General features: G+C 70.7%; 47 protein-coding genes and 1 riboswitch. Of the genes, 20 read left to right on the top strand and 27 right to left on the bottom strand.

Annotated elements, in window-relative coordinates; all coding sequences use genetic code 11:
• Positions 1 to 95: 95 nt before the first annotated feature.
• The 5 genes from AB0M73_RS39390 to AB0M73_RS39370 all read right to left on the bottom strand — a co-directional run bounded on the left by AB0M73_RS39390 (position 96) and on the right by AB0M73_RS39370 (position 5,258).
• The gene (locus AB0M73_RS39390) at positions 96 to 2,303 is read right to left on the bottom strand and encodes an ATP-dependent RecD-like DNA helicase (RefSeq protein WP_363902510.1); all 2,208 of its coding nucleotides are present in this window, start codon (positions 2,301 to 2,303) and stop codon (positions 96 to 98) included.
• Between the two features lie 3 nt (positions 2,304 to 2,306).
• Complete coding sequence (gene glyA / locus AB0M73_RS39385; RefSeq protein ID WP_043716470.1) at positions 2,307 to 3,569, bottom strand: serine hydroxymethyltransferase; 1,263 nt, start codon at positions 3,567 to 3,569, stop codon at positions 2,307 to 2,309.
• Positions 3,570 to 3,600: 31 nt separating this feature from the next.
• Positions 3,601 to 3,689: riboswitch (ZMP/ZTP riboswitch) on the bottom strand.
• Between the two features lie 4 nt (positions 3,690 to 3,693).
• Positions 3,694 to 4,443: a hypothetical protein gene (locus tag AB0M73_RS39380; protein ID WP_363902507.1), complete on the bottom strand. Its 750-nt coding sequence runs from the start codon at positions 4,441 to 4,443 to the stop codon at positions 3,694 to 3,696.
• Entirely contained in the window at positions 4,443 to 4,652 is a 210-nt protein-coding gene (locus AB0M73_RS39375) for a hypothetical protein (protein ID WP_363902504.1), read from the bottom strand. The genes AB0M73_RS39380 and AB0M73_RS39375 overlap by 1 nt, the downstream gene beginning before the upstream one ends.
• Positions 4,653 to 4,721: 69 nt before the next feature.
• Entirely contained in the window at positions 4,722 to 5,258 is a 537-nt protein-coding gene (locus AB0M73_RS39370) for an FKBP-type peptidyl-prolyl cis-trans isomerase (RefSeq protein WP_363902501.1), read from the bottom strand.
• A gap of 155 nt (positions 5,259 to 5,413) precedes the next feature.
• Between AB0M73_RS39370 and AB0M73_RS39365 the strand changes: the two genes are divergently transcribed.
• Positions 5,414 to 6,043, top strand: coding sequence for a sigma-70 family RNA polymerase sigma factor (locus AB0M73_RS39365; protein WP_084579122.1), 630 nt, complete (start codon positions 5,414 to 5,416; stop codon positions 6,041 to 6,043).
• Complete coding sequence (locus AB0M73_RS39360; protein WP_363902497.1) at positions 6,040 to 6,498, top strand: hypothetical protein; 459 nt, start codon at positions 6,040 to 6,042, stop codon at positions 6,496 to 6,498. Before AB0M73_RS39365 ends, AB0M73_RS39360 begins: the two co-directional genes overlap by 4 nt.
• A 176-nt stretch (positions 6,499 to 6,674) precedes the next feature.
• Here AB0M73_RS39360 and AB0M73_RS39355 read toward each other — a convergent pair whose 3' ends face one another.
• Positions 6,675 to 7,613, bottom strand: a complete 939-nt coding sequence (locus AB0M73_RS39355; protein ID WP_052394285.1) for a heme o synthase — start codon at positions 7,611 to 7,613, stop codon at positions 6,675 to 6,677.
• 320 nt (positions 7,614 to 7,933) lie between these two features.
• Here AB0M73_RS39355 and tkt point away from each other — a divergent pair, with 320 nt between their 5' ends.
• The 9 genes from tkt to AB0M73_RS39310 all read left to right on the top strand — a co-directional run bounded on the left by tkt (position 7,934) and on the right by AB0M73_RS39310 (position 17,984).
• Positions 7,934 to 10,030 carry a transketolase gene (tkt, locus tag AB0M73_RS39350; protein ID WP_363902494.1) on the top strand — a complete coding sequence of 699 codons (2,097 nt, stop codon included), beginning with the start codon at positions 7,934 to 7,936 and terminating at the stop codon, positions 10,028 to 10,030.
• Between the two features lie 2 nt (positions 10,031 to 10,032).
• A complete protein-coding gene (tal, locus tag AB0M73_RS39345) occupies positions 10,033 to 11,145 on the top strand; it encodes a transaldolase (protein WP_363902491.1) in 1,113 nt (370 codons plus the stop codon).
• Between the two features lie 7 nt (positions 11,146 to 11,152).
• The gene (locus tag AB0M73_RS39340; protein ID WP_363902488.1) at positions 11,153 to 12,769 is read left to right on the top strand and encodes a glucose-6-phosphate isomerase; all 1,617 of its coding nucleotides are present in this window, start codon (positions 11,153 to 11,155) and stop codon (positions 12,767 to 12,769) included.
• Positions 12,766 to 14,304: a glucose-6-phosphate dehydrogenase gene (zwf, locus tag AB0M73_RS39335; protein ID WP_363902485.1), complete on the top strand. Its 1,539-nt coding sequence runs from the start codon at positions 12,766 to 12,768 to the stop codon at positions 14,302 to 14,304. The genes AB0M73_RS39340 and zwf overlap by 4 nt, the downstream gene beginning before the upstream one ends.
• Positions 14,301 to 15,371 (top strand): glucose-6-phosphate dehydrogenase assembly protein OpcA, encoded by a 1,071-nt coding sequence (opcA, locus tag AB0M73_RS39330; protein ID WP_363902482.1) that lies wholly within the window; start codon positions 14,301 to 14,303, stop codon positions 15,369 to 15,371. The genes zwf and opcA overlap by 4 nt, the downstream gene beginning before the upstream one ends.
• Complete coding sequence (gene pgl / locus AB0M73_RS39325) at positions 15,368 to 16,093, top strand: 6-phosphogluconolactonase (RefSeq protein WP_363902479.1); 726 nt, start codon at positions 15,368 to 15,370, stop codon at positions 16,091 to 16,093. Before opcA ends, pgl begins: the two co-directional genes overlap by 4 nt.
• 88 nt (positions 16,094 to 16,181) lie before the next feature.
• A complete protein-coding gene (locus AB0M73_RS39320) occupies positions 16,182 to 16,988 on the top strand; it encodes an alpha/beta hydrolase (RefSeq protein ID WP_363902476.1) in 807 nt (268 codons plus the stop codon).
• Positions 16,981 to 17,532: an isochorismatase family cysteine hydrolase gene (locus tag AB0M73_RS39315; RefSeq protein WP_363902473.1), complete on the top strand. Its 552-nt coding sequence runs from the start codon at positions 16,981 to 16,983 to the stop codon at positions 17,530 to 17,532. The genes AB0M73_RS39320 and AB0M73_RS39315 overlap by 8 nt, the downstream gene beginning before the upstream one ends.
• Positions 17,517 to 17,984, top strand: a complete 468-nt coding sequence (locus tag AB0M73_RS39310; RefSeq protein WP_363902470.1) for an AAA family ATPase — start codon at positions 17,517 to 17,519, stop codon at positions 17,982 to 17,984. The genes AB0M73_RS39315 and AB0M73_RS39310 overlap by 16 nt, the downstream gene beginning before the upstream one ends.
• A gap of 638 nt (positions 17,985 to 18,622) precedes the next feature.
• Here AB0M73_RS39310 and AB0M73_RS39305 read toward each other — a convergent pair.
• The 4 genes from AB0M73_RS39305 to AB0M73_RS39290 all read right to left on the bottom strand — a co-directional run bounded on the left by AB0M73_RS39305 (position 18,623) and on the right by AB0M73_RS39290 (position 22,011).
• A complete protein-coding gene (locus AB0M73_RS39305) occupies positions 18,623 to 18,757 on the bottom strand; it encodes a hypothetical protein (RefSeq protein ID WP_363902468.1) in 135 nt (44 codons plus the stop codon).
• A 193-nt stretch (positions 18,758 to 18,950) separates the two neighbouring features.
• Positions 18,951 to 19,739 carry an SGNH/GDSL hydrolase family protein gene (locus AB0M73_RS39300; RefSeq protein ID WP_363902465.1) on the bottom strand — a complete coding sequence of 263 codons (789 nt, stop codon included), beginning with the start codon at positions 19,737 to 19,739 and terminating at the stop codon, positions 18,951 to 18,953.
• A gap of 151 nt (positions 19,740 to 19,890) precedes the next feature.
• On the bottom strand, positions 19,891 to 20,802 hold the full coding sequence (locus AB0M73_RS39295) for an acetamidase/formamidase family protein (RefSeq protein WP_363902462.1): 912 nt from the start codon (positions 20,800 to 20,802) through the stop codon (positions 19,891 to 19,893).
• Positions 20,803 to 20,853: 51 nt separating this feature from the next.
• The gene (locus AB0M73_RS39290) at positions 20,854 to 22,011 is read right to left on the bottom strand and encodes a nucleotide disphospho-sugar-binding domain-containing protein (RefSeq protein WP_363902459.1); all 1,158 of its coding nucleotides are present in this window, start codon (positions 22,009 to 22,011) and stop codon (positions 20,854 to 20,856) included.
• Positions 22,012 to 22,079: 68 nt separating this feature from the next.
• On the opposite strand from AB0M73_RS39290, the gene AB0M73_RS39285 reads away from it, so the two are divergent.
• The gene (locus AB0M73_RS39285; RefSeq protein WP_363902456.1) at positions 22,080 to 22,925 is read left to right on the top strand and encodes a GNAT family N-acetyltransferase; all 846 of its coding nucleotides are present in this window, start codon (positions 22,080 to 22,082) and stop codon (positions 22,923 to 22,925) included.
• A gap of 110 nt (positions 22,926 to 23,035) precedes the next feature.
• The gene (locus AB0M73_RS39280) at positions 23,036 to 23,785 is read left to right on the top strand and encodes an alpha/beta fold hydrolase (RefSeq protein WP_363902453.1); all 750 of its coding nucleotides are present in this window, start codon (positions 23,036 to 23,038) and stop codon (positions 23,783 to 23,785) included.
• On the opposite strand, the gene AB0M73_RS39275 is transcribed toward AB0M73_RS39280, so the two are convergent.
• From AB0M73_RS39275 to AB0M73_RS39265, 3 genes are all read right to left on the bottom strand, one after another.
• Positions 23,782 to 24,147, bottom strand: coding sequence for a S4 domain-containing protein (locus tag AB0M73_RS39275; protein ID WP_084579130.1), 366 nt, complete (start codon positions 24,145 to 24,147; stop codon positions 23,782 to 23,784). The genes AB0M73_RS39280 and AB0M73_RS39275 overlap by 4 nt on opposite strands.
• 32 nt (positions 24,148 to 24,179) lie before the next feature.
• Positions 24,180 to 24,809 (bottom strand): DUF899 family protein, encoded by a 630-nt coding sequence (locus tag AB0M73_RS39270; RefSeq protein WP_363902448.1) that lies wholly within the window; start codon positions 24,807 to 24,809, stop codon positions 24,180 to 24,182.
• Positions 24,810 to 24,887: 78 nt separating this feature from the next.
• Positions 24,888 to 25,211 carry a hypothetical protein gene (locus AB0M73_RS39265; protein WP_363902445.1) on the bottom strand — a complete coding sequence of 108 codons (324 nt, stop codon included), beginning with the start codon at positions 25,209 to 25,211 and terminating at the stop codon, positions 24,888 to 24,890.
• Between the two features lie 380 nt (positions 25,212 to 25,591).
• Here AB0M73_RS39265 and AB0M73_RS39260 point away from each other — a divergent pair, with 380 nt between their 5' ends.
• The 4 genes from AB0M73_RS39260 to AB0M73_RS39245 are packed head-to-tail and all read left to right on the top strand — an operon-like array spanning position 25,592 to position 27,662.
• Complete coding sequence (locus tag AB0M73_RS39260; RefSeq protein ID WP_363902442.1) at positions 25,592 to 26,011, top strand: hypothetical protein; 420 nt, start codon at positions 25,592 to 25,594, stop codon at positions 26,009 to 26,011.
• Entirely contained in the window at positions 26,005 to 26,232 is a 228-nt protein-coding gene (locus AB0M73_RS39255) for a helix-turn-helix transcriptional regulator (RefSeq protein WP_043716490.1), read from the top strand. Before AB0M73_RS39260 ends, AB0M73_RS39255 begins: the two co-directional genes overlap by 7 nt.
• Positions 26,229 to 27,050 (top strand): NAD(P)-dependent alcohol dehydrogenase, encoded by an 822-nt coding sequence (locus AB0M73_RS39250; protein WP_363902439.1) that lies wholly within the window; start codon positions 26,229 to 26,231, stop codon positions 27,048 to 27,050. Before AB0M73_RS39255 ends, AB0M73_RS39250 begins: the two co-directional genes overlap by 4 nt.
• A 9-nt stretch (positions 27,051 to 27,059) precedes the next feature.
• Positions 27,060 to 27,662: a hypothetical protein gene (locus AB0M73_RS39245; protein ID WP_363902436.1), complete on the top strand. Its 603-nt coding sequence runs from the start codon at positions 27,060 to 27,062 to the stop codon at positions 27,660 to 27,662.
• Here the strand turns inward: AB0M73_RS39245 and AB0M73_RS39240 are convergent.
• Positions 27,593 to 28,162 (bottom strand): dihydrofolate reductase family protein, encoded by a 570-nt coding sequence (locus AB0M73_RS39240; protein ID WP_363902433.1) that lies wholly within the window; start codon positions 28,160 to 28,162, stop codon positions 27,593 to 27,595. The two genes, AB0M73_RS39245 and AB0M73_RS39240, sit on opposite strands and share 70 nt — an antisense overlap.
• A 348-nt stretch (positions 28,163 to 28,510) precedes the next feature.
• Between AB0M73_RS39240 and AB0M73_RS39235 the strand changes: the two genes are divergently transcribed.
• The gene (locus tag AB0M73_RS39235; RefSeq protein WP_363902430.1) at positions 28,511 to 29,356 is read left to right on the top strand and encodes a carbon-nitrogen hydrolase family protein; all 846 of its coding nucleotides are present in this window, start codon (positions 28,511 to 28,513) and stop codon (positions 29,354 to 29,356) included.
• A 326-nt stretch (positions 29,357 to 29,682) separates the two neighbouring features.
• Positions 29,683 to 30,963, top strand: a complete 1,281-nt coding sequence (locus AB0M73_RS39230; protein ID WP_363902427.1) for a histidine kinase — start codon at positions 29,683 to 29,685, stop codon at positions 30,961 to 30,963.
• Positions 30,964 to 31,176: 213 nt separating this feature from the next.
• On the opposite strand, the gene AB0M73_RS39225 is transcribed toward AB0M73_RS39230, so the two are convergent.
• The 13 genes from AB0M73_RS39225 to AB0M73_RS39165 form a co-directional block, all read right to left on the bottom strand.
• Positions 31,177 to 31,524, bottom strand: coding sequence for an RNA polymerase-binding protein RbpA (locus AB0M73_RS39225; RefSeq protein ID WP_043716497.1), 348 nt, complete (start codon positions 31,522 to 31,524; stop codon positions 31,177 to 31,179).
• A gap of 58 nt (positions 31,525 to 31,582) precedes the next feature.
• On the bottom strand, positions 31,583 to 31,819 hold the full coding sequence (secG, locus tag AB0M73_RS39220; RefSeq protein ID WP_043716498.1) for a preprotein translocase subunit SecG: 237 nt from the start codon (positions 31,817 to 31,819) through the stop codon (positions 31,583 to 31,585).
• 144 nt (positions 31,820 to 31,963) lie between these two features.
• A complete protein-coding gene (gene tpiA / locus AB0M73_RS39215) occupies positions 31,964 to 32,749 on the bottom strand; it encodes a triose-phosphate isomerase (protein WP_363902422.1) in 786 nt (261 codons plus the stop codon).
• Positions 32,749 to 33,954, bottom strand: coding sequence for a phosphoglycerate kinase (locus AB0M73_RS39210; RefSeq protein ID WP_363902419.1), 1,206 nt, complete (start codon positions 33,952 to 33,954; stop codon positions 32,749 to 32,751). The genes tpiA and AB0M73_RS39210 overlap by 1 nt, the downstream gene beginning before the upstream one ends.
• A 14-nt stretch (positions 33,955 to 33,968) precedes the next feature.
• Positions 33,969 to 34,973 carry a type I glyceraldehyde-3-phosphate dehydrogenase gene (gene gap / locus AB0M73_RS39205; RefSeq protein ID WP_363902416.1) on the bottom strand — a complete coding sequence of 335 codons (1,005 nt, stop codon included), beginning with the start codon at positions 34,971 to 34,973 and terminating at the stop codon, positions 33,969 to 33,971.
• A gap of 262 nt (positions 34,974 to 35,235) precedes the next feature.
• Positions 35,236 to 36,027, bottom strand: coding sequence for a hypothetical protein (locus AB0M73_RS39200; RefSeq protein WP_363902413.1), 792 nt, complete (start codon positions 36,025 to 36,027; stop codon positions 35,236 to 35,238).
• Between the two features lie 22 nt (positions 36,028 to 36,049).
• Positions 36,050 to 36,790 (bottom strand): Crp/Fnr family transcriptional regulator, encoded by a 741-nt coding sequence (locus AB0M73_RS39195; protein ID WP_363902410.1) that lies wholly within the window; start codon positions 36,788 to 36,790, stop codon positions 36,050 to 36,052.
• Between the two features lie 44 nt (positions 36,791 to 36,834).
• A complete protein-coding gene (gene whiA / locus AB0M73_RS39190) occupies positions 36,835 to 37,830 on the bottom strand; it encodes a DNA-binding protein WhiA (protein ID WP_363902407.1) in 996 nt (331 codons plus the stop codon).
• Between the two features lie 23 nt (positions 37,831 to 37,853).
• The gene (gene yvcK / locus AB0M73_RS39185) at positions 37,854 to 38,852 is read right to left on the bottom strand and encodes a uridine diphosphate-N-acetylglucosamine-binding protein YvcK (protein WP_363902404.1); all 999 of its coding nucleotides are present in this window, start codon (positions 38,850 to 38,852) and stop codon (positions 37,854 to 37,856) included.
• Entirely contained in the window at positions 38,849 to 39,706 is an 858-nt protein-coding gene (gene rapZ, locus AB0M73_RS39180) for an RNase adapter RapZ (RefSeq protein ID WP_052396559.1), read from the bottom strand. Before rapZ ends, yvcK begins: the two co-directional genes overlap by 4 nt.
• 32 nt (positions 39,707 to 39,738) lie before the next feature.
• Positions 39,739 to 41,697 (bottom strand): excinuclease ABC subunit UvrC, encoded by a 1,959-nt coding sequence (gene uvrC, locus AB0M73_RS39175; RefSeq protein WP_363902401.1) that lies wholly within the window; start codon positions 41,695 to 41,697, stop codon positions 39,739 to 39,741.
• A 67-nt stretch (positions 41,698 to 41,764) separates the two neighbouring features.
• Positions 41,765 to 42,229: a Rieske (2Fe-2S) protein gene (locus AB0M73_RS39170; RefSeq protein WP_363902398.1), complete on the bottom strand. Its 465-nt coding sequence runs from the start codon at positions 42,227 to 42,229 to the stop codon at positions 41,765 to 41,767.
• Between the two features lie 201 nt (positions 42,230 to 42,430).
• Positions 42,431 to 42,931: a hypothetical protein gene (locus AB0M73_RS39165; protein ID WP_363902395.1), complete on the bottom strand. Its 501-nt coding sequence runs from the start codon at positions 42,929 to 42,931 to the stop codon at positions 42,431 to 42,433.
• A 247-nt stretch (positions 42,932 to 43,178) separates the two neighbouring features.
• On the opposite strand from AB0M73_RS39165, the gene AB0M73_RS39160 reads away from it, so the two are divergent.
• Complete coding sequence (locus tag AB0M73_RS39160) at positions 43,179 to 44,726, top strand: helix-turn-helix transcriptional regulator (RefSeq protein WP_043716518.1); 1,548 nt, start codon at positions 43,179 to 43,181, stop codon at positions 44,724 to 44,726.
• The last annotated feature ends 58 nt before the right edge of the window (positions 44,727 to 44,784 follow it).

The raw sequence follows: 44,784 nt of genomic DNA, 5'->3' as shown, positions 1-44,784 counted from the left end.
TCGAGGCATCACAGTCACGTCGGCGTCCCGGACGGACGCCGGCCTATTTTCCCGCATCAACAGCGGCCGTCACAGGCCCCCGTTACTCGCGGGGGCTACGCGGTGCGGATTCGGTGGGAGAGGGCGGTGTAGCGGCGGCCGGTGGAGGGGGTGCGGACGGCCTGCTGGATGGCGCGGCGGGAGCCGACCAGGACCACCAGCTTCTTGGCGCGGGTGACGGCGGTGTAGAGCAGGTTGCGCTGGAGCATCATCCAGGCGCTGGTGGTGATGGGGATGACCACGCAGGGGTATTCGCTGCCCTGGGAGCGGTGGATGGTGATGGCGTAGGCATGGGCGAGTTCGTCCAGCTCCCCGAACTCGTAGTCGACGTCCTCGTCCTCATCGGTGCGGATGGTGAGGGTCTGCTCCTCGACGGACAAGGCGGTCACGACGCCGACGGTGCCGTTGAACACGCCGGCGACGCCCTTGTCGTAGTTGTTGCGGATCTGGGTGACCTTGTCGCCGACACGGAAGACACGGCCGCCGAAGCGGCGTTCGGGCAGCCCGGGCTTGGACGGGGTCAAAGCCTCCTGGAGCAAGGTGTTCAGGGCGGCGGCGCCGGCGAGGCCGCGGTGCATGGGGGCCAGCACCTGGACGTCGCGGCGGGGGTCGAGCCCGAACTTGCGGGGGATGCGGTTGGCCACGACGTCGACGGTCAACTCGGCCACGGCCTCGGTGTCGTCCTGGGCGAACAGGAAGAAGTCGGGCAGCCCTTCGGTCACGGGCTGACGGCCGGAGTTGATCAGGTGGGCGTTGGTGACGACCCCGGACTGCTGGGCCTGGCGGAAGATCTGGGTGAGCCGCACCCGCGGCACGGGCTCGGCCGCCAGCAGGTCCCGCAGCACCTCGCCGGCCCCGACGCTGGGCAGCTGGTCGACGTCGCCGACGAGCAGCACATGCGCCCCGGGCGGCACGGCCTTGACCAACTTGTTGGCCAGCAACAGATCCAGCATGGACACCTCGTCGACGACGAGCAGGTCCACGTCCAGCGGCCGGTCCCGGTCGTACGCCGCGTCGCCGCCGGGCCTGAGCTCCAGCATCCGGTGCACGGTGGCGGCGTCGACGCCGGTGAGCTCGGCCAGCCGCTTGGCCGCCCGGCCGGTGGGGGCGGCCAGCATCACCTTGGCCCCCTTGGCTTTCGCCAGCATGACGATGGACCGCACGGTGAAACTCTTGCCGCAGCCCGGTCCCCCGGTCAGCACGGCGACCTTTTCGGTCAGCGCCAACCGAACCGCCTGCTCCTGCTCGACCGCCAACGTCGTCCCGGTCGACCGCCGCAGCCACTCCAGGGCCTTGTCCCAGTCCACGGAGGCGAACGCCGACATACGGTCCACATCGGACTCCAGCAGCCGGGTCAGCTGCGTGGCCAGCGAGATTTCCGCCCGGTAGAAGGGAACCAGGTAGATCGCCGCCGGGTCTCCCTCGAACAGCTCCTCCCGGACGACGCCTTCCTCGTCGACCAGCTCCCGCAGGCACTCCCCCACCAGCACGCTGGAGACCTCCAGGATCTCCACCGCCTTGGCCACGAGCTCGTCCTGCGGCAGAAAGCAGTTCCCGTCGCCGGACGCCTCCGACAGCGTGAACTGGATGCCGGCCTTCACCCGCTGTGGGCTGTCGTGCGGGATGCCGACGGCCTGCGCCAGCACGTCGGCGGTCTTGAAGCCGATGCCCCACACGTCGGCGGCCAGCTTGTACGGCTCCTCCTTGACCACCCGGATCGAGTCGTCCCGGTAGGTCTTGTAGATCCGCACCCCCAGCGACGTCGACACGCCGACGCTCTGCAGGAACAGCATGACCTCCTTGATGGCCTTCTGTTCCTCCCACGCGCCGGCGATCAGCTTGGTGCGCTTGGGACCCAGCCCCGGCACCTCGATGAGCCGGCCGACGTCGGTCTCGATGACGTCCAGCGCGGTCAGCCCGAAGTGCTCCACGATCCGGTCGGCGATCCGCGGCCCGATCCCCTTGACCAGCCCGGAACCGAGGTAGCGCCGGATGCCCTGCACGGTCGCCGGCAGCACCGTGCTGTAGGAGTCGACGAGGAACTGCTTGCCGTACTGGGCATGGCTGCCCCACCGGCCGCGCAGCCGGAGGCTCTCCCCCGGCTGCGCGCCCAGCAGCGATCCCACGACGGTGAGCAGGTCACCGGCGCCGCGGCCGGTGTCGACCTTGGCGACGGTATAACCGGTTTCCTCGTTGGCGTAGGTGATCCGCTCCAGCGACCCCTCGACGACGGCATAGCCGAGCGAGTCACCGGAGCCCGGCATGGATCAGGCCCAACCCGGCATCGGGTAGCCGGCCAGCAGCTCGGAGATCTCGGCCGCGGTCGACTCGACCACGGACTCGTCGCCGTCGGCGGCCGCGGTCACGACCCGGTCGATCCACGTGGCCAGCTGCGGCATCTGCTCGACGCCGAGGCCGCGGGTGGTGATCGCGGCCGTGCCGAGGCGGATGCCGGACGGGTCGAACGGCTTGCGCGGGTCGAACGGAACCGTGTTGTAGTTCAGCTCGATGCCGGCCCGGTCCAGCGCCTTGGCCGCGGGCTTGCCGGCCACGTTCTTGGACGTCAGGTCGATCAGCAGCAGGTGGTTGTCGGTGCCGCCGGAGACCAGGTCGAAGCCCCGCTCGGTCAGCGCCGCGGCCAGCGCCTTGGCGTTGGCCACGATGTTGTGCGCGTACGTGCGGAACTCGTCGGTGGCGGCTTCCTTCAGCGCCACCGCGATGCCGGCCGTGGTGTGGTTGTGCGGGCCGCCCTGCAGGCCGGGGAACACGGCCTTGTCCAGCGCGGAGGCGTGCTCGGCGTCGGACATCAGCATGGCGCCGCGCGGGCCGCGCAGCGTCTTGTGCGTGGTCGTGGAGATCACGTTGGCGTGGCCGACCGGGGACGGGTGCGCGCCGCCGGCGATCAGGCCGGCGATGTGCGCCACGTCGGCGGCCAGCACCGCGCCGACCTCGCGGGCGATCTCGGCGAAGGCCGGGAAGTCGATGGTGCGCGGGATGGCCGTGCCGCCGCAGAAGATCACCTTCGGCCGCTCGGCCAGGGCCAGGTCGCGGACCTCGTCCATGTCGACGCGGCCGGTCTCCTTGGTCACGCCGTAGCGCACGGCGTTGAACCACTTGCCGGTGGCCGACACCGTCCAGCCGTGGGTCAGGTGCCCGCCCGAGGGCAGCCCCATGCCCATGACCGTCTCGCCCGGCTTGAGGAACGCCAGGTAGATGGCCAGGTTGGCCGGCGAGCCGGAGTACGGCTGCACGTTGGCGTGCTCGACGCCGAACACGTCCTTGGCCCGCTGGACGGCCAGCTGCTCGATCGGGTCGATGAACTGCTGGCCCTCGTAGTAGCGCTTGCCGGCGTAGCCCTCGGAGTACTTGTTGGTCAGCACGGTGCCGGTGGCCTCGAGCACGGCGGTGGAGACGTAGTTCTCGGAGGCGATCAGGCGGATCTTGTCGTGCTGCCGCTTGGCCTCCGACTCGACGAGTCCGGCCAGTTCGGGATCGGCGGCGGTCAGTGCGGAGAGTGCGGGCTGGTGCATCGTCAAACTCCCGAGTTGATGCGGTTGTGGCAGCTGACACCCAGGCGCGCGACGCCACCGTGTACCCAGTCGCTCCCCGGTGGTCGATTCCACCCCAACACGCCAGTCGCGACGCTGAGTGATCCTAAACCGCGACGCCCGGGTTGTCCTCAAGCAGGGCCCGCAGCCGGCAGGCCTCGTCCGCGGGTTCGATACGCCACTTGGCCCGCATCCGTTCGTTGGCCGCAGCCACCCGGGCCAGGTCCCACCGGCGGTCGTAGAAGTCGCGGTCGACGGCCTCCTGGCGGCGGCGGAACACCGCGGTCGCGTTGGGGGTGACGCCGACGGTCAGCCCGTGCAGCTGGAGCGTCAGCCCCAGGTCCAGGTCCGTCCGGCACCACATCTGCTCGTCCAGCGCGCCCAGCCGCAGCGCGGTGGCCCGGCTCATGGCGAAGCAGTGCCGCTCCAGCTGGGTGACGATGCGGCGGACGCCGGTCGGGGCCGGGTCGAAGTGCGGGTTGCCGACCTCGTCCTCGTGCACCACCGGCACGGCCACGTCGCAGTAGCCCGAGGCCAGCATGGCCATCAGCTCCGCCGTCGCGCCCGGCCGCAGCTCGACGTCGTTCTCCACGCACATCACGTGCCGCGCGCTGCTCGCCGCGACGAACTCGTTCCACACCAGGTTGGTGTTGGCGTGCAGCTCCGTGGCCTGCCAGCGAATCCGGTTGCCGCCCAGCTCACGTAACCGGTCGGCCAGCGCGGCCGGATAGCCGGCATCCAGCACCACGACCTCGCTGTTGGGCGGCAGGTCGGCCACCGCCGCGGCCAGGGCCGTGGCGGCCCCGCTGAACTTGTCCCGTGCGATCAGCCCGATCGAGAGGAATGGCTCACTCATCAGATCGGCGGCACCATGCCCGTCAGGCGGCCGTTCGTGTCGCACACGGGACACGTGCGGTTGGCCGTGGCGGTGCGGCCGACGCCGCCGACCACCGCCAGCACCGGGATGGGCACCTCGCCGATGCCCCCGCAGTGGTGGCACACGGTGTACATCTGGTCGGCCACCGAGTCCGCGACGAACTCGGCCTCCTCATCGTCTCCGGTCACGAGCACCCACCCTACGGTCCGGCCCCGACAGGCCGGACCGCAGGTGCCGTTTTGCCAGCTCAGGCCTGGTCAGCCGGCCGCGGTGACGGTGACGGCGTCCACCACGAACACCAGCGTCTCGTTGCCCTTGATGCCCTGGTTGCCGCCGGGGCCGTACCCCTTGTCCGGCGGGATGATCAGCAGGCGGCGGCCGCCCTGCTTCATGCCGACGAGACCGTCGTTCCAGCCCTGGATGACCGGGGCCTGGCCGACGGGCTCGACCGGGAAGGGCTGGAAGGGCTGGTGCGCCCAGGAGGAGTCGACCTCCTGCTTGTCCGACCAGGTCACCAGGTCGTAGTAGGTGGCGACGGAGTCGCCCACCTTGACCTGGGCGCCGGTGCCGGGCGTGAGGTCCTTGCTCAGCTGCTGGGTGGGCGGCAGGCAGGTGCTCGGCACGGTGATCGTCGGCTTGGCGCCGAAGGCCCCGCCGACCTGGATGTCGTCCGCCGTGCACGGCTTGGTGGGCGCGGTGGAGGTCGGCTGGCTGCCGGCGTTCGACGAGCTGCCGCAGGCGGCCGCCGAGAGCAGGGTGGCGAGAGTCAGGGCCGCGAGGCCGGCTGTGCGCATGGTCAGCGAGCCTAACGGGCCGGCCGCGTTACCTGTTCGTGACCTACCGGTAGGTATCCCCACCCGGCCGATCCGTCCCTGATTACCAGGACGAGGGAGCGGAGGGGGCAATGGTGGGACGCCCGCGGCACGGACCGGGAAGGCCACCGACCGACATGGGTGACGGGGACACCGACAACGGAGACTCGGACAACGGGGACGCCGGCAACGGGGACTCGGGCAATCGCTACGACCAGATCGCCGTCCTGCTCGAAGCCGCCCGCGCCGACCCGCGCGGCGGCATGGACCAGCTGATCGTCGAGCTGACGCCGCTGCTCTGGCACGTGGCCAGGGCCCAGGGGCTCGACGCCGGCAGCTGCGCCGACGTGGTGCAGACCACGTGGCTGAACCTGCTGCGCTCGCTGGCCGACATCCACACCCCGGCCGCGCTGACGGCCTGGCTGGTGACCGCCACCAAGCGCGAGGCATGGCGAGCCAAGGACGCGCACCGACAGGAGATCGTGGCCAGCGACGAGGCGTTCGCCGACCTGCTGGACGCCACCGACGGGCCGGCCGAGCGGGCCCTGGTCTCCGACCAGCGCCGGCGGCTGTGGAAGGCCGTCGACCAGCTGTCCACCCGCTGCCAGCAGCTGTTGCGGGTGGTCGCCTTCACACCCCGCCCGGACTACGGCCTGGTCGCGACCCGACTGGGCATGCCGCGCGGCAGCATCGGCCCGACCCGCGGCCGGTGCCTGGCCAAGTTACGGGAACTGCTGACTTCCGACCCGGAAGGAGAGTGGGGATGACCTCGCTGCGACCGGACGAGCCGATCGACGAGCTGGACGTGCGCATCCTGGCCGCCGTGCGAGACCTGTGGACGGCCGCCGACCCGCCGCCCGCCGACCTGGTCGAGCGGGTCCGCTGCGCCGTCGCGCTGCACGGCCTGCGCCTGGGGCCGCCGTCGGTCGCGGTGTGCCGGCAGCGCACCGGCTCCGAGGATGTCGGCCGCATCACCTTCGACAGCGACGCGCTGACCATCAGCCTGTCGGTCGGCGTCAACCGGGACGGCACGGTGCGCATGGACGGCCGGCTGTCCCCGCCCGGCAGCCACGATGTGGAGCTGCGCACCGAGGACCAGCGCCTGTGCACCCGCAGCGACGTGCACGGCCGGTTCACCATCAACGGACTTCGCCACGGCCCGGCCCACCTGGTCGTGAGCGCCACGGACGTGTCATTGACCACGCCGTCCATCACGCTCTGAAGCAAACGAGGCGGGGTAACACTCGATTGATCGCCCTTGACCCACCGATCGCGGGTTCGCGCCGGTGCCTGGACCGCAGGCTCAGCTCGATCGAGTCTTTCCATCGATCGAGCTGAGACAAGGGAAGGCACCGGCTTAAAGGCGAACCCGCCCCGCGCGGAACGCGCGGCAAAAATTCAGAAGGGCAGGCCGATGACCGGCAGGCCGACCACCGCGTCCGCGGCAAGGGCCACGAACACGAGCATCAGATACGTGTTGGAGAGATGGAACAGCTTCATCGGGTTGCCCTCCTGGCCCCGCCGCACCTCATTGTGCAAACGGTGGGCGAACACCAGGAACCACGCGCCGAACACGACGGCGAACACGCCGTAGATCCAACTGGTCGCGGGCAGCAACAGCAGCGACAGCACGACCATCGCCCAGGAGTAGACGACAATCTGTCGCGAAACCTGTTCCCGAGTCGCCACCACCGGCAGCATGGGCACGTTCACCGCGGCGTAGTCGTCCTTGAACTTCATCGCCAGCGCCCAGAAATGCGGCGGCGTCCAGCAGAAGATGACGCCGAACATGACCAGCGGCTGCCAGCCGACCGTGCCGGTCACCGCGGACCAGCCGATCACCACCGGCATGCAGCCGGCCGCGCCGCCCCACACGATGTTCTGCGCGGTGCGCCGCTTGAGCACCATCGTGTAGATCAGGACGTAGAACATGATGGTGACCACGGCCAGCACGGCGGACAGCAGGTTCGTGGTCAGCCACAGGAAGGCGAAGGACGCCACGCCCAGCGCCAGCCCGAAGACCAGCGCGTTGCGCACCGGCACGGTGTGCTTGGCCAGCGGCCGGGACCTGGTCCGCTTCATCACCGCGTCGATGTCGGCGTCCCAGACGCAGTTGAGCGCGTTGGCGCTGCCGGCGGCCATGGTGCCGCCGAGCAGGGTGGCGAGCACCAGCCAGACCGACGGAATTCCACGCTGTGCGAGCAACATCGCTGGGATCGTCGTCACCAGCAGCAGTTCGATCACGCGCGGTTTCATCAGGGCGATGTAGGCCCCGAGCACCGCGCGCACGGAGCGACCGGGTGTGGTGGTGGCGTCGACGGCGGCGCTGCCAGGCATTCCCTGTGTGGGGCTCACCGGCGGCATCTCGCTCCTCGAATCGGACAGTTGACAAGAATGGGGACCGGGGGCTCCCCCTCCGATCGTATGAATCGTAACCGCGTGCCGACGCCGCGCTCTTGTGGGGTCGTTGCGAGGTCCGTCACCACTCACTCCGCCATGTTGAGATCACATATTCGGCAGCTCGGGACTAGGCTTGGCCGTGACGAGGCAAGCGTGCGGGATGGGCTGGGCACGGTCGGCTCACGGTATCGATCAAGAGCCGGTCGACCAGCCGTCACGGCCCACCCGCCTGACGTGAAGAGTGGGAGCTCAGGTCCGTGTCCGACACCGACGAAGTCACCCGGCTGACCACCGCCCATCTGCCCCAGGACTGGACCGAGCTGGACAAGCGCGCGGTTGACACGATCCGGGTGCTGGCCGCCGACGCTGTGCAGAAGGCCGGCAACGGCCACCCCGGCACCGCGATGAGCCTGGCCCCGACCGCGTACACCCTGTTCCAGCGGGTCATGAGGCACGACCCGACCGACCCGCACTGGTTGGGCCGGGACCGGTTCGTGCTGTCCGCCGGGCACTCCAGCCTGACCCTGTACCTGCAGCTGTTCCTGGCCGGCTACGGCCTGGAGCTGGACGACATCAAGGCGCTGCGCACCTGGGGCTCCAAGACCCCGGGCCACCCCGAGGTGCACCACACCGCGGGCGTGGAGATCACCACCGGCCCGCTGGGCAGCGGACTGGCCGCCGCGGTCGGCATGGCCATGGCGGCCCGCCGCGAGCGCGGCCTGTTCGACCCGGACGCGGCGCCGGGCCGGAGCCCGTTCGACCACCACGTCTACGTGATCGCCTCCGACGGCGACATCGAGGAGGGCGTCACCTCCGAGGCGTCCTCGCTGGCCGGCACGCAGCAGCTGGGCAACCTGACGCTGATCTACGACGACAACAAGATCTCGATCGAGGACGACACCACGATCGCGCTGTCCGAGGACACCGCGATGCGGTACGAGGCCTACGGCTGGCACGTGCAGGTCGTCGAGAGCGGCGAGAACGTGCAGGGCCTGCTGGACGCGCTGGCGGCGGCCAGGGCCGAAACCGAGCGTCCGTCGATCATCGTGCTGCGCACCATCATCGGCTTCCCCGCGCCGACCAAGATGAACACCGGCAAGGCGCACGGCGCCGCGCTGGGCGAGGACGAGATCGTCGAGATCAAGAAGATCCTCGGCTTCGACCCCGAGGTGAAGTTCCCGATCTCCGACGAGGTGCTGGCCCACACCCGCAAGGCCGTCGAGCGCGGTAACGCGGCCCACGTGGAGTGGCAGAAGTCCTTCGACGTGTGGGCGGCGGCCAACCCGGAGCGCAAGGCGCTGCTGGACCGGCTGACCGCGCGCGAGCTGCCGGTCGGCTGGGCCGAGAAGCTGCCGACCTGGACCCCGGACCCCAAGGGTGTGGCCACCCGCAAGGCGTCCAACGAGATCCTCTCCGCGCTGGGCGACGTGCTGCCGGAGCTGTGGGGCGGCTCGGCCGACCTGGCCGAGAGCAACCTCACCACGATCAAGGGCGCGGACTCGTTCGGCCCGACCTCCATCTCCACCAAGGAGTGGAGCGCCAATCCGTACGGCCGGACGCTGCACTTCGGCATCCGCGAGCACGCGATGGGCATGATCCTCAACGGCATCGCGCTGCACGGCCCGACCCGCCCGTACGGCGGCACCTTCCTCGTCTTCAGCGACTACATGCGCCCGGCCGTGCGACTGGCCGCGATCATGGGCATCCCGGTCACCTACGTGTGGACGCACGACTCGATCGGCCTCGGCGAGGACGGCCCGACGCACCAGCCGGTGGAGCACTACGCCGCGCTGCGGGCCATCCCGGGCCTGGCCTTCGTCCGCCCGGGCGACGCCAACGAGACCGCCTTCGCGTGGCGGGCCCTGGTGTCCCGGCACGACCACCCGACCGGTCTGGCGCTGAGCCGGCAGAACCTGCCGGTGCTGGAGGGCACGGACGCCGACGGCGTGGCCAAGGGCGGCTACGTGCTGGCCGACGCGTCCGACGGCGAGCCCCGGCTGGTGATCATCGCCACTGGCTCCGAGCTGCAGATCGCGGTCGAGGCCAGGAAGGTCCTCGAGGCCGAGGGCGTTGCCACTCGTGTGGTGTCCATGCCGTGCGTCGAGTGGTTCGACGAGCAGGACCAGTCCTACCGGGACCAGGTGCTGCCGCCGTCCGTGAAGGCGCGGGTGACGGTGGAGGCGGGTATCGCCCAGCCGTGGCACCGGTTCGCCGGCGACAACGGCGAGATCGTCTCGATCGAGCACTTCGGGGCGTCCGCCGACTATCAGACGTTGTTCCGCGAGTTCGGCTTCACGACCGAGCACGTCGTCGAGGCCGCACGCCGCAGCATCGCCAAGGTGGAGGGAAAGTAATCATGAGCGCCAACAACCTGGCCGCGCTCAGCGAGGCCGGCGTGTCGATCTGGCTCGACGACCTGTCGCGGAGCCGGCTGCAGACCGGCAACCTGGTCGGCCTGATCAAGGACAAGCACGTCGTCGGGGTCACCACCAACCCGACGATCTTCGCCAGCGCGCTGTCCCACGGCGAGGCCTACGACGAGCAGGTGCGTGAGCTGGCCGCCCGCGGCGCCGACATCGACGCGGTGGTGCGCGAGCTGACCACCACCGACGTGCGCAACGCGTGCGACGTGTTCCGGGAGACCTGGCAGGCCTCCGGCGGCAAGGACGGCCGGGTCTCGATCGAGGTCGAGCCGGGTCTGGCCAAGGACACCGACGGCACCGTGGCGCAGGCGCTCGACCTCTGGAAGACGGTCGACCGCCCCAACCTGATGGTGAAGATCCCGGCCACCGTAGAGGGCCTGCCGGCGATCACCCGCACCCTGGCCGAGGGCGTCAGCGTGAACGTGACGCTGATCTTCTCGGTGCAGCGCTACCTCGATGTCATGGACGCCTACATCGCCGGCATCGAGCAGGCCAAGGCCAACGGCCACGACATCTCCGGCATCCAGTCGGTCGCGTCCTTCTTCGTGTCCCGAGTGGACACCGAGGTGGACAAGCGGCTCAAGGCCATCGGCACCCCGGAGGCGGAGGCGCTGCTCGGCCAGGCCGCGATCGCCAACGCCCGCCTGGCTTACGCCGCCTACGTCGGCGCGTTCAGCACGCCGCGCTGGCAGGAGCTGGCCGCGGCCGGCGCGCACGCGCAGCGTCCGCTGTGGGCCTCGACCGGTGTCAAGGACCCGGCCTACTCCGACACCCGCTACGTCGACGAGCTCGTGGTCGACAACGTGGTGAACACCATGCCGGAGAAGACCCTGGACGCGGTGGCCGACCACGCGCAGCTGCGCGGCGACACGGTGTCCGGCACCGAGGAGCAGGCGCAGGAGCTTTTCGACTCGCTGGAGCAGGCCGGCATCGACATCGACGACGTCTACGACGTGCTCGAGACCGAGGGCGTGGACAAGTTCGTCAAGTCCTGGGCCGAGTTGCTCGAGACCGTGCAGGGCCAGCTCGACAAGGCGAAGGGCTGATACCACAGTGGGGATCTCCGTCGACATCGTCCACGATGGACTCGCCGAGAAGGCGCGTCCCCTGGTGGACCAGCTGATCGCCGACAAGGTCGCGTCCAAGCTGGCGGGCCAGGACGCGACGCTGTGGGGCCCGGAGGCCGAGTCGGAGTCGTCGATCCGGCTGTCCTGGACCACGTTGCACGAGTCGTCCCGGCCGCTGGTCGGTGAGATCGAGGCGCTGTCGGCCGAGCTGGCCGGCGAGGGCATCGACCGCGTCGTGCTGGCCGGCATGGGCGGCTCGTCGCTGGCCCCCGAGGTGATCACCGCGACCGCGGGCGTGCCGCTGGTCGTGCTGGACACCACCGACGCCGGCCAGGTGGCCGACGCGCTGGCCGGCGACCTGTCCCGCACGGTCATCGTGGTGTCGTCCAAGTCGGGCGGCACCGTCGAGACCGACAGCCACCGGCGCATCTTCGAGAAGGCCTTCACCGAGGCCGGCATCGACGCCAAGCGCCGCATCGTGGTCGTCACCGACCCGGGCTCGCCGCTGCAGAAGATGTCCGAAGAGGCGGGCTACCGCAAGGTGTTCACCGCCGACCCGCACGTCGGCGGCCGCTACTCGGCGCTGACCGCGTTCGGCCTGGTGCCGGCCGGCCTGGCCGGCGCGGACATCAACACGCTGCTCAACGACGCGGCGGCGGCCTTCGAGCTGCTGGCGCGGGACGACGAGAACAACCCGGCCCTGTGGCTGGGTGCGGCGTGGGGCGCGGCGCACGCGCAGGGCGCCGAGAAGGTCATCCTGGCCGACACGGGCTCCGGCGTGAAGGGCTTCCCCGACTGGGCGGAGCAGCTGATCGCCGAGTCCACCGGCAAGGAGGGCGTCGGCCTGCTGCCGGTGGCGGTGGAGAACGCCGACGCGCCCGGCTTCGTCACCGCCGGCACCGACTCCACGCCGATCGCCATCGGCCCGGACGTGGACGCGGCGTTCATGAGCACCGCCGGCGAGCTCGGCGGCCTGTTCCTGCTGTGGGAGTTCGCCACCGCGATCGCCGGCCGCCTGATCGGCATCAACCCGTTCGACCAGCCGGACGTCGAGGCGGCCAAGAAGGCCGCCCGCGCCCTGCTGGACCAGCCGGTCGGCGGCGAGGCCGAGGCCGCGCCGGCGCTGACCATCGGCTCCGTCGACGTGCACCAGAGCGGCGACTGGCTGCCGGCCACGGCGACCACGCTGGCCGATGTTCTGAACGCATTCCTAGCCGCCGCCCCCGATCATGGGTACGTGGCCGTGCAGGCGTACCTGGACCGACTCGACGACGCCTCGGCCGCCGTGCTGCGGCCCGCCGTCGCCCGGGCCAGCCGGCTGCAGACCACGTTCGGCTGGGGCCCGCGGTTCCTGCACTCCACCGGCCAGTACCACAAGGGCGGCCACCAGAACGGCGTGTTCCTGCAGATCACCGGAGCGCCTGCGCAGGACCTCGAGGTTCCGGACCGCCCGTACACGCTGGGCGTGCTCCAGCACGCGCAGGCGCTGGGCGACGGGCAGGTGCTCGCCGAGCACGACCGTCCCGTGCTGCGCCTGCACCTGACCGACCGGGCCGCCGGCCTGGTCGAGCTGACCAAGGCCGTCCAGGAGGTCAAGAGGTGAGCAGCCCTTTGCGCACGTGGCGCAACCCGCTGCGGGACGAGCGCGACAAGCGGCTGCCGCGGATCGCCGGGCCCTGTGGCCTGGTGATCTTCGGGGTGACCGGCGACCTGTCCCGCAAGAAGCTGATGCCGGCCATCTACGACCTGGCCAACCGGGGCCTGCTGCCGCCGGGCTTCGCGCTGACCGGCTTCGCCCGCCGCGACTGGGCCAACGAGGACTTCGGCGAGGTCGTGCACGAGGCGGTCAAGCAGCACGCCCGCACGCCCTACCGGGCCGAGGTCTGGAACCAGCTGGCCGAGGGCATCCGGTTCGTGCAGGGCACGTTCGACGACGACAACGCGTTCGACAACCTGGCCAAGACGGTCCGCGAGCTCGACGAGCAGCGCGGCACCGGCGGCAACCACGCGTTCTACCTGTCGATCCCGCCCAGCGCGTTCCCGGTCGTGACCAAGCAGCTGTCCCGCGCCGGCCTGGCCGAGCAGGACGCCGAGCAGTGGCGCCGGGTCGTCATCGAGAAGCCCTTCGGCCACGACCTCAAGTCGGCCAAGGAGCTCAACAACGTCGTCAACGACGTCTTCCCCGAGGACTCGGTGTTCCGCATCGACCACTACCTCGGCAAGGAGACGGTGCAGAACATCCTGGCGCTGCGCTTCGCCAACCAGATGTTCGAGCCGATCTGGAACGCCAACTACGTGGACCACGTGCAGATCACCATGGCCGAGGACATCGGCCTCGGCGGTCGCGCGGGCTACTACGACGGCATCGGCGCGGCCCGCGACGTGATCCAGAACCACCTGCTCCAGCTGATGGCGCTGACCGCGATGGAGGAGCCCGTCTCCTTCCACCCGCGGGCGCTGCGGGCCGAGAAGATCAAGGTCCTCTCGGCGGCGCGCGTTCCCACGCCCTACGACGAGACCACCGCCCGCGGGCAGTACGTCGGCGGGTGGCAGGGCGGCCAGAAGGTGCTGGGTCTGTTGGAGGAAGGCGGTTTCGCCGCCGACTCCAAGACCGAGACCTACGCCGGCATCACGCTGGAGGTCAACACCCGCCGTTGGGCCGGCGTGCCGTTCTACCTGCGGCACGGCAAGCGGCTGGGCCGCAAGGTCACCGAGATCGCGGTGGTCTTCAAGCGCGCCCCGCACCTGCCCTTCGACTCCACGGCCACCGAGGAGCTGGGGCAGAACGCCCTGGTCATCCGGGTCCAGCCGGACGAGGGCATCACCATGCGGTTCGGCTCCAAGGTGCCGGGCAACACCATGGAGGTCCGGGACGTCACCATGGACTTCGGCTACGGCCACGCCTTCACCGAGTCCTCGCCCGAGGCCTACGAGCGACTCATCCTCGACGTGCTGCTCGGCGAGCCGTCGCTGTTCCCGATGAACGAAGAGGTCGAGCTGTCCTGGGAGATCCTGGACCCGGTGCTCGACCACTGGGCCAAGCAGGGCTCGCCGGAGGGCTACGCGCCCGGCAGCTGGGGCCCGCCCGCGGCCGACCAGATGCTCACCCGCACCGGTCGTCATTGGAGGCGCCCGTGATCATCGACCTGCCGTCCACCACGACCGCACAGGTCAACAGCAAGCTGGTGGAGGTCCGCGAGACCGGCGGGGCGGTGGCCCTCGGCCGCGTGCTCACGCTGGTGATCGTCACCGACGACAGCGCCAAGACCGAGGAGGCCATCCAGGCGGCCAACGAGGCCAGCCGCGAGCACCCGTGCCGGGTGATCGTGCTGGCCCGCGGCGCCCGCAAGGCCGCCGCCCGGCTGGACGCCCAGATCCGTGTCGGCGGCGACGCCGGCGCCAGCGACGTCATCGTGCTGCGGCTCTACGGCCAGCTGGCCGACCAGGCCGCCAGCTGCGTGGTTCCGTTGCTGCTGCCGGACGCGCCGGTGGTGGCGTGGTGGCCGTCGGAGGCCCCGGACGTGCCGTCCGAGGACTCCATCGGCCAGCTGGCCACCCGCCGCATCACCGACTCCGCCGCCGAGAAGAACCCGATCAAGGCGTTGGAGCAGCGGCGCAAGTCCTATTCGGACGGTGACAGCGACCTGGCCTGGACCCGGCTGACCAACTGGCGGGCCCAGCTCGCGGCGGCGCTCGACCTGCCGCCGCACGAGAAGGTCACCGCCGCCAACGTCGTCGGCGAGGCCGACTCGCCGTCGTCGGAGCTGCTGGCCGGCTGGTTCGCCTCGCGGCTGAACGTGCCGGTGGGCCGGGCCAAGGCCACCAGCGGCGAGGGCATCGTCCAGGTGACGCTGCAGCGCCGTTCCGGGGCCGTCGACCTGGTCCGTCCCGACGCCAAGACCGGCACCCTCACCCAGCCGGGCCAGCCCGACCGCCGGATCGCGCTGCAGCGCCGTTCGGTGCGGGACTGCCTGGCCGAGGAGCTGCGCCGGCTGGACCCGGACGAGATCTACAAGGACGCCCTGATGGCCGTCCCCAAGGTCACCAAGGGTCGGGTGGCCGCCCCGGCGGCCGCGAAGCCCGCCGCCAAGGCCAAGGCTCCGGCCAAGCCCAAGGCGGCCGAGCCGGCCGCGGAGGCGCCGGCCGCCGAGGCCAAGCCCAAGCGCGCGGCGTCGAAGAAGGCGACCGCCAAGGCCGACTCGTGACCCGTACGGATGTTGTGGTCCACAGCGGCGGTGGCCTTCTGGCCGCCGCCGCTGCGGCCCGCCTGATCACCGCCCTGGTGGACGCCCAGGCCGCTCGCGGCGTGGCGTCCCTGGTGCTGACCGGCGGCCGCACCGGCAACGCCGTCCTGGAGCACGTGCGGGACAGCCCCGCCCGTGACGCCGTCGACTGGTCCCGGGTCGATTTCTACTGGGGCGACGAGCGTTTCCTGCCGGCCGGCCACGCCGACCGCAACGAGACACAGAACCGCTTGGCGCTGCTGGACCACATCGCCCTGGACCCGGCTCGGGTGCACGTGATGGAGCCGTCCGACGGCCGTTTCGGGGACGACCCCGACGCGGCCGCCGACGACTACGCCACGGTCATCGGATCCACCGCCTTCGACGTGCTGCTGCTGGGTGTCGGCGAGGAGGGGCACACCGCCTCCCTCTTCCCCGACTCCCCCGCCGTGCACGAGGAGTCGTCGACGGTGGTCGCCGTGCGCGACTGCCCCAAGCCCCCGCCGACCCGGGTTTCCCTTACCCTGCCGGTCATCCGTCGCGCCGCCGAGGTGTGGCTGATGACCACCGGCGAGGCCAAGGCCGACCCCGTCGCCCGGGCCCTGAACGGCGCCACCGAGGTGGAGATCCCCGCTGCCGGTGCCCGTGGTGTCTCCCGCACCTTGTGGCTGCTGGATTCCACCGCTGCGGCGAAGCTCTCCTGATCGTTCGAGAGCGGCCCCTGGCTTCGGCCGGGGGCCGTTTTCCCTTTCCTCCAGCGGTTTTCGCCGCCGACGGCTAGGCTTGCGTCCCATGGAGACCGATCTCGTCCTGGCCGACGGCCGCACCCTGCACGTCTACGACACCGGCTCCGGGACGCCGGTCTTCTGGCATCACGGCACCCCGCAGATCGGCGCCGTGCCCGCTCCTTTGCTTGCGCTGTCGGGAATCCGCTGGCTGTCCTACGACCGTCCCGGCTACGGCGGCTCCACCGCCCAGCCCGGTCGGGCCATCGGCTCTGCCGCCGACGACGTGGCCGCGATCGCCGATTCCCTTGGCGTCTCCAGCTTTTCCGTGCTCGGCCACTCCGGCGGCGCCAACCACGCGCTGGCCTGCGCGGCCTTGCTGCCGGACCGGGTCCCGCGCTGTGTGACGGTCGGCGCCATGGCCCCCTTCGAGCCTTCGGACCTCGACTGGTGGGCCGGCATGGTCGCCCCCGAGGAGCTGCGGGCCTCCGTCGTCGGCCGTGAGGCGCTGACCGCGCAGCTGACCTCCGGCCTGTTCGACGCCAACTCCTTCACCCCGGCCGACCACGCCGCTACCGCCGTCGCCGGCACGTGGGTCGACCTCGGCCGCAACGCCGACCTCGCCACCGCCAAGGGCCTCGACGGCATGATCGACGACGACCTCGCCTACGTGGCCGACTGGGGCTTCAAGGTCGGCGACATCGGCGCCCCCGTGCTGCTTCTGCACGGTGTTCAGGACCGCGTGATCCCCTTTTCCCACGCCGAATGGCTCGCCCGGCACCTGCCTTCGGCCACCCTCCGTCCGTCCTCTTCGGACGGTCACATCTCCGCCCTCGACCGGATCCTCGACGTGGTTGAATTCCTGCATGGCTAAGACCGCCCTGCTGGTCATGGACGTCCAGCGCGCCATCGTGTCGCGCTTCGACTCCGACCCCGCCTACCTGTCCCGGTTGGGCCGGGCCATCGACCACGCCCGGGCCGGCGACGTCACCGTCGGCTACGTCGCCGTCGGCTTCCGTGCCGGCCACCCCGAGGTCAGCCCGGCCAACCCCACCTTCGGCCCCATGATCGGCACCGACGCCTTCACCGCCGCCGACCCCGGCGCCGAGATCCACCCCTCCGTCGCCCCCGCGCCCGGCGACCCCGTCTTCACCAAGAAGCGCGTCGGCGCCTTCTCCGGCACCGACCTCGACCTCGCCCTGCGCTCCTCCGGCATCACCGACCTCGTACTCACCGGCATCTCCACCAGCGGCTGCGTCCTGACCACCGTGCGCCAGGCCTTCGACCTCGACTACCGCCTCACCGTCCTGTCCGACGGCTGCCTCGACGCCGACGACGAGGTGCACCGCGTCCTCACCACCGCCGTCTTCCCCCGCCAGGCCACCGTCCTCACCGTCGCCGAGTGGACCTCCGCTTGACCAAGGTCCTCGTCACCGGCATGTCCGGCGCCGGCAAGTCCTCCGCGCTGCGCGCCCTCGCCGCGCGGGGACATCGGGTCGTCGACACCGACTCCTCCCGCTGGAGCCGTTGGGAGGACGGCGACTGGATCTGGCGCGAGGACGCCCTCTCCGCCCTCCTCCGCACCACCGGCGCCCTCTTCGTCGCCGGCTGCAAGTCCAACCAGGGCCGCTTCTACCCCCTGTTCGACCACATCGTCCTGCTCAGCGCCCCGGCCGACGTCCTCCTGCCCCGCCTCTCCGCCCGCACCGACAACCCCTACGGCAAGTCCCCCGCCGACCGCGCCGAGATCCTCGCCAACCTCGCCGCCGTCGAGCCCCTGCTCCGCGCCACCTGCACCCTGGAGATCGACGTCACCGCCCCGCTGCACGACGTCGTCCAACAGCTGGAAGACCTGATCAACCAGCCGTGATGTTCCGGAGCACGGCACTGCCTGCGCCTGTCGAAAATGTCCCGGGAAGACGAGGCGATCACATTCCCAGGCCATGCCGGCGTACCAGGCCGCCCACGTCGGACAGTGCCGCACGACGCACCGCTGGGCTGTCGTGTCTCCGAGAGCTCAGCCCCGTAGGCGCGCAGCAGGTCGTGGCACCGATAACGTTCTCTCGCAACAGGTTCTGCAAGATGAGCCGCCAACGCCTCGACCAGTCGTCGGACCCGCGGCACTTCGACACCTGCCACAGCGGCAACTGAACTCGGGTCCGGAGTGCAGTCCCAGACGCCGGAACAGCACCGCCTGATCGTCCGGGAGCCGCTGGTACGACCACCCCAACACCGCTCGAACGGCGGCCCGGTCGTCGCCGGCCGGGCTGAGCGCGTCCAGTTGCTCAGGCTCGTCACGGAGCTCGGCCACGACGGTGGAAACGGGTGTCGTACGGCGCGACGGACACCCGCCGTCTTGCCGATACCGCCGGCGCGTCGACCGCTGTGATCACAACGTCGACGCCGGGCACCAGTGCGTCCAACGCGTCGAGATAGTCGGTGCGGCCGGAAACTGGCCGACGGCCAACGGAAGTTGCCGTGGCCGCTCAACCTCAGCCGGCGCACCGGTCACCACGATGCCGTGCACGGAGCCGACCTGCCACGCCGACCCGTGCACTCCTGGCGGTCGGCGATGTGCCGGTAGAGCGACGCCTGCCCGGTGTCGAGCGCGGCGGCGACCTCGAGCAGGGTGAGACCGTCCACACCGGACTCGTCGGCGATGCGTCAGGCCGCGGCGACGATCATGTCCCGACTCGGCCGTGCGGTCCGTGCCACGCCGATCACAGTAGCCACCGGCCGGCGCCGAGGGTGATGCTGGTCCGGCCGGGAACATCGGCGCACTGATCGTCACTTCGGGATGGTGGAGGGCGGCGAACTGCCCTCCACCGCGGGCAGATCAGCCGGTGATCGCCTTCAGCGCGCCGAAGTAGGCCTGGTGACCCAGGGCGTTCGGGTGGTAGGACTCGTTCAGCTTGTCCCACTGCAGGCTGGTCATCCACTCCGGGTTGCCGGAGCACAGCTCGTGGCCGGCGAAGGCGGTGCGGGCGTCGACGAACCGGAAGCCGGCGTCGGCGGCGGCGGTCTGCAGGAGGCCGTCGAGGATGTCGGTCCCGTTGTTCAGGGCCGAGCGCTTGGTGTCGCTGAGCCCGACCCAGCAGTTGCCGCCGATCTTGTAGAAATGCGGGTAGCCCATCACGACCACCTGCGCCGACGGCGCCTTGGCCCGGATGCCTCGGTACAGGTCGGCCAGCCCGCCGGGCAGCACCGACCGGCCCGTGGCCACCGCGGCGTTGACGGCGTTGATGCACGTGGAATCGGCGAAGTTGAGGATGCAGGTCTCCAGCACGCTCACGAAGCCGACGTCGTTGCCGCCCACCTGCACGGTGACCAGCGTGGTGTCGGGGGTCAGGCCAGCCGCCGCCTGGTTGGCGACATCGGCCACCAACGCCCCGGAACAGGACTCCTCCACGTACGTGGTCGACGGATGCGCCGCCGCCCACAGCCGGCTGTACTCCAGCGGCCCTCGCCGGCAGTCGGCGTTCGGGTCGTCGTAGGTGTAGGTGCCGACGCCGACCGCGTACGAGTCACCCAGGGCCACATACTTCCCCGCCGCCGGCGCCGCAGCGGCCGTGGCGGGTGACAGGATCGCGATGACAGGGACGAGCAGCAGGGCCAGACGGCGCATGGATGTCTCCGTTTTCGAAGGCACAGCGGACCAAAGGCTGACGCGATCACTACGAGTAGCAGCTCCGGCGTGACTCCGGTAGGCCCGCCCGTATCGTTCACACCCCGGTCGGCCCGTCGTCAGAAAAAGACGCGTGCACACCCCACACTTGTCACACCCGGGTCAGCGCGTCATCCGGCAGCACGGCGTGCACGCCCCAGGTCTGGTTGGCGATCTGGGTGACCCGGAGATCCACGACCGGGCTGGCCAGCGCAAGGGCCGTGGTCCGGTCGACACCGTGCAGCGCCTGCATCCAGTCCAGCATGGCCGACAGGGCCTGCGCCGACGCCTCGTTCAGGTCGGCGTCGAACCCGAAGGTCACCCGGCCGGCCGGGGTGGTCGCGTGCGCGGTCGGGATCGGCGGGTCGGCCACCAGTTCCAGCACGAGCCGCGTGGTCATGCCGCACTCCACCGCGGTCCCACACACCTCGCCGTCGCCCTGCGCCCCGTGGCCGTCGCCCAGGCACAGCAACGCCTCCGGGACCGTGATCGGCAGGTACAGCATCGAGCCGGCGACCAGCTCCCGGCAGTCGATGTTGCCGCCGCCGTCCGCACGCGGCGGGATTGTCGAGTGCTGCCCCGCCTCCGCGGGCGGCATCCCGATCACCCCGAGGAACGGCGCCAAGCGCACCGCGAACCCCAGGTTGTTGACCGCCCGTCCGTCCGCGATGTCCCAGTGCAGCAACACCCGCTGGCCCGGCACGACCCCGAGCCGGCGGTTGAGCGCGTTGTCCCTCGACGCCGCCGCCGTGAAGCCCCAGTCGTCCGGCTGGAGCGACTCCAGCCGCACCGCCAGCATCATGCCCGGCTCCGCCCCGCGCACGGCGATCGGCCCGGTCAGGCAGTGCCCCCGCGCGTTCTCGATCAGCCGCGCGCTGTCGGTGTCCGCGCCCAGGCTGCCGGATGCGTTGAGGCTACGCACAATCAGCGTGTCGCCCGGATCGACCGTGAGCACCGGCGCCCGGTCGCGGTCGAAGACGTCGGTGACGGTGTCGGCGCTCGGGTCGAGTCGGTGTTCGGTCACGGAACCATCCTGCCCGATCGGCTTCCCCACGGCCGAGAGAATTCCTGTCGCTCAGGGCTGGCCATGCCGGCGAGCCTGGAGGACGTCCCGGCACACCGTGACCGGATCGGACACCTCGGCGACCGTTTTCGCAGCCTCGGCCGCGGCGGCCGCGAAAGTGGGATCCTCCAACACATTCAGGACCGCGATGCGCACGGCGTCGACGGCCGGCGGGCGGACGACCACGGCGCTTCCCTGTCGGGCGGCGCGGTTGGCGAGCTCCCACTGGTCGCCGCCACCGGGCACGGCGACAACGGGCACGCCGGCGAGCAAAGCCTTGGCCAGCAAGCCATGCCCGGCGCCGCACACGACAACGGCGGCCTGCCGCAACAGTTCGTCCTGGCCGCCGGCGCCGGCACTGGCCCAGGACGGGAGCCCCTCCGGTGGCCGGAAGGTGGAGATCGCGGCCCTGACGTCGAGACCGTCAAGCGCGGCAAGGGTTGTGGACAGCATGTCGGTGGCCCCGCCGGTCGCAGTGGACGGCGCGATCATCACCAACGGCCCGACGCCGGGTGGCGGGGTGAGCCCGACCGGCACCGGATCCCACAACAGCGGCCCGACGACGTGCGCCTCGCGCGGCCAGTCCGGGCGGGGAACCTCCAGTGCGGGCAAGGTGGCGATCAACCGCGCCGCGGGACCGGGATCCCTGGCCGGCAAACCGATTCCCGTACGAGCGACGGCCTGTTGTCGCTGCCCCTCCCGCAGCGAGCGGGCGGTAAAGCGGCGCAGCACGGCGTCGCGGAGGCGGCCGCGAACACCGGTGCCACGGGCGAGACCGCTGCCGATCGGCGGCAGGCCCCGTGAGGGCAGATAGAGCGGATGCGGCGACAACTCGACCCAGGGCAGCCCCAGCAGCTCGGCCGCCATGCCGCCGCATTTCGCCAACACGTCCGACACGACAAGGTCGGGATTCAGCGCCTCCAGCGTCGGCACGAGCTGCTGCGCCAACTCCGCCGCCCGCTCGTACAGCCAGTGCCCGATGTCGGTCTCGGCCCGCAGCGACAGCCAATCCTGCGGCGGCGCCTCGATCCCGGCCGCCACCGCGGCGTCGCGCCAGCCGTCGGCCGTGAGCAGGACCGGCTCGTCGCCGGCCGCCGCGAACCGCAGGCACAGCGCGACCGCGGGAAACACGTGGCCGGCATCCGGTCCGGCAACGACGGCCACTCGCACGTGCAGCAGACTCCCACACGAAAACCGGTTGCCGCGCGGGCACGCCGGTCATGAGACTGAGAGCCACCATGACGATCCGGACACCGCTGTTCTGCGGCACTGACCTGGCCGAGCGCATCGAACGCGTCGACGCCCGCTTCATGGCCCTGGCCACCGAAGCCGCCCGTGCCCGCCGCGGCGACGAGGTGTCCTTCGTCCGTGAGGTTGCCGGCGGCGCCGCCACCTTCGCCGAGCCTGACTCCCCGTTCAACAAGGTCGCCGGCCTCGGCTTCGGCGGCGTGCCAACCGCGGACGAGATGGCCGAGGTCGAGAAGGCCTTCCACGACCGCGGCGCCCCGGTCCAGGTCGAGCTGCCGACCCTGGCCGACCCGGCCGTCGGCGAGTTCCTCACCGGCCGCGGCTACCGCCTGGCCGGCTTCGAGAACGTGCTCGGCCTCGCCCTGGACGACCTGGACCTCCCCGAGCCGCCGGCCGGCGTCGAGGTCCAGCCCTGCCCCGAGGGGGAGACCGACACGGCCCTGGACATCCTGATCGACGCCGTCCTCGTGCCCGACACCGAGGGCGCCGCCGCGGCCGAGGAGTTCCCCCGCGAAGCACTCGGCAACGCCCTGCGTGACATGGAGGCCGCCGGCACCCGGCGCTACCTCGCCCTGATCGACGGCGTCCCCGTCGGCAGCGGCGGCGTGCGCGCCGCCGACGGCATCGCCTACTTCGCCGGCGCCGCCACCAGCCCCCAGCACCGCCGCCGAGGCGTGCAGTCCGCCTTGATCGCCGCCCGTCTGGCCGCCGCCAAGGCCGCCGGCTGCGACCTCGCCACCGTCACCACCGCTCCCGGCACCCGGTCCCAGCAGAACGTCCAGCGCCGCGGCTTCGCGCTGCTCTACTCCCGCGCGCTGCTGCTACTCGCCCCCTGACTCCAGCTCGCGAAAAACTCGTCACAAAAAACTCCAGGGTCGTGTCGATTCCGATGGACCTCCGTTCGACGCACTGATGACGGCACCGGTTGCGCTGAGAGGACACCGCCATGGGCTACGCGGACGTGAACGGCCTGCACCTGTACTACGAGCGGCACGGCGAGGCCGGCACGCCCCTGGTCCTGCTGCACGGCGGCATGCTGACCATCGACCTGAACTTCGCCGGCCTGATCCCCACGCTGGCCGAGCGTCATCAGGTGATCGGCGTGGAGATGCAGGGCCACGGCCGCACTGCCGACATCGACCGGGCGATCACCCCGGCCGCGCTGGCGAGCGACGTGGTGGCGCTGCTGGACCACCTCGGCATCGACCGGGCCCACGTGCTCGGCCACAGCATGGGCGGCGCCGTGGCCTTGGAGCTGGCGGTCAGCCACCCGGACCGCGTGCTGTCGGTGGTGCCGATCTCGGCCAGCGTCCGACCCGACGGCATGCACGAGGACCTGCTCGACCCGAGCCGGCACGCGACGTCCGACCGGCTGCCCACTCAGCAGGACTTCACCGACTTCCGGGACGCCTACCAGCGGCTGTCGCCGCACCCGGAGCACTTCGACGAGTTCCTGGCCGCGATGTCGGCCTCGGCCGCCGACCTGAAGGGCTGGAGCGACGACCAGCTGGCCGGCATCACCGCCCCGACGCTGCTGGTGATGGGCGACCACGACTTCACCACCATCGAGCACGGCGCGCTGATGAAGCGCCTGATCCCCGGCTCACACCTGGCGGTGCTGCCGAACACCACGCACATGACCGTGACGCTGCGGTCCGAGCTGCTGCTGCCGATCCTCGCCGACTTCCTCGGCTAGAGCTGGCCGGTGCGGAACTTGTCCAGCACGCGCCGCTCCCGCTTGGTGGGCCGGCCGGCGCCCCGATCGCGGCGGGCGACCGGGATGGCGGCCTCCGGCGGGGGCGCGGGCGTGCGGTCGATGAAGCAGGTCGCGGCGTCCGCGGCGCCCACCCGCTTCTGGATCACCCGCACCACCTCGACGACCTTGGTCTTGTCCCCGACACGGGCGCGCACCTCGTCACCGGGCGACACCGAAGTCGCCGCCTTCGCCGGCCTGTCGTTCACGCGCACATGGCCGCCTTTGCAGGCCGCCGCGGCGTCCGAACGGGTCTTGGTCAGCCGGACCGCCCAGAGCCAGCGGTCCACTCGAGTGGACTCCACCTCCCCACTATGTCATCGGTCCCCAACGGATTTCAGCCGTAGGTCGGGTGCTGCGGCCAGCCGGGCGGCGAGTCCTCCCAGTCCTGCTGGCGGCCGTACGGCACCAGATCGAGCAGGCTGTTGGTGAACACCAGCCGGTCGACGCCCCGCTGGGTGGTGTTGTACGTGCGGTAGACGCGGTCCCCGTCGCGCAGGAACACCGTCAGCATGAAGCCGAACTCCGCGTCGGTGTCGGCCGCGAAGGTGGTGTCACGCGAGGACGCGTACGGGACGGTCCAGCCCTTCTGCTCCCAGTAGCCGGCGATCTGGGCCAGCGGCATGTTCGACACCGTCACCCAGCTGACGTCGCTGTCCGCGAGCAGGCCGACGGCCGGCGACGGCACGTTGTCGGTGAGCCATGTGCAGCCCCCGCAGTAGGCGTCCGGGCCGAGGTCCATGAACTGGTACACGGCCAGCTGCCGCTTGCCGTCGAACAGGTCCAGCAACGAGCGCTTGCCGGCCGGGGTGTCGAACTCGTAGGTGTCCGGGAACTCGACCATCGGCAGCCGACGTCTGCGGGCCGCGATCGCGTCCAGCATCCGGGTCGCTTCCTTCTCCTCGGCGAGCAGGTCCGCCCGGGCCTGCCGCCACTCCTCGACGGGGACGATCGGTGGTTTCTCCATGCCGCCGATTCAACACCAGGTCCACGACCTCTGCCGGCGACGCGCAACCCCTTGGTCAACAGCACCGACCCGCAGGCCTCACCACGCCCTGAAGTCCTTGTAGCACAATCGCTTCACAAGAATCGGTGGTCCGCAACCGAGGCTGGAGGGCGGCCACTGATCCGTCAAATACCGGGCCGCGAGGGCGGCGTGCGACAACGGGGTGGCCAGGTTCGCCACATCGCCGTTCGTGGTGTAGTCCAACAGCAACAACGGCCCTTGAGCCCCGAGTTCGCGCAACGCCGCCAACTCGTCCCGCACGCAGTGGTCCAGCATCCAGCGGTAGGCCGGCAGAGAGATCCGCCGCCGCGCGGTCTCGTAGTCCAGCAGCCCACCCCGCAGGCCGTCGCGATGCCCCAGCACCGGCCCAACCGGCGGACCGTCCTCTTGAGGCCGGTCATCTTGGTGACGGCCAGCTTCGACAGGTCGACATCCGCTTGGACAAAGACTTTCAGCGCCTGCCAGATGCCCTCGACCGACGTGCCGACCTCACCCGGCGACAGCGGCACCGGGATGTCGCCGTGCGGATAGAACGGGCTCAGCCGGACCCAGGGTTGCGGCCCGCACGAAGTCACGTCCACCACCGTGACATCCGCCGGGAACGCCGATCTCCGTCGCTTGCTCGCCACCTCAACGATCACCCGGCCATCCTGCCGGCCCAGCCCGACATCGTGTTAAGAATGTTTGACATCGTGTCTAGGCTTCTTTACATTCGAGGACGTCGAGCGAGAAGGAGCGCAGCCGTGGCGTACGAAGAGAAGCGCGCGTGGATCATGCTTGTGGTGTCGGCGATCGCCTATGCGGTGTACGCCGTGACGGTGCTGAGCAGACCGGGGCCGCTGGCCCAGGCGCCCTACGTCGGCGCGCTGCTGTGGATCACCGGCGCGTCGATCGTGGCGACGATCGTGCTGAACATCGCGGTGTCGATCCGCAACCCCAAGGAAAGCAGGCGCGATCAGCGGGACCGCGAGATCGGACAGTTCGGCGACCGGATCGGCCAGTCGTTCGTGGTGGTCGGCGGGGTGCTGGCGATGTTCCTCGCGATGGCGCGGCTGGACCACTTCTGGATCGCCAACGCGATCTACCTGGCGTTCACGCTGTCGGCCGTGCTGGGCTCGGTCGCGCGGATCGTGGGCTACCGACGGGGGTTCCAGGCGTGGTGAAGCCGACGAAGGTGACGAACTCGATCCGGGCGCTGCGCTTCGCCAAGGGCGAGATGACGCAGGCCGAGCTGGCCGACCGGATCGGCGTCACCCGGCAGACGGTGATCGCGATCGAGCAGGGCCGGTACTCGCCGTCGCTGGAGATGGCGTTCCAGATCGCCCACGTGTTCGGGGTGCCACTCGACGACGTTTTCCAGTATCCGGAGGGAGATTCCCCATGAAGGCCGTTGCCCGCGACCGCTACGGATCGTTGGATGTGTTGCAGCTCAAGGATGTCGAACGACCGAAGCCCGGGCCCGGCGAGGTCCTGGTCCGGGTGCGGGCGGCCGGCGTCGACCCGAGCGTCTGGCACCTCACCGCCGGTCGGCCGTATCTGATCCGGCTGATGGGTTTCGGCTTACGCCGCCCGAAAAGACCGGTGCCGGGCCTCGATCTCGCCGGCACCATCGAGGAAACCGGCCCCGGCGTCACCGAATTCCGTGCCGGTGAGCAGGTTTTCGGCACCGCCGACGGCTCGTTCGCCGAGTACGTCACCGTCAAGACGAGTCGGGTCGTGCCCATGCCCGACCGGCTGACCTTCGACCAGGCCGCCGCCGTTCCCGTCTCCGCCCGCACCGCCGCGCAGGCCGTGGCCACCGTCCACTCCGGACAGCAGGTCCTGATCATCGGTGCCGGCGGCGGCGTCGGCACCTACGCCGTCCAGCTGGTCAAGGCCCGCGGCGCCCACGTCACCGGCGTGTGCAGCACCGCCAAGGTCGATCTGGTGAAGTCCCTCGGCGGCGAGGGCGGCGGCAAGCTCGTCGGCAGCGTCGCCCGCACCCTCCGAGCAGCATTGCTCTCCCCCTTCGTCAGCCAGCAGCTCAAGGGCCTCATGGCCACCGCCGAACGCCGCGAGGACCTGCTCGAACTCCGCCGCCTCATCGAGCAGGACGTGATCGCGCCGGTCCTCGACCGCACCTTCCCCCTCGCCGACGCCGTGGCCGCCATCCGTTACGTGCAAGCCGGGAAGGCCCTCGGCAAGGTCGTGATCACGACATAGGTTGGCGGCGTGCCCATGACAGAGGAATCGCGCCGGGAGTACGTCGAGTTCGTGCGCCGGACGCTCGGCATCGAACCCACGGAACAAGCTCTGTTCGACCGATTGAGACGCCAACTGCCGGCCGAGGATGTCGAGCGCCTGCGAGTGCTCGCCGGCCGCCGGCCGAGTGGAATCGCCACGCTGGCCGCCGTGTCGCTGGCGATCGAGCGGCTCGGGCTCGACTGGTGGCGCCGACCGCGTACTGGCTCCGAGGTCACCAGGACCAAGGAGGACGGTGTCTCACCGGTCGAGTTGATCCGAGGCGAGGAGCCCCTGAGCACCCTCCGGACGTGGGCCGTGGAGGATGTCGCTGACGACGAATGGCCACCCGCAGCGGGCTTTGTCGACATCAATACCCAACGTGCGGTGAATGCGACGCCGGCACCGTCCGGCAGCACCCCCGGCGATCACGTGACGTTCTCATGGGATGCCGGCTGCCGCGTGCTTGCCGTTGTCGAGGAGCGCGACGGCTTTCTCGGCATCACGATCCCCGGCCAGTTGCTCTACTCGGTGGCCGAGGAAGTCTGGGACAGCTGGTACCGCGTAACGGAATCCGGCATCGCCACGTCGTAGCACAGCTTGATCGTGCCGTCCGGGTAGACGACCTGCTCGGAGAAGGACAGCGGGCGGGTGTCGTCGCCCAGCGGGAACAGCGGCATCCCCTTGCCCATCAACAAAGGCAGCAGCACGATCTCGAAACGGTCGACGGCGCCGGCCTGATGGAAGGCGGCGATGGCGCTGGGGCCGCCGAGGAGCTGGGCGTCGCCGGCGGGCAGGGCGGCGAGCACGTCGGCGACGGTGGCGCAGACGGTGACGTCCTGGTCGGCGGGCACGTCCACCTGACCGGTGCTGAGCACGAAGACCTTCTTGCCCGGCCAGGGCCAGTCGGAGGCGCCGAGGGCGGGCTCGAAGGTGTGGCGGCCCATGATCACGGCGGTGCACTGGGCGAAGAACTCCTCGTGCCCGTAGGAGACACCGGACCGGAACTCGGGCATGTGCAGCAGGACGGGCCAGCCGTTGGTGTCGGCGGAGAAGCCGTCGAGGGTCATCGAGGTGTGCACGCGGATCGCCATGATGCCAACTCCTTCTGTTCGGTTCCTTGCCCCCTGGTCGGAGCCGCCCGGACGGTTCTCGACACGTGCTACGGTGTTTTTCGGCGCGATCCACGCCTCACCTCCACGAGCCGGCCCCAGCCCGGCTCCCCGCGGGGGCAAAGGGACTTCCTGTCTCGGGTCGCCGTCCGAAGCCGTCCGTTCCGGGCGCGCGCGTCGCTGGGGGATCGCCGGTCCGGGACGTGGAAGGCCGAAGACGTGACCACGAGGGGCAATTTCAAACGCCGGGTCCGGGCCCGTGCGGCCAAGACCGGTCAGTCCTACACGACCGCGCTTCGGCACTTCCGTCGGACATCGGGAGACGACGAGATGCCGAAGACGAAAACCCTGCGGCTGGCGGCGGCGCGCACGACGCTGCGCCAGGACCCACGGGACGGGGACCTGCTGCGGGAGAGCGGCCGGGAGATCCGCCGGCTGATGCGTGACGCCTACGCGGCGGGCGCGCGGCTGGTGGTGTTCCCGGAGGGGGCGACCTGCTCGCCACACAAGCGGATCATGTCGGCGGACCCGAACCGGGTCGGCCCGGCCGACTGGGCCCTGGCCGACTGGGACGTGTTGCGCGACGAGCTGGGGCGCATCGCCGAGCTGGCCCGGGAGCTGGGGCTGTGGACCGTGCTCGGCGGCGTGCACCGGCTGACGCCGCCGAACCGCCCGCACAACAGCCTGTACGTGCTGTCGGACAAGGGCGAGGTCGTCACCCGCTACGACGAGCGGATGCTGTCCAACACCAAGGTCAGCTTCATGTACACGCCCGGCTCCGCGCCGGTGACCTTCGAGGTCGACGGCGTGCGGATCGGCCTGGCGCTGGGCATGGAGGTGCATTTCCCCGAGCTGTTCCTGGAGTACGAGCGCCTCGACGTGGACGCCGTGCTGTTCGCGACGGCCGCGCCGACCGAGGTGTTCGCCACCGAGGCCCAGGCCCACGCCGCCACGAACAGCTACTGGGTCGGCTATGCCTCCGACATGGGCTCCGGCGTCATCTCGCCGGACGGGGCGTGGGTGGCCCGCACCGACGACGGCCCGATCGCCGTCGCCGATCTCGACGGCAACGTGGAGAACCTGGCCCGGCCGTGGCGGCGCACCGTCCGCGACGGCTTCTACGAGCCGCATCTCATCCACGACGACCCGCGCAGCGTGGAGCGCGGAGGTTTCTGACGGTGGGAGAAACGCCCGTCGGCGCTCGGCGCCGGCGGGCGCAACCGTCGAAGGTCTGGTCTTTTCGGTTAATCCTGAACACCGTTAACACGTAGTTCGGCCGGCACTGCGCGTGACGAGTCGTGTTAGCCTACCGGCAAAACCGCAGGTCAGGTATCACGTTGGGTGAGTACACGGGTACCGGGCGTGTGCATCTGCACACAAGTTTCGGGAGGCGCGTCCCGAACGAGTGTTAGGACTGTCTAAGAGCACAAGACCAACTCGCCCTGCCCGAGGAGGACGGAGCCGTGCCGAACCGGCCGCGCCACGCCGTGAACGGTCCCGACATGCCCGCGGTCGGAGTGCCGACCCAACGCGACAACGATGACCGGATCTGGACCGGCGAGCCGCTGAGCGGCGCGCAGGCGGCCGACATCGTCAGCACCGTCGTGCACCGCCGCACCCCGCTGCGTGAGCTGCGCGCCCGGGGCAGCCGCTTCCTGAAGGGCCACTCGGGTCCGCTGAGCGACTTGGGCGCCATCGCGCTGGCCCTGCTGGACGTGCTGCTGGTGTTCCCCAAGGACGCCGAGCTGTACTCGCACATCCTGTCCGGCGTGGCCTGCCTGGCGCTGGTGCTGCGCCGCCGCTACCCGTTCCTCGCCCTGCTGCTCACCGTGCCCGGCTACCTCGCGGGCTGGTCGCAGCTGGCCGGCATGATCGCGCTGTACTCGGTGGCCAAGAAGCGGGCCTGGAACTGGCAGACCATGGCCGGCGCGGTGCTGATGATGCTGTGCCGGTTCGTGGTGTGGCCGCTCGACGAGTTCGTCGGCCAGGACTGGAGGCACCAGGTGACCAACCTGCTCTGGGCCGTCGTCGACGCCGGCATGCCGCTCGCGCTCGGGCTGCTCGTCACCACCCGCAAGGAGCTCGTGCGCCGGCTCACCGAGCTGGCCGCCACCCGTGAACGCAAGCAGCAGCTCCAGGCCCAGGCCATCCGGGCCGAGGAGCGCACCCGCTTGGCCCGCGAGATGCACGATGTCGTGTCGCACCAGGTCAGCCTCATCGCCATGCAGGCAGGCGCGCTGAAGATGACCGTCACCGACGCCGACTCGCGGGAGATCGCCAACACCATCCGCCGGCTGTCCACCAAGACGCTGGAGGAGCTGCGCCAGCTGGTCGGCGTGCTGCGCACCACCAGCGACGACGACGGCCGTCCCGACCTGGGCGATCTGCGCCGCCTGGTCTCCGACTGCGGCCTCGCCGTCACGCTCAACGTGGACGGCGACATCGAGAGCATCCCGCGGCCGGTGTCGGCCGCCGCCTACCGGACAGTGCAGGAAGCGCTGACCAATGTTGGCAAGCACGCCCCGTCCGCCGCCGTGTCCGTGCTCGTCCAGTTGGGCGAGGACGAACTGGTGGTGCGGGTGCGCAACGGACGGCCCCGAGGACAGCGCTCCCCTGCCCTGCCCTCTGGCGGCCATGGCCTGGTCGGACTCACCGAACGGGCCGAGCTGCTGGGAGGCAGCTGTCACGCCGAGCCGAGTCGGGACGGTGGGTTCGTGGTGACCTCACGGTTCCCGCTCGCCCTGCCCGGTGTGCCGGCGCCGCAGGCTCCCCAGCACGCATAGGAGGATCGGGGCCCCAGGGGAAGCCGGGCGCGGGACTCCCCTCCCCCATCCACCACGCGACGAAGGCCGCCTTGCTCCCGGAAACGCGAGCAGGGCGGCCTTTGTCGTCAGCGGCGAAAACCCGGGGGCGCAAAAACCGCAGCGCGCAGAAAGGCCGCCTTCCCCAGTGGAAACCGGGGGAAGGCGGCCTTTCCGTGTCGAATCCGCGGGGCCCTAGAACTCGCCCTCGCGCTGAGCCCGGAGCTTGGCCAGCGCCTCGGCCAGGATCGCCTCACCGTCGGCGTCGGAGCGGCGCTCCTTCACGTAGGCCAGGTGAGTCTTGTACGGCTCATTGCGCGGTGGAGCAGGCGGGGCCTGCTCGTTCCGGCCGGCAGGAAGTCCGCAGCGCGGGCAGTCCCACGACTCCGGCTCCTCGGCCTCCAGGGCGAAGGACGGACGCGACTCGTGCCCATTGGCGCACCAGTACGACACCCGATGCCGGGGCGCGGACTCGCCGCGCTCCGACTCGCCCATCGGGCCCGATCCGACTCGGGTACCGCGGATCGCGTTACCGCCAGTCATCGACCCTCACACTCCCACAGGACGTGGTTGAACAACCCCAGTGACGGATTGGCGGCGCTCAGCCGCCGAGCTTGGCCAGCAGCCCGATGCCGATGATGCTGATGATCCAGATCGCGGCCACGAACAACGTGATCCGGTCCAGATTCTTCTCAACAACGCTGGAACCGGACAGGCTCGACTGCATGCCGCCGCCGAACAGCGAGGACAGACCGCCGCCACGACCACGGTGCAGCAGCACCAACAGGATCAGCAGCAGGCTGGCGACGATCAACAGGATCTGCAGGAACAGGTTCATCTCACCCTCGCTGTAAGGCGTATAGACGCTACAGGTTACCTGTTCCGGCCCCGGCTTCGGCGCACGGTCCGGAAAGGAGTGGTCACGGAATGCAGATCGGGGCCCCGCCGAACCTCGACCGGGGCCCCGACCTGCGACAACGATCTACGGCAGCGGCCCGCCGGCCGCCAGCGCGCACAGCTTGGCGAACTCGTCGCCGTCGAGGCTGGCCCCGCCGACGAGGCCGCCGTCGATGTCGGGCTGCTTGATCAGGTCGGCGATGCTGCCGGACTTGACCGAGCCGCCGTAGAGCACGCGGACGACGTCGGCGACCTCCTGGCCGTACTTGTCGGCCAGGGTGGACCGGATGGACGCGCAGACCTCCTGCGCGTCCGAGGGCGTGGCCACCTTGCCGGTGCCGATGGCCCACACCGGCTCGTAGGCGATGACGACCTTGGCCGCCTGCTCCGCCTTGAGCCCCTTGAGGCCGGCGATGAGCTGCGTGTTGCAGTGCTCAAGGTGGCCGTTGACCTCACGGACCTCGAGACGCTCACCGACGCACAGGATGGGCGTGAGCCCGTGCTTGAGCGCGGCCTTGACCTTGCGGTTGACCAGCTCGTCGTCCTCGTTGTGGTACTCGCGCCGCTCGGAGTGCCCGACGACGACATAGGTGCAGCCCAGCTTGGCCAGCTGCAAGCCCGACACGTCGCCGGTGTACGCGCCCGAGTCGTGCGGCGACAGGTCCTGCGCGCCGTACTTGAGCAGCATCTTGTCGCCGTCGATCAGGGTCTGCACGCTGCGCAGCGAGATGAACGGCGGCAGCACCGCCACCTCGACCTTGGCGAAGTACTTCTCCGGCAGCGAGAAGGCGATCTTCTGGGTGAGTCCGATGGCCTCGAGGTGCGTGAGGTTCATCTTCCAGTTGCCGGCGACCAGCGGAAGGCGGGCCATCAGTCCTCCAAAACCTTCACGCCGGGGAGCTCCTTGCCCTCCAGGTACTCCAGCGACGCGCCGCCGCCGGTGGAGATGTGCGAGAAGCCGTCCTCGGGCAGACCCAGCTGGCGCACGGCCGCGGCGGAGTCGCCCCCGCCGACCACGGTGAACGCGTCGGAGTCGACCAGCGCCTGCGCGACGGCACGGGTGCCGTCGGCGAACGCGGCGAACTCGAACACGCCCATCGGGCCGTTCCAGAACACGGTCCTGGCGTCGGCCAGCTTGCTCGCGAACAGCTCGCGCGTGGCCGGGCCGATGTCGAGACCCTCCCGGTCGGCCGGGATGGCGTCGGTGGACACGACCTCGAACGGCGCGTCCTCGGCGAAGGTCGTCGCGGCCAGCACGTCGACCGGCAGCACGAGCTCGACGCCGCGCTTGTCGGCCTCGGCCAGGAAACCCCTGACCTGGTCGAGCTGGTCGGCCTGCAACAGCGAGTTGCCGACCTCCTTGCCCTGCGCCTTGAGGAAGGTGTACGCCATGCCGCCGCCGATGAGCAGCCGGTCGACCTTGGTCAGCAGGTTGGCGATGACGCCGAGCTTGTCGGACACCTTCGCGCCGCCGAGCACCACCACGTACGGGCGGGCCGTGTCGTCGGTGAGCTTGCGCAGCACCTCGACCTCGGCCAGCACCAGGCCGCCGGCGTAGTGCGGCAGCTTGGCCGCCACGTCGTAGACCGAGGCCTGCTTGCGGTGCACGACGCCGAAGCCGTCGGACACGAAGGCGGCCTTGTCGCCGACCAGCGACACCAGGTCGTCGGCGAGCGACTCGCGCTCGGCGGCGTCCTTGCTGGTCTCGCGCGGGTCGAAGCGGATGTTCTCCAGCAGCGCCAGGCCGCCGTCGGTGAGCGCGCCCACCACGGCCTTGGCCGACTCGCCGACGACGTCGGCGGCCAGCGCCACCTCGGCGCCCAGCAGCTCGCCCAGCCGGGCGGCGGCGGGGGCGAGCGAGAACTTCGGGTCCGGCTCGCCCTTGGGACGGCCCAGGTGGGCCGTCACGACGACCCGCGCGCCGGCCTCGGTGAGGCGCCGGGCGGTGGGCAGGAACGCCCGGATCCGGCCGTCGTCGGTGATCTTGTCGCCGTCCAGCGGGACGTTGAGGTCGGCACGCACCAGCACGTGCCGACCCTGCACGCCCTCGGCGATCAGGTCGTCGAGAGTCTTCACTTGCGGTTACCCTCTCAGAGCTTCGAGGCGACCAGCGACACCAGGTCGGCGAGGCGGTTGGAGTAGCCCCACTCGTTGTCGTACCAGCCGACGACCTTGACCTGGTTGCCGATGACCTTGGTCAGCGGCGCGTCGTAGATGCAGGACGCCGGGTCGGTGACGATGTCCGAGGACACGATCGGGTCGTCGTTGTAGCGCAGGTACTTGCCCAGCGGGCCGTCGGCCGCGGCCTTGTACGCGGCGTTGACCTCGTCCAGGGTGACCTCGCGGCCCACGGTGACGGTCAGGTCGGTGGCCGAGCCGGTCGGCACCGGCACGCGCAGCGCGTAGCCGTCCAGCTTGCCCTTCAGCTCCGGCAGCACCAGGCCGATGGCCTTGGCCGCACCGGTCGAGGTGGGCACGATGTTCAGCGCGGCGGCGCGGGCGCGGCGCAGGTCCTTGTGCGGCGCGTCCTGGAGGTTCTGGTCCTGCGTGTACGCGTGGATCGTGGTCATCAGGCCACGCTCGATGGTGAACGCGTCGTGCAGCACCTTGGCCAGCGGGGCCAGGCAGTTCGTGGTGCACGAGGCGTTCGAGATGATGGTCTGCGAGCCGTCGTACAGGTCGTCGTTGGCGCCGAGCACGATGGTCAGGTCCTCGCCCTTGGCCGGCGCGGAGATGATGACCTTCTTGGCGCCGCCCTCGTCCACGTGCTTGCGGGCCGCCGCGGCGTCGGTGAAGAAGCCGGTCGACTCGACCACGACGTCCACGCCGAGGTCCTTCCAGGGCAGCTTGCCCGGGTCGCGCTCGGCCAGCGCCTTGATGACCTTGCCGTCGACCTCGATGCCGTCGTCGTGCAGCGACACCTCGCCGGGGAAGCGGCCAAGGATGGTGTCGTACTTCAGCAGGTGCGCCATGGTCGCGACGTCACCCAGGTCGTTGAAGGCCACGATCTCGATGTCGTGCCCGCTGGCCTTGACCGCCCTGAAGAAGTTGCGGCCGATGCGGCCGAAGCCGTTGACACCTACGCGAACCGTCACGGTGTGTCTCCTCGAAACTCGAACCGGTCGAATGCCGGAGCCCAGTAGATGCGGCGACGCTGCCTGCCGGCAACACTAGCGTTACGAAGTAGCGCTGGTCACAGTGGTATGGCAGCTTTCTTGATCGAGCCAGCTGAGACTGCTCCGTTCGGCCCAGCAATCGCCTCAAATTGGTTCAGACCAAGCCCCCGTTCCGACGCCACATGTGCGCCACATTCGACTCCCAGAGCCACATGCGGACCGCATGTGGCGAAAAGTGGGGTCAGCGGCGGGGGGAGCCGAAGCGCACGCCGCCGTTGATGGTGTGGGCCTGGACACCGTGATTGCCGCCGCCGTTGATGGTGTTCGTCACGGTGCCGACGTCAGTGGCCTTGCTCTCCTCGACCGGTGCAGATGCCGCCGCGTCGTCCTCGGCGATCATCCCGGCGAGGGTGCGGGCGTCGAAGCCGGGCACCGCGACCCAGGCGTGGGTGGTGAACTCCTTGTTGGTCACGGCCAGCGCCGCGAAGTCCGTGGCCCGCGCGACCTTGGTGTAGTCGCCGGCGAAGACCGTGCGGTGCACGGCGTCGGACATGATCATCGCGGTGCTCATCGAGCCGTCCGGGCGGGCGGCGATGCAGCGACGGGCCAGCGCCTTGAACGCGGGCGCCTCCAGCAGGCGGCTGCGCGAGATGTTGGCCGGGTGGAAGCCCTGGGTGCCGGGCAGCGGCCCGACCTCCACGGCCAGCCGGAGCCGAAGCTCCAGCTTGTTCCACTTGTTGTGCTCGGCGACGATCCCGTCCAAGGTGCGGCCCAGGTCCACGACACGGCCCAGCAGCCCGCTCGGGAAGGCGTAGAGCCAGCCGTCGCCGGTGTACTGCGCGTCCACCGCGTCCTGCCGGGACACCGCCACCGCGTCCATGCCGGCCGACAGCAGCGTCGCCAGCACGGACGGCACCTGCGGCAGCAGATGGGGCGCGGTCCGGGCGGAGTCGATCACATCGACCCCGAGCAGGGTCCGGATGTCGGGCACGGTGTTGGCACTCGACCCCGCAAGCGAGTCTTCGGTCTCCAAGGCTCCTCCAAGTGGCAGACGCTCAACACGCACGAGTGGAGTCTGGTTGCGCAAAGTTGTCGGGTCTCCCGGAAAAGCGGGACACGTCGTGCCGACCCGGCCGCCATTCCGGGTCGGCCAGGCAGCGTTCCAGCAACGGCGGATCGGGCAGCACGTAACTGCGCCGCCCCGTCTCCAACAGCTTGTCCGACCGCAACTGCTTCAGCACGTGGTCGACGGTCTTGGCCGACGCCGTCACGAACTGGGCGATCTCCAACTGGGTCAGGCCCTTCACCCGCAGCCCGCCGCCGTCCACCGGCTCGCCGGAGGAGTGAGCCCAGCTCAACAGCTGCTTGGCCACCCGCACCGACACCTCGAACGAGGCGTGCAGCCGCTGCCGCTGATCGGCCTGGAACAACCGCTTGCTCAACACATCCGTCACGTGCGCGGCCAACGGCGGATGATCACGCAGCAGCGTCCGGAAGGTGTGCGCGTCCACGTGCAGCGCGGCGCCGGGCGTTCGGGCGATCACGTCCGCGCTGCGCGGCCGGTCCCCCATCACGCCCATCTCCCCCATCAGCTCGCCCGCGCCGTAGAAGCCGAGAATGGAGTCCGCGCCGTTGGGGCCGTGCAGCACGACCTTGACCTTGCCGGTCTCGATCAGCAGCACCTCGTCGCTGGGCGCGCCCTCCGCGATCAGCACCTCGCCCCGGCGAAACGGTCTGGTACGGCCGGAATTCCGCAGCAGGGTTCGGACCTGATCGGCTAACCGGTCGTCGGTCATGTCACGTGTGTCCCCTCAGCGACGAGCGCAGCCGTGCAGGGATATCAGACGTCGGCCTCCTCGACCTCCAACATCTCCGGAGTCACCGCCGACTCCGTGTCCGGCAGACCGAGCTCGTGGGCCCGCTTGTCCGCCATGGCCAACAGCCGCCGAATCCGGCCGGCCACCGCGTCCTTGGTCATCGGCGGCTCGGACAGCTGGCCGAGCTCCTCCAGCGACGCCTGACGGTTGCTCAGCCGCAGCCGCCCCGCGGTGACGAGGTGCACCGGCGCCGACGGCCCCAGGATGTCCAGCGCGCGCTCGACCCGGGCGGCGGCGGCGACCGCGGCGCGGGCGGAGCGGCGCAGGTTGGCGTCGTCGAAGTTGGCCAGCCGGTTGGCGGTGGCGCGGACCTCGCGGCGCATCCGCCGTTCCTCCCACGCCATCACGGAGTCGTGCGCGCCGAGGCGCGTCAGCAGCGCGCCGATGGCGTCGCCGTCACGGACCACGACCCGGTCCGCGCCGCGCACCTCGCGGGACTTGGCCTGGATGCCCATGCGCCGCGCGGCGCCGACGAGAGCCAGCGCGGCCTCCGGCCCTGGGCACGTCACCTCAAGCGCGCTGGAACGCCCCGGCTCCGTGAGCGAACCATGCGCGAGGAACGCCCCGCGCCAGGCCGACTCGGAGTCGCAGGTGCCGCCGGACACCACCGGCGCCGGCAGTCCCCGCACCGGGCGGCCGCGCGGGTCGAGCAGGCCGGTCTGACGGGCCAGTCCCTCGCCGTCCTTGACCACCCGCACCACCCAGCGGGTCCCCTTGCGCAGCCCGCCGGAGGTCAGCACATGCACGTCGGAGTGGTGCCCGTACAGGTCGTGGATCTCCTTGCGCAGCCGTCGTGCGGCCGCGCCGGTGTCCAACTCGGCCTCGACCACGACCCGGCCGGCGACGATGTGCAGGCCACCGGCGAACCGCAGCAGGGAGGAGACCTCGGCCCGGCGGCAGCACGTCTTGGCCACCGCCAGCCGGCTCAGCTCGTCCTTGACCGCGCCGGTCATCGCCACAGGTGGTCTCCTCCGCCTCTACTTCACACTCGGTCGTGCAGTCCGTGCAGCTGCAGCGCGTCCCGCAGGGACAGCGCCAGCGCCGCCGGATCATGCCGGTCGGCGGCGCCCCCGGCCGTCACGCTGGACAGGTACGCCGTCGCCCCCAGCGAGGCCGCCGCAGTGCGCAGCCGCTCCGGGGTCGGCACCGAGTCCACGTCGGCGACCACTGCGTCAACCCGCAGTCTCGGTGCGTGCTGGCAGAGTACGTCCAAGTGGCGTTCGGGGGAGAAACCGGCGGTCTCACCTGGTTGGGGGACGAGGTTGAGCACAACCACCTTGCAGGCCGCCGTGTCGACGAGGGCCTCGTGCAGCTCCGGCACCAGCAGGTGCGGCAGCACGCTGGTGAACCAAGATCCAGGTCCGAGCAGCACGACGTCCGCGTCGAGCACCGCCTGCACGGCCTGCGGACACGCGGTCGGCGGGCCGTTGCGGTCGGCCCGCAGCCGGATCCGCTGCACCTGACCGGGTGTGGTGGCGACCGCCACCTGTCCCCTGATCCGGCGAACCGCGGCGACGTCCTCGTCGAGCCCGGTGACGTCCGCCTCGATGTCCAACGGCACGTTGCTCATCGGTAACACCCGCCCGCGCAGGCCCATCAGCCGCGCCACCTCGTCCAGCACCGCGACGGGGTCGCCCAGCGTCTCCAGCAGGCCGGCGATCAGCAGGTTGCCGACGGCATGGCCGGCCAGCGCCCCGTTGCCGCCGAAGCGGTGCTGGAACACCTCCGCCCACATGCGGCCGGCGTCGTCCTCGGCGGCCAGCGCGGCCAGGGCCTTGCGCAGGTCGCCGGGCGGCAGCAGGCCCAGCTCGCGGCGCAGCCGGCCGGAGGAGCCGCCGTCGTCGGCCACCGTGACCACGGCGGTGACGTCCGGGGTGAGCAGGCGCAGGGCGCCGAGCGTGGCCTGGAGGCCATGGCCGCCGCCCAGGGCGACGGCCCGGAGGGGCTTGTCATGCGCGCCGATCGCCTGCACGGGAATCACTCGCGACCCAGGTCCCGGTGCACGACCTTGACGGTCATCCCGTCCTCCGTCGACAGCAGTCCTGAAAGTTCTTCGGAAATCGCCACGCTTCGGTGCTTACCACCGGTGCAGCCGACAGCCAAGGTCAGATAGCGCTTGCCCTCACGGCGGTAGCCGGCGCCGATCAGCTTGAGCAGCTCGTGGTAGCGGTCCAGGAACTCCTCCGCGCCCTCCTGGCTGAGCACGTAGTTGCGCACGTCGGCGTCGAGGCCGGTCTGCTCGCGCAGCTCCGGGATCCAGAACGGGTTGGGCAGGAAGCGCACGTCCATCACGAGGTCGGCGTCCATCGGCAGGCCGTACTTGTACCCGAAGGAGAGCACGGTGACCCGGGTGCGGGCGCTGGCCTCGGAGCCGAACGTGTCCTCGATCTTGGCCCGCAGCTGGTGCACGGACAGCGAACTGGTGTCCAGCACCAGGTCCGCCGCCTCGCGCAGCGGGGTCAGCAGCAGGCGCTCGGCGGCGATGCCGTCGGCCAGCCGGCCGTCGCCCTGCATCGGGTGGCCGCGGCGCACGGACTCGAAACGGCGCACCAGCACGTCGTCGGTGGCCTCCAGGAACAGCACGCGGGGCTTGTAGCCGCGGGCGTCGAGGTCCTTGATGATGGCGGCGAGGTCGTCGGTGAACGCGCGGCTGCGCACGTCCATCACGACGGCGACGCGAGTGATGGCCCCGCGGGCCTGCGCGCCCAGCTCCACCATGGTCGCGATCAGCTCGGGGGGCAGGTTGTCCACGACGAACCAGCCCAGGTCCTCCAGGCACTTCGCGGCGGTGCTGCGGCCGGCGCCCGACAACCCGGTCACCACGGCGACCTCGATGCCCGACTTGCTGGCGGGTGCATTTACAGTGCTCAATTTTCCCTTTCCTTCCCGGCACTCGCCAGGGTGGCGTACACGGCTTCGGCGGTGCGCCGGCCGACGCCGGGCACTCCACTGATCTCATCCACGGTGGCCTCGCGCAGCTTGCGCACCGAGCCGAAGTGCTTGAGCAGCGCGGCCTTGCGGGTCTGGCCGAGGCCCGGGACCTGGTCCAGCTCCGAGGTGGTCATGCGCTGCCCGCGCTTCTGGCGGTGGTAGGTGATGGCGAAGCGGTGAGCCTCGTCCCGCACGCGCTGCAACAGGTACAGCGCCTCGCTGGTGCGCGGCAGAATCACCGGATCGGGTTCACCCGGGACCCACACCTCCTCCAGGCGCTTGGCCAGGCCGATCACGGCGACATCGGTGACGCCGAGCTCGGCCAGCACGTCCGCGGCCACCGCCACCTGGGGCGCGCCGCCGTCGACGACGAGCAGGTTCGGCGGGTACGCGAACCGCCGCGGCTTGCCGGTGTCCGGGTCGATGCCGGGGCGGTCCGGGTCGACCGGGGCGGCCGCTTCCTGCTGGTAGCGGGCGAACCGGCGGCGGACGACCTCGGCGATCGAGCCGACGTCGCCGCCTTCCGCGCCCTCGCGGATCGCGAACCGCCGGTACTCCGACTTGCGGGCCAGGCCGTCCTCGAAGACCACGAGCGAGGCCACCACGTCCGTGCCCTGCACGTGGCTGACGTCGGTGCACTCGATGCGCAGCGGCGCCGAGTCCAGGCCGAGCGCGTCCTGGAGTTCCTGGAGCGCCGCCGAGCGCGCGGTCAGGTCGCCGGCGCGACGCAGCTTGTGCTGCACGAAGGCGTCCGCGGCGTTGCGCTGCACGGTCTCCATCAGCGCCCGCTTGTCGCCACGCTGCGGGATGCGCAGCTGCACGCGGGATCCGCGCAGGCCCGACAGCCAGTCCTGGACGGCGTCGGCGTCGTCGGGCAGCTCCGGCACCAGCACCTCGCGTGGGATCGGGCTGCCCGTCTGCTCCCCGGTTTGTGAAGGCACAGTTTCCGCCATGTCCGCCTGGTCGCCGTAGAACTGGCTGAGGAACTGGTCCACCAGCCCGGCGGTGTCCATCTCCTCGACCTTGTCGATCACCCAGCCGCGCTGGCCACGGACCCGCCCGCCGCGCACGTGGAACACCTGCACCGACGCTTCCAGCTCGTCCTGGGCGAAGGCCACCACGTCCGCGTCCGTGCCGTCGCCGAGCACGACCGCCTGCTTCTCCAACGCCATCTTCGCCGCACCGAGGTCGTCGCGCAGTCTGGCCGCCCGCTCGAACTCCAGTTCCGCGGACGCGGCCAGCATCTCCCGCTCCAGCCGCTTGATCAGGCCGTCGGTCCGGCCGGCGAGGAAGTCGCAGAAGTCGTCGACGATGTCGCGGTGCTCGTCGGCCGACACCTTGCCCACGCACGGGGCCGAGCACTTGTCGATGTAGCCGAGCAGGCAGGGGCGCCCGATCTGGCCGTGCCGTTTGAAGACGCCGTTCGAGCACGTCCGGGCCGGAAACACCCGCAGCAGCAGGTCCAGCGTCTCCCGGATGGCCCAGGCGTGCGAGTAGGGGCCGAAGTAGCGCACGCCCTTGCGCTTGGGGCCGCGATAGACGTAGAGCCGCGGGAATTCCTCGTTCAGGGTCACCGCGAGCACCGGGTACGACTTGTCGTCGCGATACCGGACGTTGAAGCGCGGGTCGAACTCCTTGATCCAGGAGTACTCCAGCTGGAGCGACTCGACCTCGGTCTTGACGACCGTCCACTCGACGCTGGCCGCGGTGGTGACCATCTGCCGCGTGCGCGGATGCAGCGTGGCCACATCGGCGAAGTACGAGGACAGGCGGCTGCGCAGGCTCTTGGCCTTGCCGACGTAGATCACCCGGCGGTGCTGGTCGCGGAACTTGTACACGCCAGGGTTGTCGGGGATCGTGCCGGAGGCTGGGCGATAGGTCGACGGGTCGGCCACCCGTCCAGCCTACGGCCGGGGTCCGACAGTTCCCGCACGCGGTCGGCGACCGCGTGCGGGAGACGCGTCAGGCCAGCACGACGGCGGCGCCGTTGACCTTCACGTTGACCGCGGTGAGGCCGGTCGTGGCCGGGCCGCGGGTGACCGCGCCGGTGGCGGCGGTGAACTGGCTGCCGTGGCCGGGGCAGGTGATGGTGCCGTTCTGCGGCGCCGCGACGGTGACGCCCTGGTGCGGGCAGGTGGCGCTGAACGCCTTGACCTCGCCGGCGCTGGGCTGCACCAGCAGCAGCTTGCTGCCGCTGCCGCCAGGCTCGTCGACCAGCAGGCCGCCGCCGACCGGGACCGCCGCCAGCTTGGCGACCTCGGTGCCGGCCGCCGCCTTGGGCTGCTGGTCGGTGTTGCCGCCGCCGGTGTCTTTGCTGGACGGGCTGCTGCACGCGGTCGTGACCGCTCCGCCGGCGACCAGGGCGGCGACGAGGCCGCAGAGCACCTGGCGGCGGTTCGGGTTGGCAAGGACCTCGGGCGTGTTCAAACGAGCCTCCGTGCGACGTGGTGGGAAGACACAGTCCACCAGATACACGTGGCCGTTGGATCAGGGGTTCATCCGCATTACCTGTGAATCGTCCGGAATTCGTGTCTTGGAATCTGCTCAGAGAATTCGCGAATTCCGACAAAAAGGTGGCGCCTACCCGCGCCCCGAACGCGGGTAGGCGCCCATTCCCCGCGACAGGGTCTAGTTGGCCGCGCTGGCGATGGTCCTCGCGACGGCCAGCACCGCCGTGAACGGCGGCAGCCAGTGCCGGCTGAAGGAGGGGGCGTTGGCCCACCGCACCCGCCCGTACGGCGTCATGGTCGGCGGCAGCACGATGCTGCTGGGCGACTTCACGAAGCGGATCTCCGACGGGGTCCGCAGCTGCGCCGGCAGCAGGGCCACCAGCTCGGCCAGGAACAGCCAGTTCTCCTGCGGGCTGGGGATCACCAGCGTCGGGCCGGCCAGCATCCGGGCCCGCAGCTCGGCCAGCACGGCGGAGCCGATGCGCGCCGGCATCACCAGGGCGGTGGTGGTCGGCCCCAGCGGCAGCAGCACGCCCTGCTCGGTGACGTTGACCCGCCACCCGAGCATGCGGTAGTTGGCGACGACCTCGCCAAGGGTCCGGCCGAAGCTGCTCTCGGGCGGCTGCGGCGGTTGCACGACGGCCTGCGGGGCTCGTGGCGGCTGGGTCGAGGTACGCATTGGCGGACGTCCTCCCGGGTCGGGCGGTCGCTGCGGCTGGCCGGCGGGTTCATCACCGGGCGCCCTGGTGTGCCAGCAGAGTGCGCCGACACGCCGGGGCACCGCCAAACCGCACCCGGATGGGTCTTATCCGGCTGCTGCATCACCGGTCCGGATGAAGGGTCGGCCGGTTCATGCATGAGGTGAATAGACACGGTCTCACCAGCGATTACACTGTGAACACGCTCAGTCACGGGTGCGAGGTGCCATGGAACCGATCAGGTTACGGCCAGCCAGCACCGGACGAACATGTCCGTGTGGCGCCCGCATCGCGGCCGACAACTCCGACCACCTGTGCACCGCGTGCCGTCGCGGCGCGCGGGACGAGGTGTTCGGCCCGCCCCCGCTGCCGGACGGGTTCTGGGACCACCCGGTGCTCGCCGAGGCCTTCGCCGACCAGAGCATGGGCGGTCTGATCGGGGCGTACCGGCACCACCCGCAGCACCCGCACCGGATCACGCAGGACCGGATGGCGGGCTGGCTGGGCATCAGCCAGGCGCAGCTGTCCCGGTACGAGAACGGGGAGAACCCGATCGACCGGATCGACAAGCTGCGCGCTTTCGCCGAGGTGCTCCGGGTGCCCCCGGAACGCCTCTGGTTCGACCGCACGGGTCCTCCCCGACCCCGTGACCCCGAGGGCTCGACCGTCCGAGACGTCTTCACCCCGTCCTGGGACGCGTTGAGCACTGCCCGGTCCGTCGAAGAGGTGACGAGGAGCGACTTGACTCTCAGCAGAAGGGCGGCGCTGACCGCAGGCGCCGCGGTAGCGGTAGGACCCTCTCTCGTCGAACCGATGCAGCACTGGCTGACGCCGCTGCAACCGCTGGCCAAGTGGGCGGCGGGCGGCGCCATCAGCGCCGATGAGCTGGCGGCGATGCGCATGGTTGTCGACGGGTTGCGCGGCTGGTCGGGCGGCGGCGGTGTCGCCCGCAAGGCAGTGCTCGGACAGCTCAACGAGCTGGCCGAGCGGCTGCGCCGCGCGCCGGACTCCCCCACCACCCAGCAGGCGTTCCAGCTGGGGGCGGAGCTGGCCAAGATGGCGGCGAGCATGTCGTTCGACGCCGGGCTCAACGACTCGGCCCAGCGCTACTACGTGCTGGCGGTGCGGATGGCCAAGGCCAGCCGCAACGAGCCGTTCGGCGCGCTGTGCCTGGCGTCGATGGCCCGGCAGATGTTCGACCTCGGACGCCCCGAGGATGGGCTGGAGCTGGTGCAGCTCGGCCAGTACGGCACGCGCCGCACGGCCACGCCGGCGCTGCGGGCGCTGCTGCACACGCGTGAGGCGTGGGCGTACGCGCTGCTGGGCCGGGTCAACGAGTTCCACCGGGCGGTCGGCCACGCGCAGGAGTGCTTCGGCGCGCGGGACCGGTTGTCCGAGCCGACCTGGATGGCGTCGTTCGACGAGGCGGAGATGGAGGGGGTGATCGGCGCCCGGCTGCGCGACCTGGCCCGGCACGACCCCACCCAGGCTCCGCTGGCCGAGCGGCACATCCGCCGGGCCCTGGCCCTGCGGGACCCGTCGCGGGCCCGCAGCCGGGTGTTCGACGTGATCGGCCTGGCCCGCACCCGGCTGGCCACCGGCGAGCCGGAGGCGGCCTGCGAGCTGATCCAGTCCGTGCTGCCGATGGTGGTCCGGCTGCGCTCGGGCCGGGTCCGCCGCAAGCTCCAGGACTTCGTCACGGAGTCGGCCCAGTACCGCCAGCTCCACGCCGTACGCGAGGTCCAGGACGCCATCCGAGCGGTCCGCACCGCCTGATTTGAAGTTCGGAAGGGACCATTCCTCCACTCGGAGTGGAGGAATGGTGCCGTCCGTG

The organism is Kutzneria sp. NPDC051319, from assembly GCF_040682195.1.
Classification (GTDB): domain Bacteria; phylum Actinomycetota; class Actinomycetes; order Mycobacteriales; family Pseudonocardiaceae; genus Kutzneria.
This window is presented reverse-complemented; position numbering and strand designations above follow the sequence as displayed.

Excerpts from the sequence above, each read along its gene's own strand:
- AB0M73_RS39380 (WP_363902507.1), bottom strand. The coding sequence starts at position 4,443 with ATGAGTGAGCCATTCCTCTCGATCGGGCTGATCGCACGGGACAAGTTC.
- AB0M73_RS39280 (WP_363902453.1), top strand. The coding sequence starts at position 23,036 with ATGGGCTACGCGGACGTGAACGGCCTGCACCTGTACTACGAGCGGCAC.
- AB0M73_RS39300 (WP_363902465.1), bottom strand. The coding sequence starts at position 19,739 with ATGCGCCGTCTGGCCCTGCTGCTCGTCCCTGTCATCGCGATCCTGTCA.
- AB0M73_RS39315 (WP_363902473.1), top strand. The coding sequence starts at position 16,981 with ATGGCTAAGACCGCCCTGCTGGTCATGGACGTCCAGCGCGCCATCGTG.
- AB0M73_RS39230 (WP_363902427.1), top strand. The coding sequence starts at position 29,683 with ATGCCCGCGGTCGGAGTGCCGACCCAACGCGACAACGATGACCGGATC.
- AB0M73_RS39390 (WP_363902510.1), bottom strand. The coding sequence starts at position 2,303 with ATGCCGGGCTCCGGTGACTCGCTCGGCTATGCCGTCGTCGAGGGGTCG.
- AB0M73_RS39320 (WP_363902476.1), top strand. The coding sequence starts at position 16,182 with ATGGAGACCGATCTCGTCCTGGCCGACGGCCGCACCCTGCACGTCTAC.
- AB0M73_RS39360 (WP_363902497.1), top strand. The coding sequence starts at position 6,040 with ATGACCTCGCTGCGACCGGACGAGCCGATCGACGAGCTGGACGTGCGC.
- secG (WP_043716498.1), bottom strand. The coding sequence starts at position 31,819 with ATGAACCTGTTCCTGCAGATCCTGTTGATCGTCGCCAGCCTGCTGCTG.
- AB0M73_RS39250 (WP_363902439.1), top strand. The coding sequence starts at position 26,229 with ATGAAGGCCGTTGCCCGCGACCGCTACGGATCGTTGGATGTGTTGCAG.
- AB0M73_RS39355 (WP_052394285.1), bottom strand. The coding sequence starts at position 7,613 with ATGCCTGGCAGCGCCGCCGTCGACGCCACCACCACACCCGGTCGCTCC.
- AB0M73_RS39370 (WP_363902501.1), bottom strand. The coding sequence starts at position 5,258 with ATGCGCACAGCCGGCCTCGCGGCCCTGACTCTCGCCACCCTGCTCTCG.
- tal (WP_363902491.1), top strand. The coding sequence starts at position 10,033 with ATGAGCGCCAACAACCTGGCCGCGCTCAGCGAGGCCGGCGTGTCGATC.
- AB0M73_RS39165 (WP_363902395.1), bottom strand. The coding sequence starts at position 42,931 with ATGCGTACCTCGACCCAGCCGCCACGAGCCCCGCAGGCCGTCGTGCAA.
- AB0M73_RS39365 (WP_084579122.1), top strand. The coding sequence starts at position 5,414 with ATGGGTGACGGGGACACCGACAACGGAGACTCGGACAACGGGGACGCC.
- glyA (WP_043716470.1), bottom strand. The coding sequence starts at position 3,569 with ATGCACCAGCCCGCACTCTCCGCACTGACCGCCGCCGATCCCGAACTG.
- tpiA (WP_363902422.1), bottom strand. The coding sequence starts at position 32,749 with ATGGCCCGCCTTCCGCTGGTCGCCGGCAACTGGAAGATGAACCTCACG.
- AB0M73_RS39240 (WP_363902433.1), bottom strand. The coding sequence starts at position 28,162 with ATGGCGATCCGCGTGCACACCTCGATGACCCTCGACGGCTTCTCCGCC.
- AB0M73_RS39225 (WP_043716497.1), bottom strand. The coding sequence starts at position 31,524 with ATGACTGGCGGTAACGCGATCCGCGGTACCCGAGTCGGATCGGGCCCG.
- AB0M73_RS39195 (WP_363902410.1), bottom strand. The coding sequence starts at position 36,790 with ATGACCGACGACCGGTTAGCCGATCAGGTCCGAACCCTGCTGCGGAAT.
- AB0M73_RS39270 (WP_363902448.1), bottom strand. The coding sequence starts at position 24,809 with ATGGAGAAACCACCGATCGTCCCCGTCGAGGAGTGGCGGCAGGCCCGG.
- AB0M73_RS39235 (WP_363902430.1), top strand. The coding sequence starts at position 28,511 with ATGCCGAAGACGAAAACCCTGCGGCTGGCGGCGGCGCGCACGACGCTG.
- AB0M73_RS39285 (WP_363902456.1), top strand. The coding sequence starts at position 22,080 with ATGACGATCCGGACACCGCTGTTCTGCGGCACTGACCTGGCCGAGCGC.
- AB0M73_RS39160 (WP_043716518.1), top strand. The coding sequence starts at position 43,179 with ATGGAACCGATCAGGTTACGGCCAGCCAGCACCGGACGAACATGTCCG.